Source organism: Pseudooceanicola sp. DL12 (genome assembly GCF_056270665.1).
In genome coordinates this window covers 2451249-2507959 of the sequence record NZ_CM149884.1, presented here as the reverse complement: position 1 = coordinate 2507959, position 56711 = coordinate 2451249, and the positions used below count along the sequence as shown (strand labels likewise).

Genomic DNA, 56711 nt, shown 5'->3' with positions numbered 1-56711 from the left:
GGGAAAGTCGAGCTTGGCCTTCGATACGATCTATGCAGAAGGTCAACGCCGCTATGTCGAGAGCCTTTCGGCATATGCGCGGCAGTTCCTCGACATGATGGAAAAGCCGGACGTGGACCATATTTCTGGCCTAAGCCCGGCTATCTCCATCGAACAGAAGACGACGAGCAAGAACCCGCGGTCGACCGTCGGCACCGTGACCGAGGTCTATGACTATCTGCGACTGCTCTTTGCCCGGTCCGGGACACCGTATAGCCCGGCGACCGGTCTGCCGATCGAGGCTCAGCAGGTTCAAGACATGGTCGACCGGGTCATGGGGATGGAAGAGGGGACCCGGGCCTACTTGCTTGCGCCCATCGTGCGGGACCGCAAGGGAGAGTATCGAAAGGAATTCCAAGACCTGAAGAAGCAGGGCTTTCAGCGTATCAAGGCCGACGGAGAGTTCTACGATCTTGACGAGCCGCCGAAGCTGGACAAGAAGTTCCGCCATGACATAGATGTGGTCGTCGACCGGATCGTCGTGCGGGAAGGCATGGAAACCCGCTTGGCGGATTCCTTCCGAACGGCTCTCGACCTTGCCAATGGGATTTCGGTTCTCGAGACCGCGCCGCGTGAGGGGGCTCCGGAGCGGCTGACCTTCAGCGAGAACTTTGCTTGTCCTGTCAGCGGCTTCTCGATCCCCGAGATCGAACCGCGTCTGTTCTCTTTCAACGCGCCTGACGGGGCCTGTCCTCATTGTGACGGTCTCGGGATGGAGCTGTTTTTCGACGAGCGGCTGGTGGTCCCGGATGCACAGCTGAAGGTTGTTGATGGTGCCATTGCACCCTGGCGCAAGGGCAAGAGCCCTTATTTCCTTCAGACGATCGAGTCCATCGCGCGGCATTATGAATTTGACAAGGAGGCGCGCTGGAAGGACCTGCCGAACAAGATCCAGAACGTCTTTCTTTATGGGTCCGGCAAGGAGGAGATTGCCTTCCGGTATGACGAGGGCGGGCGGGTGTACAACGTAACCCGTGCCTTTGAGGGGGTGGTTCCGAACATGGAACGCCGCTATCGCGAGACCGACAGCAACTGGGTTCGGGAAGAGTTTGAACGCTACCAGAACAACCGGCCCTGTGGACATTGCCACGGATATCGTCTGAAGGAGGAGGCGCTGGCGGTGAAGATCGCCGAACTGCACATCGGGCAAGTCACCGAAATGTCGATCCGTGATGCTCTCGACTGGGTCCAGACGGTGCCGGATCAGCTTTCAACCCAGAAGGGCGAGATCGCAAGGCCCATTCTCAAGGAAATCCGGGAAAGGCTCGGTTTCCTGAATAATGTCGGGCTAGAGTATCTGACGCTGGCACGCGCCAGCGGCACACTGAGTGGTGGCGAGAGCCAGAGGATCCGGCTTGCCAGTCAGATCGGTTCGGGGCTGACAGGAGTTCTCTACGTCCTGGACGAGCCTTCCATCGGCCTCCATCAGCGCGACAATGGCCGCCTGCTGGAGACGTTGAAAAACCTGCGTGACCAGGGGAACTCTGTGCTTGTGGTCGAGCATGATGAAGAGGCGATCCGGGAAGCGGATTATGTTTTCGACATCGGGCCGGGCGCCGGCGTGCATGGCGGCAATGTGGTGGCCAAGGGCACCCCTGAAGAAATCGCAGCCGACCCTGCAAGCCTGACGGGACAATACCTCTCGGGCAAACGCGAGATCTCGGTGCCGGCGACACGACGTGAGGGCAACGGCAAGAGCATCGAAGTGGTCAAGGCGTCCGGCAACAATCTGAAGGACGTGACCGCAAAATTTCCCTTGGGAAAGTTCGTCTGCGTAACCGGCGTATCGGGTGGCGGCAAATCGACGCTGACCATCGAGACGTTGTTCAAGACGGCCTCCATGCGGCTGAACGGTGCCCGTCAGACGCCTTCGCCCTGCGAAACGATCAAGGGCCTCGAACATCTCGACAAGGTGATCGACATCGACCAGCGCCCGATTGGCCGTACACCGAGGTCGAACCCTGCGACCTACACCGGGGCTTTCACGCCGATCCGGGACTGGTTCGCGGGTCTGCCCGAGGCAAAGGCCCGTGGATACAAGCCCGGGCGTTTCAGCTTCAACATCAAGGGCGGACGCTGTGAGGCATGCCAGGGGGACGGTGTCATCAAGATCGAGATGCACTTTTTGCCGGATGTCTATGTCACCTGCGAAACCTGCGGCGGGGCGCGGTATAACCGCGAGACGCTCGAAATCAAGTTCAAGGGCAAGAGCATCGCAGATGTCCTGGATATGACAGTTGAGGACGCGCAGGAGTTTTTCCAGGCGGTGCCGAGCATCCGCGAAAAAATGGATGCCCTGGTTAGGGTCGGTCTTGGATACGTCAAGGTAGGTCAACAGGCCACGACGCTCTCTGGCGGCGAAGCACAGCGGGTAAAGCTGTCAAAGGAGCTGAGCCGCAGGTCCACTGGCCGTACGCTGTATATTCTCGACGAGCCTACGACGGGACTTCACTTCGAGGATGTGCGCAAACTGCTCGAGGTGCTGCATGAGCTTGTCGATCAGGGGAACTCGGTCGTGGTCATCGAGCATAACCTGGACGTGATCAAGACAGCCGACTGGATCATCGATATCGGCCCGGAAGGCGGAGACGGCGGTGGCGAGATCGTTGCCGTCGGTACGCCTGAAGACGTGGCTGCCGTAGAGCGGAGCCACACCGGTCGTTATCTGAAGGATATGCTCAAGAACGCGAAGGTCGCCGCAGAGTAATCTCTGCGGCAGCTGGGTGGCCTGTCGCTGAAACAGGTCTTGGGAAATTTTTGGTTCCGGGCTGGTAGTAGGTTAGAGTTCGCAAGTCTGGCGATCGACACTCATGACGGGTTCGGCGATTTATGAGAATCGGCGTCCTCAGGCGACTGTCTGTTGTCTTCTGGAGAGGGCTCCAAGCGGACATCATGAGTATCATGTGAAAGCTCGTCATTGAGCAAATAGGGCATGATGTCTAGTGCAAGGGTTGACCCGCGGCATATCGGTGACTGACCCGCCGCCTCCGCGTCGCAATGGTCCTCGGCCGCTTTGAACATAAGAACTTCGTCCGGGATATTCGCCTCGGCGGCACCGGCCAGAAGCATGGCCGATATCAGACCGGCGGCGACAGGCATGGTGAATGTCTTCAGTCGGGGCATCTAATCAACTCCACTTGGCGGCTTCTCTGGTCGAGGGGGCGCCTTTGGGAGAAAAACAAAAGGCGCCGCAAAAAAGTTCCGCGGCGCCTTGGTGGGTCGGCATTCGCCGGTTGTCTTCGGTTGTCGTCAGTTTCCGGAAGCGAGGGCGGCAATGGCAGCGAAGAGGCCAATCATCGCAATCACTTCTCCGGTCTGGTTGTCTACGCGTACGATCTGTTTGCCGTCCCGGCGGTACGACTGACCTTGGGGAAGAGGCGGCAAGTGGGAGCGCTGCTGTTGCGACAACTGCGGCAGTCCGCGTCCGTCATGCATATCCGGGTGTCCGCCCTGAGGAGGGCGGTTTTGTGCGTTCTGATTCCCCTGGAAGGGCGGTTGCCCTTGCGGGCCCCTGCCTGACTGAGGGGGCTGGCCCTGCTTCCCACCGGGCCGGTCCTGTGCCTGCCGACTATCTCCGCCTTGAGGCGGCCTCTGTTGGGAGTTGCCCTGGGGGCCTCCCTGCTGAGAGCCGCGTTGCTGGCTATTGGCTTGACGGTCACCACCTGGCATCTGCGGGGGCCGGTTTTGCCCACCCTGCTGATGGCCGCCGTCCCGTTGTGTCTGGCGATCCTTGTCGTCGTGCTTTGGCTGGCCACATTGCTGGCCCGGCTGACAGCCCTGCGACGGGGCGTTTTGCGCGAGAGCCGGCGTGCCGGCAAGGCCAAGGGCCACGCTACCTGCCATCAGGGCGTGCAGGGATCTGGTTGCAATCGAAGTGGGCATGGCGCTCTCCTGTCTGGCGTTATGCTACAGAGTTGAACGCACAGCCCCGTGCCTTCCGTCGCAGGCACGATGATCACGCTGTCGCGAGGCGGCCAACAATTGCTGGTCGCCTCGCTGATGGGTGTCGGAGTGTCAACCTCTGCCTCGGCTTTCGAACCGTGGCAGCATTGCGCTGAAGTCCCGACCCCTGCCGTCTTCCTGTTCGACAAAGGTGGTATACAGGTCTTCTGCGGTGGCGCCCATTGGCGTATCTGCATCCGCAGAACGAGCCGCCATCTGGGACAGACGAAGATCCTTCAACATCAGTTCCGCGGCAAAGCCGGGTTGGTAGCCGTTGTCGGCGGGAGATTGCGGGCCGATCCCCGGCGCAGGGCAGTAGGCGTTCATGGACCAGGAATAGCCCGACGAGGTCGAGACGACATCGAACATGGCCTGGCGATCCAGACCCAGCTTGTCGGCGAGGGCAAAAGCCTCGCATGTCGCGATCATGGTAACTCCGAGGATCATGTTGTTGCAGATCTTGGCCGCTTGGCCGTTGCCCGGAGCGCCACAGTGAACGGCCTTCTGTCCCATAATGTCGAAGAGCGGTTTCGCGCGTAGAAAGCCTTCCTCGGGCCCTCCTGCCATGAAGGTTAGAGTGCCTGCTGTGGCGCCGCCCGTGCCGCCAGAGACAGGCGCGTCAACCGGCAGAAGATCGTGTTTCTCCGCGAGTTCTGCCACGGTGCGAGCGCTGTCCACGTCGACCGTAGAGCAATCGAGGTATAGCGCGCCCTTATCCATCAACGGCAGGATTTCTGCGGCAACGCGGCGCAGTATTTCGCCGTTGGGCAGCATGGTTATCACGGCATCCTGTCCCTTGGCCGCATCGCCTGCGTTCGTGGCCATGGTCACAGCATCGATATTGACGTTGGCTGTGTCAAAGCCAGTAACGCTGTGTCCGGCGGCGGCCAGGTTGCGGGCCATCGGTCCGCCCATGTTCCCGAGCCCGATAAATCCGATCTTCATGTCTTTCCTCCCTACGACGTCCGTTCAAGGCGCGGTGTCGAATGTAAGTTCTGCGGCATCTAGCGGAGCGAGAAGGGCCTCGACCTTGGCCTCGACGCCTGCAAACGTATGTTTCCACCGCGGCTTGCGATCCTTGTCGATGATTTGCGCACGCACCCCTTCGAGGAAATCTCCCTGATCCATCGAGCGATAAGCGAAGCGGTATTCCAGTTGAAGCGATTCCCTGACACTGCTCCGGTCGTGCAAACGGTCCAGCATCTCCAAGATGCATGCCATCGCGAGGGGCGAATTGCGCCGGATCGACTTGAGAGCGCCGGCCACAAATTCATCGTCTTCTTCCAGTTCCAGGGCTTCGATGATTCCGGGCAGATCATCAGCGGCAAAGAGCGCGTCGATAAGCGATTGCTCCGACGCGAGCTTGCCTTGTTCCGTGCGAATGGAGGCGGCCGAGATCGCACCGAGCTTACCGGTCTCTGCCAGCAGCGCTTTGAGGGCTTCCCACCCGGAGGCGGGAATAAAATAGTCGGCGAAACCGGCATGGATGGAATCCGATGCCCCCATCCGTGAGGCCGTCAGGCCCAGGTAACGGCCGAGATGCCCGGGCGCATGCGCGAGAAGCAGAGAGCCACCGACATCCGGAATGAGACCGATACCTGCTTCGGGCATCGCCATCTGGGTACTCTCGCAGACGATGCGGTGGCTGACATGGCAGCCGATTCCAACCCCACCGCCCATGACGAACCCATGCATGAAGCTGACGATTGGCTTGCCGTATTCTGCCAGCCGGGCATTCATCCGGTATTCGTCGCGCCAAAAATTCCGACTGTGGGCAAAGTCACCCCGAACTCCAGTCTCATACATTTCCCGGATGTCGCCGCCAGCACAGAAGGCCTTGTCGCCCTCAGCGTCGATCATGACGAGCGAGACACTCTCGTCCGTGCTCCAATCTTGAAGGGCCGCGTCGATGGCGAGGGCCATCTGGTAGGAGAGCGCGTTGAGCGCGGCGGGGCGTGTCAGCGTGATGCGGCCTGCGCATCCGTCCTTGCGAATGAAGATGTCACTCATGCTTTCAGCATTGTCCTTGCCGTGATGAGGCGCATGATCTCGTTCGTGCCTTCCAGAATTTCATGCACGCGCAGATCCCGCACCAGCTTCTCGATTCCATAATCGGTGAGATAGCCGTAACCACCATGCAACTGCAGGCACTGATTGACGATCCGTGATCCGGCCTCGGTTACAAATTTCTTGGCCATCGCGCAGAACTTGGTGGCATCCGGAGCGCCGGTGTCGAGCTTCCATGCCGCCTGCCTCAGGAAGGTGCGGGCGGCCTGCAACTCGATCTCCATGTCCGCAAGCCGGAACTGAAGTGCCTGGAATTGGTCAAGCGATTGTCCAAAGGCTTTGCGTTCCTGCATGTAATTGATTGTTGCGTCGAGCGCTGACTGTGCGGCGCCCAGCGAACAGGCCGAGATGTTTAGACGGCCACCATCGAGACCGATCATAGCATAGGCGAAGCCGCGTCCCTCATCGCCGACTAGGTTACCCTCCGGGATTGCGCAATCATCCATCTGGACCTGACGGGTGGGCTGACTGCGCCAGCCCATCTTGTCTTCCAATCCTCCGAAGGTCAGACCCTCGCTGTCCGCTGGCAGATAGAAGCACGAAATGCCCTTCGGCCCAGCGTCGCCAGTGCGGGCCATGACAAGGTATCCGTCAGAGTAGCCGCCGCCTGAAATGAAAGCCTTTGTTCCGGTCAAACGGTAGCCCGAGGATGATCGTTCCGCACGGGTCTTCAGTGCCGCGGCATCTGATCCCGATCCCGGTTCCGTCAGGCAATAGGAGAGTACCGTGGTCATGGCGCAGGCCCCGGGCAGCAGATCGGCCTTCAGTCTGTCGGCGCCGAAGCTGTCGAGCATCTTGGCGCACATGTTGTGGATGGACAGGAACGAGGCCACCGATGGGCAGGCCATTGAAAGGGCTTCGAAGACGAGCGTCGAATCGAGCCTGCTCAGGCCGCAGCCACCATGCTCCTCGCTGACGTATAGACCACCAAAGCCGAGTTCGCCGATTTCTGGCCACAGGCTCTTGGGTATTTCACCGGCGGTTTCCCAAGCGCGGGCATGGGATGCGATCCGGTCCTGTCCGAAGGCATGTGCCAAATCGAAAATGGCTTGCTGTTCTTCATTCAGCGCAAAGTCCATGGGGCACTCCTCCTTGCCTCATCTGCCGATCCGAAGGCGCCTTCCGGACCTTCCATTCCCTCTTGCTGCTTCGTTCAGTTCATCCGCGCAGCAATGATTTTCCCTCTTCCCGGATCGTCATCCCGGGTGTAATGGCCGCGCAGCGCATCGCCTTCGGTCCCGTAGCCGACGGCCGGCGCCTGGACCTTTTTCACAATGACAGAGACTGCGTACGACTGCCTGTCCTGTGGCGCCTGCTGCTTTGGCGCGCACGACCGCTATATCCGCCTGTTCCCGGAGGACCAGGCGCGCGATATCCCCGCCGAGGCTCTCACGGTGACGACCGAGGGCATTTTCATGCGCATGAAGGATGGGCATTGCGCCCAGCTGACACCGATCCCGGGCGGCGGGCTTGCCTGTGCCATATACGAGAACAGACCGACCGCTTGCCGTGCATTTCGCTCGGGCAGTTTCGAATGCGGGCGCAGCCGGTTCCATCGCATGGCTCAGGCCGATGCCATCCGCCTCCCGGCGCTCGAGCTGCCGGTGACACCGGACGAGCTTCCTTATGATGGTGCAATCGCTTTGCTGAACGCGTCCAACCAGCGTGACGGCCACGCCTGAGCGCCAATTTTCTCGTCCCGTCATCTTGCCTCCCTTCAAGATGTCGATGCGGTGAGAAGGGGGCGGCCGCAGCCGCCCCAACTCTGGTCAGTCCATGGCCTTGAAGTTGAACTCGCCGCCTTCCTTTATGCCCGAGGGCCAGCGGGCCGTAACTGTCTTGGTGCGGGTGTAGAACTTGAAGCTGTCGGTGCCGTGCTGGTTCAGGTCACCGAAGGCCGATTTCTTCCAGCCGCCAAAGGTGTGATAGGCCAGTGGCACGGGGATCGGGACGTTCACGCCGATCATGCCGATGTTGATCCGGTTGGCAAAGTCACGGGCAGCGTCACCATCGCGGGTGAAGATTGCCGTGCCGTTGCCCATTTCGTGATCCATCGCAAGGCCGATTGCCTCCTCGTAGGAGCCAGCACGCACGGTGGCGAGCACCGGCCCGAATATCTCCTGCTTGTAGATGTCCATGTCGGGCGTGACCTTGTCGAAGAGGTGCGGCCCCACGAAGAAGCCTTCTTCGTAGCCCTGAAGGCTGAAGTCGCGCCCGTCGACAACCAGTTCCGCGCCTTGATCGACACCGGACTGGACCAGGCCGAGAATCTTCTCCTTGGCGGCCGCGGTCACGACAGGGCCATAGTCCACATCGTCCCCGGCGGTGTAGGGGCCAACTTTCAGTTTCTCAATCCGGGGTACCAGTTTCTCGATCAGACGATCGGCGGTTTCTTCACCTACGGGCACGGCCACGGAGATCGCCATGCAGCGTTCGCCCGCCGCACCGTAGCCGGCACCGACCAGAGCATCGGCGGCTTGGTCCATGTCGGCGTCGGGCATGATGATCATGTGGTTCTTGGCGCCACCAAAGCACTGGACGCGCTTGCCGTTCGAACAGCCGCGGCCATAGATGTATTCGGCAATCGGCGTGGAGCCCACGAAGCCGATCGACTGGATCACGGGGTGATCCAGAAGGGCGTCGACGGCCTCCTTGTCGCCGTTGATGACTTGCAGCAGGCCCTTGGGCAGGCCGGCCTCTTCCATCAGCTCGGCCAGCATCATCGGGCAGCTCGGGGCGCGCTCGGAAGGCTTCAGGATGAAGGCGTTGCCGCAGGCCAGAGCCGGAGCAAACATCCACATGGGAATCATGGCGGGGAAGTTGAAAGGGGTGATCCCGGCACAGACGCCGAGCGGCTGGCGCATGGAGTACATGTCGATGCCGCGGCCAGCGCCGTCGGTGTATTCGCCCTTCAGCAGGTGCGGCGCACCAATGCAGAATTCGACCACTTCCAGCCCCCGCTGCACATCACCCTTAGCGTCGGGGAAGGTCTTGCCGTGCTCGCGACTGATCGCCTCGGCAATCTTGTCCATGTCGCGGTTCAGAAGGTCGACAAATTTCATCATGACCCGGGCACGGCGCTGGGGGTTCACCGCGGCCCATTCCACCTGAGCATCCATGGCTATATTGACTGCGCCATCGATTTCGGCAGCGCTGGCCAGGGGCACCTTGGCCTGCACTTCGCCAGTCGCGGGATTGAAGACGTCGGCAAAGCGACCGGACGTGCCGGCCGTGGCGGCACCGCCGATGAAATGGGTCAGTTCCTGCATGGAATCCTCCAGTATTTGATTTTCTTCACGCTATCCTTGCATTTCTGCCGGTGAAAGAGGAAGTTCTTCAAACCATTTTGCAGGAATGCATGTATGAACTGGGATGACCTACGTTTCTTTCTTGCCGTTGGTCGCAGCGAGAGCCTGTCCGGAGCAGCCCGGCATCTGCGTATCGACCCCGCAACGGTGGGGCGCAGGATAACACGTCTCGAACAATCGGTTGGTGCGGCGCTATTTGCTAAGAGCCCGCAAGGCTACGCCCTCACGGACGCCGGGCAGAGGTTGATGAGTCATGCAGCCAGGGCTGAGGCTTCGCTTGCGGCCGGACAGGCCGAAATTGCGGGGCAGGGCGAAGCCGGCCTGTCAGGCCAGATCAGAGTTGGCGCGCCGGATGGCGTTGCAAATTTCCTGCTGCCGCAGGTCTGCGCCGACATCGCCGATGACAACCCGGAGCTGGACATTCAAATCGTGGCCTTGCCTCGCCTGTTCAACCTGACACGACGCGAGGCCGACATGGCTATCACGGTCAGTGCACCGACGGCCGGTCGTCTGAAAGTGCAGAAGATCAGCGACTATCGTCTGCATTTGGCAGCCACGCGGGAATACCTTGCGGCCCATCCGCCAATCACCTGTGTGGAGGATCTGAAAAGGCACCGCCTGATCGGCTACATTCCAGACATGATCTTCGACAAGGAGCTGGACTATCTGGGCGAGATTGGCGGAGAGCGGGTGCCATTGGCATCCAACTCCGTGTCCGTTCAGTTCCACTGGGTCGCGCAGGGCTGCGGCATCGGGATCATCCATGACTTTTCGCTGTCGGCGCATCAGGATCTTGTGCGTGTCCTTCCCGATATCGTCAGTCTGAAACGGGCCTTCTATCTGGTGCGGCATGCCGATGATGCGCGGTTGGACCGGATGAACCGATTTGCCGCGATGCTGGGCCAGCGGCTTCGAGCGGAAATTGCCCGGATTGAAGCACTCTCTTGACTAATCGCCTATCCTCATAAAAGTTGAATTAGAGGAGAGCATCACAAGCCAGGGAGGAATCGGATGCTGGTTCAGCAAATCCTGAAGTCCAAGGGCACGGAAGGTGTCTTTACCGTCGCACCGGAAATGCCTGTTCATGAAGTGACCCAGGTCTTGGCGGAGAAGAGAATTGGTGGTGTCGTCGTCAGCAGCGATGGGATCCACGCCGAGGGTATCCTGTCCGAGCGCGACATCGTGCGTGCGCTGGCGGCGCGGGGGCCGTCCTGCGTGGAGCTGTCTGCCGAGGCGCTGATGACCCGCAATCCTATCTGCTGTACGCTCGACATGATGTCCGATGAGGTTCTGACCAAGATGACGGAGGGCCGGTTCCGTCACATGCCTGTGACCAGAGACGGCGAACTGGTGGGGATCGTGACGATCGGGGACGTCGTCAAGGCGCGTCTCAGCCAGCTCTCGGCGGAAAAGGATGCCCTTGAAGGGATGATCATGGGCTATTGAGCCGCTGCGCGGGTCAATTGCTTTGAGTTGAGACCCAGGAATACCCACATCCGAACCGGAAGCGGATGTCGGGTTTCGGGACGGTCCATATGCGTGGGGGGAGGCATCCTATGGATGACCACGCGGGCCGTCCCGGCTTTTCTGACAGATCAGGAAAGCGTCTTCCGTTCTTCAGGGGAAAAGCGGGAAATCCAACGCGGCGCGCAGCGTAATTCGTCGTGTTAACGTTCTCTGCTTGCAATCAGGAAGGCAATATTGTTGCGTGCGCCCTGAGTGCCAACCGCGGAGAGCCCCAATGCGCATCGGACTTTATCCCGGAACCTTCGACCCCATCACCCTGGGCCATATCGACATCATACGAAGGGCGGCTCCACTGGTGGATCGTCTTGTAATTGGGGTTGCGATAAACCGTGACAAGGGGCCCCTGTTTTCGCTCGAGGAGCGGGTCGAAATGATCGAGGCAGAGTGCACGCACCTGTCGGAGGAAACCGAGACCGAGATCGTGGCGCATCCCTTCGAAAACCTGCTGATCCACTGCGCCCATGATGTGGGGGCCCGGATCATCGTGCGGGGCCTGCGCGCCGTTGCCGATTTCGAATACGAATTTCAGATGGTTGGCATGAACCGCGCGCTGGACAACCGGGTCGAGACCGTCTTCCTGATGGCGGACGCGCAGCATCAGGCGATCGCGTCAAAGCTGGTCAAGGAAATCTGCAGGCTCGAGGGGGACGTCTCGAAATTCGTGACGCCGGATGTCAACGCCCGGCTCAAGGCAAAACTCGGCATCGGATCATGAGACGGCATGTGCTCCGCTGGTCAGCGGATCAGCCGACCGGATGAACTCTGCACAGGCCATGGGACGGGTGACAGGCAACATGTGGCCTGCGCCCTCGATAACCTGCAAATGGAATTGCGGAAAGCGATCGACCAAATCCACGCCATGCAGCCGATAGTCCAGCGTGCGGTCTTGATCCCCGTAGAGCAGTCTGACCGGCAGTGTGAGATCGGCGTAACGGGCGCTCATCTTGCGGAGGCCTCGACCGGAACCGAGGTAATCCCGGCTCGTATTGTAAAAATGGCCCGGCCGCAGCCCGAGCAGCGCGCCGCCTTGGATCGCAGCTTCTGCGGGAGGAGCCTCGGGGCCGTAGATCTGATCGAGAACCGTTTCGGTACTGCGGATGGAACCGGGCGTCGCCACTGTCCAGGAGATCACGTGCCGCAAGAGGTCGTTGCTGATCGCAAGGTTGTTGAAGGCTTCGGCAGATGCGCCAACGGGCAAGGTAAGCGGAGCGAGAAGGGCAAGCCCCCTGAGGCGGTTTTGATCAAGAACGGCCATCGCCATCGAAATGGCGCCTCCAAGTGAATGCCCTACGACCAGCGGCTGTACGAGGCCCAAAGCATCGATGATCTCGTACATCAGGTGCGCCTGATCAGTCGGTGATGTGGGCGCGCCGTCGGGCCTTTCCGAATAGCCCATACCCGGTCGATCAATTGCTATCACATGGTAGGACTTGGCCAGTTCGTCGATGACGCCGCAATCAAAGTTGCCAAGCTGTCCCCCCAGTCCGTGGATCAGCAGCACGTCGGGGCCTTCGCCGCGCTCAACGTAATGCAGCTTGCCTGTCGAGATATGGGCGAACTTGCCGCGCGGCGGGACCAGCCGTTCCGCCTTGCGTTTCCAGTGCCAAGTATACGCGACAAGTCCCGCTGCGATCAAAACGACAAGGCCAAGCAGAACGAGCAGAAACGTCATCGGATATCCCCTCAGTGTCAGCGCCAGAAGGCGAGCCATTCGATAAATTCGTCGCCCTTGCGAAGGACATACAAGAGTTCTTCGCCACTCCGAACCACCATGTCCAAGACGATAAGAGACACGATGACGAGCGCCAGGACAATCGCGATCTTGTTGGTCAAGCCTGTCTCTCCTTGAATGCAGCTCCTCTGGCTATGCCCGAGGCAACCTTGCCACGCAAGTTTTCAGCGTTGTGCGCAAAACGCAAACACCCCGCCGAATTCTATCGGCGGGGTGTTACAAGATCGCGTGTCGCGGCGGGATCAGATCAGGCTGCCGACCTTTACGGCCATATCGGCCATCCGGTTCGAGAAGCCCCATTCGTTATCGTACCACGACAGGATCCGCACCATGGTGCCGTCCATGACCTTTGTCTGATCCAGGGCCATGGTGGAGGAATGTGCGTCATGGTTCAGGTCGATAGAAACGAGCTTGTCGGCTGTCACGCCCAGGATGCCCTTCAACTGTCCTGCGGCTGCGGCAGAGACGGCTTCGTTGATCTCTTCGATGCTGGTCGCGCGTTCCGCGGTGAAGGTCAGATCCACGGCCGAAACGTTCGGCGTAGGCACACGGATCGCCACCCCGTCGAGCTTGCCGGCCAGTTCGGGCAGGACGAGGCCCACTGCTTTCGCAGCGCCCGTGGAGGTCGGGATCATCGACATCGCTGCAGCGCGGGCGCGGTAGAGATCCTTGTGACCACGGTCGAGCGTGGGCTGGTCACCGGTGTAGGAGTGGATCGTCGTCATGAAGCCGTGCTTGATACCCACTGTATCATTCAGGACTTTTGCCACCGGAGCGAGGCAGTTGGTGGTGCAGGACCCGTTGGAGACAACGATGTCTTCGCTTGTCAGCTGGTCATGGTTGACGCCGAAGACGGCGGTGCGGTCGGCGCCGGAGCAGGGGGCAGATACGAGCACGCGGGCCGAGCCGTTGGCAAGGTGTCGCGCGGCGGTTTCGCGCTTGGTAAAGAAACCCGTGCATTCGAGCGCGACGTCAACGCCCTGCCAGGGAAGCTCTTCGGGGTCGCGGATCGCCGTTACCTTGATCCGGCCGCTGCCGACATCCATCCAGTCTTCGCCAGTGGTTACCTCGCCGCCGAAGCGACCGTGGACGCTGTCATAGCGGAAGAGGTGGGCGTTCGTCTCGACCGGGGTCAGGTCGTTGACGGCAACGACTTCGATGTCGTCACGGCCGCTTTCCGCAATGGCGCGCAGCACGTTCCGTCCAATGCGTCCGAAACCGTTGATCGCAACTGTAATAGCCATGGATCGTCCTTTCCCCCGTATTTCGGGGCCATAAATCGGTTAGCGCTAACAAGTTTGACTCGAAAATCTACTCATTGCGTTCAAACGTCAAGAGGGGGGCTGAAAAGGCAAGAAGCCCCGCGGGTCCGGTCCGGCGGGGCTTCGAATGGGCATATTGTTCGGGGTCAGTTCTGCAGATGACCCAGCGCTGCAGCGACATCCGCCATACGGCAGGAGAAGCCCCATTCGTTGTCGTACCACGCCAGAACCCGTACCAGGCGGCCACCGGTGACCTTGGTCTGATCGGGGGCGAAGATCGAGCTCTGCTCGGTGTGGCAAAAGTCGATGGAAACCTTCGGCTCGGGGTCATAGCCGAGCACATGGCCCATGTGACCCGCAGCAGCCTCGCGGACGACTTCGTTTACGTCGTCAACGGTGACATCCTTGGAGGCAATGAAAGTCAGGTCCACGGCCGAGACGTTGGGCGTTGGCACGCGGATCGCGGAGCCGTCGAGCTTTCCGGCAAGTTCGGGCAGCACCAGGCCGATGGCCTTGGCGGCGCCGGTGGAGGTGGGCACCTGGCTCATGGCGGCGGCGCGGGCGCGGTAGAGGTCGCCATGGCGACGGTCGAGCGTGGGCTGGTCGCCGGTATAGGAGTGGATCGTGGTCATGATGCCGCTCTCGATGCCGATGGCATCGTTCAGCACCTTGGCCAGTGGGGCAAGACAGTTGGTCGTGCAGGAGCCGTTCGAGATCATCGTGTCGCCCTCGACGAGGTCACGATGGTTCACGCCGAAGACGATGGTTTTTTCCACGTTCTTTGCAGGAGCGGAAATCAGCACCGATTTTGCGCCTCGTTCCTTGTGGATCTTGGCCTTTTCGCCGTCGTTGAACTTGCCGGTGCATTCCAGAACGACATCAATGCCGTCCCAGTCCAGCTCGGAGGGATCGTAGGTCGAGAAGACTTCCATCGGGCCGCGGCCGATATCCAGCGTGTTTCCGGCCACCTTGACCTCGCCGCCGAAACGTCCGTGGACGCTGTCGTATTTCAGCAGGTGGGCATTGGTTTCGATGGGGCCGGTCGCATTGATCCGGACGACCTGAACGTCGTTGCGGGCGCTTTCGGCGATATGGGCGAGGGTGCAACGCCCGATCCGTCCAAAGCCGTTGATGGCCAGAGTGATCGTCATCTCTCGTGTCTCCTGCAAAACAACTTCGGCTCGTCTATAGCCGGGGTAGTTAACGGGAGTAAGTAAAAATTCCATTTCAAGACAATATGTTAGCGGAAACATGTCTTTCGTGCTCATGGTTGCGCTAACCAATCTGGAGGTTCGCGCTAACACCGGCGGCGGCCGTAGAACCTTGGGCGACAGCGCCCGCAAGAGATTCGTTTACGACAGCGGATAAAAGATGCGCAGCACATGCGATTGTTGGTGCTCATTTGATCTTGTCCGCCGAAAAGATGGCTGCGGAGTGATAGAAATACGTGCACGTACATAATCGGTCAGCAGGATGGTGGTGTCCCTCTCGCACCAGGGGCCTTCGCGTGGCCCTCCATGCCGAAAGGGACCAATCAACAGGAGAGACAGATGTCAAAAGACAACCTTGCAAGAGCCATGCGATGGCCAGTGCTGACAGGTGCAGCCCTGGTGTTGATGGCGCAGCCGGCGTGGGCTCTGGAGTGTTCGGTCGAGGCGCTGGCCGCGCTCGATCTTCCCGGGATCAGTTTTTCGGCGGCCACGCCGACAGTCGAGGGACCGCCTGCCTGCATTGCGGAAGGCGAGGTCGTGACGAGTGGCTATGGGGCTCCGGATGGCAGGGCGGGCTTTTCCTACCGCCTGCCGGAAAGTTGGAACGGCAAGTTTCTGATGATCGGCAACGGGGGGCTGGCGGGAAAGGTGGGCGCGTCGGCCAACAAGGCGGATATCGCCCATGCCGAGGCCGATGGCTATGTAACCGCGATGACCGATCTGGGGCATGGCGGCGGCAACATCCTCGATGCCAGTTTCGCGACCAATGGCGATGGCAGCCCCAACGAAGCGGCACTGGCCGACTACTACTTCCGTGCAAGCCACATCGTGGCGGAGACCGGCAAGGCCCTTGCTGCGGCCGTCTATGGCGAAGCACCGGGCTATTCCTATCTTTCGGGCTGTTCGACAGGGGGGCGTATGGCGCAGGTGGCTGCCACGCAATTTCCCGATGATTTCGACGGCGTGATCTCCGGCGCGCCCTTCATGGACATCTCCTCCATGTTGCAGATCCAGCATTTTCGAGTGGCTCAGCTCTCTTCGCCAACGGCGCATATACCGGCGGCCAAGTTGCCGGCTCTGAATGCCGCTGTCATGGCGGCCTGCGACGGCGTGGATGGGGTCGAGGACGGGATGATCCAGATGCCGGCCGCCTGTTCCTTCGAGCCGGAGAGCCTGATTTGCGATGGGGCCGAGGCCGACGATTGCCTGACAGTGGACCAGGCGCGCAGTCTTCGGGCCTACTATACCGCGCTTTACACCGATGAAGGACAGCTGGCTTTCCCGGGGTATTCGCCGGTGCTCCTCGATGGTGGCTTTGCCCTCTTCATGGGTGGCAAGGAGGCGCCTGCAGACGTCACTGCTGCGGAACCCTGGGGTAACGGCGGCTACAGTCCGGCGCCACTCGAATGGGCGTTCTCGGATCACATCATCCAAGGGATGGTGATGCATGATCCTGGCTACGACGTGCGCGATTTCGGAGTGACGGCGAGCGGCATCGTGCCTCGCGACAAGGTGGCGTTCTTTGTCGAGAAGACCAATCCCGGCAATGGGTCCGACATTGCGGCCATGCAGCCCTTTCTCGATGCCGGAAAGAAGATGATCCTTTATCATGGTATGGGTGATCACGCGCTGAGCCCTTTCCGAACCGTGCGCTACTACGACGACCTGGCCGACAGCCGCGGCGGCTTTGAGGCGCTTGCGGGCGAGAGCCGCTTGTTCATGGTGCCGGAGATGGGCCATTGCGGCGGCGGGATCGGACCCGACACCTTTGATACTCTTGCGGCGTTGGAAGCCTGGGTCGAAAGAGGGCAGGCGCCCGCGAGCCTGGATGCGGTCAAGCTGGATGAGACCGGTGACGTGACCCGTTCGATGCCGCTTTGCCCCTATCCCGCCAAGGCTAGCTATTCCGGAGAAGGTGATGTGAACGATGCCGGCAACTGGGCCTGTGAGGGCGGTGACGACATGCTGACGATGGGCAGTATCGGCGTGGCCTCCGGCCTGCTTGCCAGTGGTTTGCCGACCCAGTGATGCCGTGATCCGTTGAAAACAAAAAGGCCGGGCGCACCGCCCGGCCTCTCCGACTACAGGTGCTTAGACGAGATCAGAGCAGGGATTTGACCTTCTCCGCCACGGCCTCGGCCGTGATGCCGAATTTCTCGTAGAGGGTTTCCGCCGGTGCGGAGGCACCAAAGCCCTCCATGCCGACGAAACCGGCCTTGGCCTCGCGGCCGCGTTCACCCAGCAGCCACTTGTCCCAACCCTGGCGCACGCCAGCCTCGATGGCGACGCGTACGGGGCCGGCGGGCAGAACACGCTTGCGGATGTTCTCTTCCTGGGCCTCGAAGAGTTCCCAGCAAGGCATGGAGACCACGCGGGTGCCGATGCCCTCGGCCTCGAGCAGCTTCTTGGCGTCCAGCGCGATCTCGACCTCGGAACCAGTGGCCAGGAGGATGGCCTGGCGCTTGCCCTCGGCCTCGGCCAGCACATATGCGCCCTGGGCGGTGAGGTTTTTGTTCTTGTGCTCGGTCCGTACGGTGGGAAGGTTCTGGCGGGTCAGCGACAGCACCGAGGGGGTGCCCTTCTGGCTGAACGCGATTTCCCAGGCTTCGGCGGTTTCCACCACGTCCGCGGGGCGGAAGACCAGCATGTTGGGCGTCGCGCGCAGCATGGCCAGGTGTTCCACCGGCTGGTGCGTCGGGCCGTCCTCGCCAAGGCCGATGGAATCGTGCGTCATCACGTAGACGGCCGAGACGCGCATCAGCGCGGAGAGGCGCATGGCAGGGCGGGCATAATCGGTAAAGCACATGAAGGTGCCGGAGTAGGGCTTGATGCCGCCGTGCAGGGCCATGCCGTTCATCGCGGCGGCCATGCCGTGCTCGCGGATGCCCCAGTGCACGAAGCGCCCCTTGCGGTTGTCGGTGTCGAAGATCCCCAGATCCGGGGTGCGGGTGTTGTTGGAGCCGGTCAGGTCGGCCGAGCCACCGACGGTTTCCGGCAGCACCGGGTTGATGACTTCAAGCGCCATTTCAGAGGCCTTGCGGGTGGCGACCTTCGGTTGGCTCTCGGAGACTTGCTTCTTGAGGGCACGCACGACTCCGGAGAGCTTGTTCGGCACGTCACCGTCTATGCGACGGGTGAAATCGGCCTGGCGGCGATCGGAGAGAGCGGCAAAACGCTCTTCCCAGGCAAAGCGATCAGCGGCACCGCGGCGGCCGATCTCTTCCCAGGCGGACTTCACGTCTGCAGGGATCTCGAAGGGCGCGGCGGTCCAGCCATAGGCGGCCTTGGCGTCCATGATCAGCTTGGCGTCGGTCAGTGCGCCGTGCCCCTTGGAGGTGTCCTGGGCAGAGGAGCCGAGGGCAATATGGGTCTTGCAGGCGATCATCGAGGGCTTGCCGGCCGATTTCGCGGCGGCAATGGCGGCATCGATGGCCACTGGGTCATGCCCGTCGATTTCCTGGACGTGCCAGCCGGCGGACTTGAAGCGCATCACCTGGTCGGTCTTGTCGGACAGTTCGACCTTGCCGTCGATGGTGATGTTGTTGTTGTCCCAGAAGACGATCAGCTTCGACAGGGCGTGCCGGCCGGCGAGGGTGATCGCCTCCTGGCTGACGCCTTCCATCAGACAGCCGTCGCCCGCGATGACATAGGTGTGGTGATCCACGACCTTCTTGCTGAACTGGGCACGCAGCATCTCTTCTGCCATGGCGAAACCGACGGCATTGGCGATGCCCTGGCCGAGCGGGCCGGTGGTGGTCTCGATCGCCTGTGCGAGGAAGTTCTCCGGGTGGCCGGCAGTCTTGGCGCCCCATTGGCGGAAGTTGCGGATTTCCTCGATCGGGAATTCCTCGTAGCCGGTCAGGTGGAGCAGCGAATAAAGCAGCATGGAGCCGTGGCCGGCGGAGAGGATGAAGCGGTCGCGGTCGGGCCAGGTGGGCTGGCTGGCGTCGAACTTCAGATGTTTCTCGAAAAGCACCGTGGCCACGTCGGCCATGCCCATGGGCATGCCGGAATGGCCGGAGTTGGCCGCGGCGACGGCATCCAGCGTCAGTGCGCGAATGGCCGATGCCTTGGACCAATGTTCCGGATGGGCGGTGCGCAGCGCGTCGATATCCACGTGATCTGTCCTCTGTCCTGGGTCGGGAAGATGTAACGGTATGTTAGCGCGCTCTTACCAGCCGAGGCGCGAAAGGCAAGCATATCAGGGCGATTGGGCCGGAAAACGCTGGCCATTTGGGAAAGCGGGATCCATTCGCTAAACTCTCCCCAACGCGCCCTAGGCTGCTGATTCGTATGCAATGACAAAGGGGTGGCGGGTGAAGTGAAAGTGGTCGTTCGCATGCCTGTCCTTGCCGAAATCGTTGCGTCCGTAGGAAACTGGATGCAGCCGGCAGGTGCCCGGAGTATGTCTGTTGCAAGAGAACGGCCGGGCGCATTCCGGTGCCGGCCTGCGCGCCGGGCAAGAAAAGGCAGTTTGATGAGGGCAGATGAGTAATCTCGAAGAGTTGCAGGGGCGGATCCTGACCGCGATGGCGCGCATTGGCACCGGGCTCGAGGAGCTTGAAAAGCGAGCTCCGGCGACCACGGCAGGCGAAAGCAGCGATGATCTGAAGCAGGCTCTAGACGACGAGAAGGTGCTGACCGCGCAGCTCGAAGAGAGGATCCGTGTGTTGCACGCACGGCAGGAAACCCTCGAGGCGGAACTGGCCGATGCACGGAGCCAGGCGCCCGAAGAGCCCGCATCGGTCAGTGGCGCCGAATTGGCGCAAGCGCTGACGGCGATGGCTGGAATGGAAAGCGAAATCAGCCGCTTGCGTGCCGTAAATGAAGCTTTGCGCGAGAATAACGCGGCCCTGCGCGAGGCCCACGAGGCCTCTGGTGCGCTTGTCGAGGCTGGCATCGCGGCGGAACTGGAAGCGCTGCGGGCCGATCAGGCCGGCGCCAAGGCCCAGGCCGATGCGATCCTGTCTGCCCTGACGCCGCTGGTCGATGAAGACGGCGTTGATGCCACGGAGGAAAACTGATGCCCGAAGTGAAAGTCATGATCGGCGGTCGCCATTTCGACGTGGCATGCCAAGAGGGCGAGGAGCCGTTCCTGGAGAAGGCCGCGGGAATGCTGGACCAAGAGGCTGGCCCGCTGGTCGAGCAGGCGGGGCGCTTGCCGGCCGACCGGATGCTGCTGCTTGCCGGCCTGCTCCTGGCAGATCGGACGAGCAATGCCGAGAGCAAGCTGGCTGCGCTGGAGCAGGAGATCGAGAGCCTGCAGGCACAACTGGAGGATTTGCGCAACGCTCCGGCGCCGGAACCAGAGCGGATCGAAGTGCCTGTTGTGCCGCAGAGCGTTTCTGAGACACTGGCGGAACTCGCTGCGCGCGCAGAGGCTCTTGCGGCGCAGGTCGAGGAAAAAGCTGAAGCCAATTGATGAAAGGCGGAGACGTGAAGAAATCACTCTTTCTGGCAATGACTTGCACAGCATTTCTGGGGCAGGCCGCCATGGCTGCCGACGACGTGATCGAAGCGGACTACAGCTGCGAGCGTGGCGTTGAGATTCCCGTTACCTATATCAACAGCAGTACGCCGAAGCTTGCGGTGTTGAACGTCGAGGGCAAACAGGTGACGCTGCCCATGGCGCCGTCGGGTTCCGGCTCTCGCTACGCGGCGCCGGACGACCAGACAGGGTATATCTGGTGGACCAAGGGCAACGAGGCCACGCTGAGCTGGCATCATGCCGATACGGAAGAGGCGGTCACCCTGCTGTCCGATTGCGCGACAGCAGAGTAACCGTTTCGTATCAGGCGTTTGCGGCCCGGATCTTTTCAGCGGCGTCCTTGTCGTAAGCGACGCCGTTTTCTTCGAACAGCGTATCGAGTTCGCCCGACAGGGTCATCTCGGTGATGATGTCGCAGCCGCCGACGAACTCGCCCTTGACGTAGAGCTGGGGGATGGTGGGCCAGTCCGAGTAATCCTTGATGCCCTGGCGGATGTCGGCATCGGCCAGCACGTTCACGTCGGTGTAGCTCACGCCCATGTAGTTCAGTACGCCGGCAACACGGCTGGAGAACCCGCACTGCGGCATCTCCTTGGTGCCCTTCATGTAAAGCACGACGTCATTGGCTTTCACGGTTTCGTCGATACGCGTCTTTGCGTCCGTCATCTTGCTTCTCCGTCCTTTCTGAGAGGCGACATTTGCCTTGGCTGCTCGTCGCGCTCCTGGGAGCTTTGTCACCGTTTCCCGGTGCCAAGCGTTTGATCTTTTTTCTCTTTCACCCCGGGCCTGGCAAAGGGCCCTCCGTTCGGATCCGGCAGGGGCAGCCCGGCGCGGCGCCGGACCTCGTCGTCATCGGCACCCATCATCCGTGACAGGCTTCGGTGCTTGCCGCGCACCCGCCACAGGTCAATGGCAACCACGATACCGATCACTGCAAGGGGCAGGAGGATCCAGTATCGCAGCTCCATGGCTCAGGGGGCCCGTGTCGTCAGGGCGAGGGCATGGAGCTCGCCCTGAGCGCCATCCATCTTGCCCTTGAGCGCGGCGTAGACTGCGCGCTGTTGCTGCACGCGGTTCATGCCGCGGAAGCTTTCGTCGACCACCATGGCCGAGAAATGCTGGCCGTCATCCCCTTCGACGTTGATCTGAGCCTGGGGGAAGGATTCGCGGATGAGAGCTTCGATATCCGAGGCCTGAATCGCCATTCGTGTCTCCGTTCTTGTCGTTGTGGAAAATGTAAGCCCTGCGTGCATGTCCCGCAAGTGCAGGGCGCGCAGAGCCAAAAACCGCGATGCGGTTTAGTGTCGGTATCGCGTCGGTATCACGTCGGTATTGCAGTGCAGCATTTTCGCGGCATTGCGGCGATCCGGGTGAGTCGCGACGGGCCCGTTCAAGGGAGGGGCCCGCCGGGATCTGGCGGATGGGGTCAGGCGAAGGCCGCGCCGAAGGCAGACCTGTAGAGCGCCGAAAGCTCCTCGAGCGGGGCAGAGACCCCACCGAAGGAGACCTGGTCGCCGTGAAACTTGCCGATGGTGTGCAGGGGCACGCCGGCGCGGCCGGCGTTGACCATGAGCGCCTCGGCCTGGTCGAAGTTGCAGGCCACGAGGTAGCGTGCCTGGTCTTCGCCGAAGAGCTCCTGCTGGTCCGCGGTGTCGATGCTGACACCGACACCGGCGGCCTCGGCCATCTCGAAGGCCGCGAGGGCCATGCCGCCATCGGAGATGTCGGTACAGACCTTGATCCCGTCGAGATTGTCACGGATGAAATCACCGTGCAGCTTCTCGGTGGCCAGGTCGACCTGGGGGGCATCACCGTCTGTCCGGTTGAATACCTCGGCCAGCAGGGCAGATTGGCCCAGGTGCGTGCCGGGCGTGCCGATCATCAGCAGCACGTGACCTTCACGCGCAACGCCGGTGATCGCCAGGTCGGCGTCGGCAATCAGCCCGACCGCCCCGATGGTGGGGGTGGGCAGGATCGCCGAGCCGTCGGTCTCGTTGTAGAGGGAGACGTTGCCGGAGACGATCGGCATGTCGAGCGCCGCCACTGCCGCCCCGATGCCCTTGATGGCGCCGACGAACTGGCCCATGATCTCGGGCTTTTCGGGGTTGCCGAAGTTCAGATTGTCGGTGGTGGCAAGCGGCAGGGCGCCGGTGGCGGTGAGGTTTCGATAGGCCTCTGCAACGGCCTGCTTGCCGCCCTCGAAGGGGTTCGCCTTGACGTAGCGCGGGGTCACGTCGGAGGTGAAGGAAAGCGCCTTCTTCGTGCCGTGCACCCGCAGGATGCCGGCGCCGAGGCCGGGGCCGCGCGCGGTGTCGGCCATCACCATCGAGTCGTACTGGTCATACACCCACTGCTTTGAGGCATAGTTCGGCGAGGAGATCAGCGCCTTGAGACCGTCGATGGGATCGACGGAGGGGATGTCCTCGTCGCTCAGGGGCTCGGGCGCCTCGACCTCCTGCCAGGGCCGGTCGTATTCCGGCGCACTGGAGGAAAGTTTCGACAGCACCAGGTCGGCCCAGACCTTGCCCTTGTGCTCGATGATGAAGCGGTCTTCGGCAAGGGTTTCGCCGACGATGGCGAAATCGAGGTCCCACTTGTCGAAGACGGCCTTGGCCTCGGCCTCGAGTTCGGGGTTGAGAACCATGAGCATGCGCTCCTGGCTCTCCGAGAGCATCATCTCGTAGGCGGTCATGTTCTCTTCGCGCACCGGAACGTCATCGAGACGCAACCGGATGCCGAGCCCCCCCTTGTCGCCCATCTCGACGGCAGAGCAGGTCAGGCCCGCGGCGCCCATGTCCTGGATCGAGATCACGGCGCCGGTCTGCATCAGCTCGAGGCAGGCCTCCATCAGGCGTTTCTCGGTGAAGGGATCGCCGACCTGAACGGTGGGGCGCTTCTCCTCGATGGTCTCGTCGAATTCGGCGCTGGCCATGGTGGCCCCGCCTACACCGTCGCGGCCTGTCTTGGCACCGAGGTAGACGACTGGCATGCCGACGCCCGAGGCGGCTGAATAGAAGATCTTGTCGGCGTCGGCCAGGCCCGCCGCAAAGGCGTTGACCAGGCAGTTGCCATTGTAGGCGGGATCGAAGCGAACTTCGCCGCCGACCGTGGGCACGCCGAAGCAGTTGCCATAGCCGCCGACCCCCTCGACCACGCCATGGACGAGCTGGCGCGTCTTGGGCAGGGAGGGATCGCCGAAGGAGAGCGAGTTCATCGCGGCAATCGGCCGGGCGCCCATGGTGAAGACATCACGCAGGATGCCGCCGACGCCGGTGGCCGCGCCCTGGTAGGGCTCGATGTAGGAGGGGTGGTTGTGGCTCTCCATCTTGAAGACCACGGCCTGACCATCGCCGATATCGACGACGCCGGCGTTTTCGCCCGGGCCGCAGATGACCTGTGGGCCCTCGGTCGGCAGGGTTCGCAACCATTTCTTGGAGGACTTGTAGGAACAATGCTCGTTCCACATCGCCGAGAAGATGCCGAGTTCGGTGAACGTCGGTTCCCGGTTCAGGATCCTCAGGATTTCGGCGTATTCCTCGGGTTTGATCCCATGGCTGGCAATCAATTCTTCGGTGATGGCCGGTTCTTGCATGCTTGCCCCCTCTGACGGTTGCGCCCGATTTACGCGAGTGGCGGGCAATGGGGAAGGGGCAGATGACAATTTGCTGATGCTGTGCGCTCTGACCCGACGCAAGCTGAAAAAGCAGGAGGGCGCGACCGGCTATCGCGCCCTCACTATATATATGTGCGAAAGTCGCAGGCCTGGTGATTACACCTCGGATCAATCCTCCGGGGCGTAGCCGTATTCGCTGATCATCGCGGCGCGCACCTGTTCAAAGCTCGCGTTGAGCTGCAGGTTGCCGTCGCCGTTAACGCTCGACAGAGGTCCGTCGACCGGGATCCGGGCGCGGTTGGCTGCGGTCGGGATCCGGTCGGAGAGCGCGACGTTGGCGACCATCTGGCCGTCCGGCCCGGCATGGACGGATAGGATGGAGCCGACGGTCTGCATGTCCTTGGACAGTACCAGCGCACCATCGAGGGGCGATGCCACTAGGGAGGCGCCGTCGATGGCAGGCGGATCGAGGTCAGCGCGGCGCAGGTGCACGGAACTGTCCGGGCGGCTGGCAAGCGCGGCATTGCCCTGACGTGCGTAGGGATTGTTGGTGTCGTCAACCGAGGCGACGGCGACAAGGGGCACAAGGGCAGCAGCAGCCGCGAGGGCTGCGATCTTGCGGGTCATACTCATTGGGGTTGTCTCCATGTGTGGCACTCATGACCTGTCCCGCCTGTCCGGCGAGATCGGGGGCGAGTGCGTTCTGTTGCTCCCTGACAATCTGAACGGTTCAGTTCGAAAGGGCCTACGCGATGACATGGAAGTTTCTTGGCCGTGCTGTGGCCCGCATCGGGCGAAACCGGTGGAGCGCCGAACCAAGGGGATGAAAAAAAAGCAAGTTTCCCGGCCGGGGGACACCCCCGGGCCGGGAAAGAGAGTTGAAGTCGGTCTTTTGGATCAGTCTTGCGGTGCGTAGCCGTACTCGCTGATGATGTCGGCGCGGATGGCGTCGAAATCACCCTTCAGCTGGACGTTGCCATCGGCGTTCACGGTGCCCACGGGCAGGAGCGTGCGGTTCGCCGAGGTGTTGATGCGGCTGGAGGGGGCAACGGAGGCCACCAGGTCGCCGTTTGCGTCTTCGAAGACGGACACGACGGAGCCGACCAGCTGGCGGTCCTGCGAGAGCACCAGGGCGCCGTCGAGAGACGAGTTCGTCAGGGCTGCGCCGCCAAAGGTCTGGGTTTGACGCGTTGCGCTGTCGAATTCTGCGGCGGTGGCAGGTGCCGAGGTGATGGCCGCGTTCGCGTTGTTGGCATAGGGATTGTTGGTGTCGTCAACGGACGCGAAGGCAGCCAGGGGGAGAATGGCGGCGGCGGTTGCGAGGGCGGCGATGTTTTTCAGGGTTTTCATTGTCTTAGTCTCCATTTGGTCGCTGCGACTGTGGTGATGTGAACTGTTTTGTTCAGCAGCGTTGAGGGAGATTTAGGCTCTGCCGGCAGAGAGGAAAACAGCCAGAGGTGAACAGCCTTAAGCGCAAATTTGCACAGTTTGCGGGCTCTTGAAAAACTTTGACCGGGTAACAAGGGGGCGCGATTTGCCTGAAAAACAGGGGGAATCGAGAGTTCGGGGAAGCTTCAGGCGCCCTGTTAAGGAGAAGGGAAATGATATCCAAGCAATCAAAGGGCGTTATTTTTCTCTCTTCGCGGGATTGATTTGGCAATTCTGATCGGCCGAAACGGGTGGAAATCACTTGGTGACAGAGACTCGTGCACGGAAAAGGGGTGCGGATTTCTCCGCACCCCTTGCAGTGACTCGCGTTCTGTCTTGCCGGTCAGGCGCGATCAGCTTTCGGGATCATAGCCATCTTTGGCGATGAAAGTGTTGCGGATCGCGTCGTAGTCGCCGTCCATCACCACGTTGTTGGCTTCATCAACGGTAGAGACGGGCACGAGTGCGGCCGAACCGTTGGTGTCAAGCGTCTGGTCCAAGGCAACCTTGGCCATCAGCTGGCCGTTCGGCTTTTCATAGACGTTTTCGATCGCGCCGATCACCTGCTGGTCTTCACTCAGGACCAGCTTGCCCTTCACGGGGGAGTCAATCAGCTGGGCGTCCGCGAGGAAGGCATCGAATTGCTCCTCGGCGACGGGGATCTCGTCAGGTGCCAGGGAAATGTTCACCTTGGGCTCCTGGAAGTGCTGCTCAGCCTGCTCGCGCGGGCTTTGCTCGATATCGGTGATTGCGGCGGTGTTGGCGAAGGCGGTCATCGGAATAAGAGCTGCAACAGCGGCACCGGTCAGAATTTTCTTAGCAGTAATCATAACTTGCTCCTTCATCATCATCTCATTGTCTTCGGAAACTGAACGTGGCGGTGCAAAGAAAGGTTCCGGAAAAATATTCATGTCGGGCGGAGTTTTCGGCGGCATTGCGCGCGGGAGCATCTGCAGCATGATTTGAAGCTGCCTGGTTTGAGACGGCGGGGGCAGACGGGAAAGATCATCGGGCGCCGTGCGCGTCAGGCCAGGTGGGGCGCTGAAGAATGCTTGGGAAGGGGCGCACGGCACCCGTTGGGCAAAGGGAGCAGTGGGCGCCGTAATGGCCAGCCAAAAAAAAGGCCGGACACAAGGTCCGGCCAAGTCCAACAGGGAGGTATGAAGATGATGCGCGGGTGTGCAGCATCACCGTCAAGCGCTGAAATATGCGCCGGAGTTGAAACGATCAAGCCCCTAATTTCGACAGTTTGAGCAAGTCAGCCATGCGCATGGTGCATGACGCTTGCGCAGTGGGGCGAACCACTCGCGATTCGCGTGTGCCCGCGCGCGGTACGCGGATGGAAAACGGGCCCGGGCGAGGGTGTCGCCGGGCCCGCATGTGAAGGCGCCGAGGGCTCAGATGTCGTCGTCGCGCTCTCTCAGTTCCCGCATGGTGCGGCGGTGCGCGATGATCTCCTCCTGCACGAAATCGCGGAAGGCCGCGACGCGCTTGGAATGGCGGAGTTCTTCGGGGAAGGCGAGGAAAACAGGCACCTCGACCGACTCGATGTCGGGGAAGATGCGCTCGAGACTCGGGAAATCCTCGATCAGATAGTCGGGCAGGACGCCGATGCCCAGGTCATGAACCACGCCCTGCAGCACGCCGAAGTAGTTGTTGACCGTCAGTGTCGACTGTACGTCGTTGGACAGCAGGCGATTGATCAGCGATGCGCCGGCCGAGACCTGAGGGGCAGAGGGGGCCTGGCAGATGACGCGATGCGCGGAGAGATCCTCCAGGCGCTCCGGCCGCCCGCGCTTGGCCAGGTAGTTTTCACTGGCATAACAGCGCATCCGGATCGACATCAGTCGCTTGCGGATCAGGTCGGCCTGCGACGGCTCCTTCATCCGGACGGCCACGTCGGCCTCCCGCATGGGGAGGTCGAGCACGCGTTCCTCGAGCATCAGGTCGATCTTCAGATCGGGATAACGATCGTAGAGTTTCGGCAGGCGGGGGGCCAGCCAGAGCGTGCCGAAACCCACGGCCGTGGTCACGCGCAATTCACCGAAGACCTCTTCCTCGCTGTCGCGAATCCGGGCCGTCGCGGTATCGAGCCGCTTGGCCATCGCGCGGGTGGCATCGAAGAGCAGCTCTCCCTGTTCGGTTAGAATCAACCCACGCGCGTGTCGGTGAAACAGCGTCGTGTTGAGGCTCTCCTCAAGACCGCGGATCTGGCGTGACACGGCCGACTGAGAAAGATGCAGGGCATCCCCCGCATGCGTGAGGCTGCCCGCATCCGCGACGGCGTGAAATATTCTGAGCTTGTCCCAGTCCATACTGCCCATTCGTGACCTTTTGGATGACCATGACGCAACTAAAGGTTCGCACATGACGATGGCCTTTTTGTTAAGCGTGATCAAACCTTGATTTCTCGGCGCCCTCTTAGCCCTGACTTCGGGGGAAGAATAGGAATTTTTTGAAAATAGCTTTCAAAGTTTGCCTGTGATGCCCTACGCTTGCTTTAAATAAAGGCAAGAGGAGGCACGCTATCATGACCGAACCTCGGATCAGCCTGAACGACAGGTTCGACCTGACCAAGTCGCCGGTTCTTCTGAACGGTACCCAGGCGCTGGTACGGCTAATGCTGACCCAGAAAGCCCGAGATACTAAGGCTGGGCTAAATACCGCCGGATACGTCACGGGCTATCGCGGGTCTCCGCTGGGCGCCGTGGACATGCAGATGAACAGGGCCGCGAAAGTCCTCACGGAAGCGGACGTCCTGTTCAAGGAAGGCCTGAACGAAGACCTCGCCGCGACGGCCCTATGGGGCAGCCAGCAGGCGAACCTGAGGGGGGAGGGCCGTTTCGACGGGGTCTTCGGCCTCTGGTACGGCAAGGGGCCCGGCGTCGACCGCTCCGGCGACGTGATGCGCCATGCCAACATGGCGGGCACATCGCCCCATGGCGGCGTGCTGATGGCCATGGGCGACGACCATACCGGCGAGAGCTCTACCGTGCTGCATCAGAGCGAATGGGCGCTGGTGGATGCCTACATGCCCATCGTCAGCCCTGCCGGGGTGCAGGAAATCCTGGACCTGGGGCTCTATGGCTATGCGCTCAGCCGGTTTGCCGGCGTCTGGGTGGGCCTGAAGACGATGAAGGATACTGTCGAGGCCACGGCCGTGGTCGATGGCAATCCCGATCGCGTCCAGATCGTCACACCTGATATAGAATTGCCGGAAGGCGGGCTGAACATCCGCCTGGTCGACAGCCCGCAGGAGCAGGAAGCGCGGATGATCGACTACAAGCGCTTTGCCGCCGAGAGCTTTGCTCGGGCCAACCGGATCGACAAGCGGGTCTGGGGCAAGCCGGGCGCCAAGATCGGTTTCGTTGCCGCCGGCAAGAACTGGCTCGACCTGCAGCATGCGCTCAGCCTGCTGGGTGTCGATGCCGAGGAGGCCGAGCGCCTGGGGATCACCACCTACAAGGTGGCTCAGGTCTGGCCGCTGGACATGCAGAGCTTCCACGACTGGGCCGAGGGGCTCGACCTGATCGTGGTTGTCGAGGAAAAGCGCAAGCTGATCGAGGTGCAGGTCAAGGAGGCGATCTTTGACGACCGTCGCGGGCGTCGCGTCTATGGCTGGCACAAGGGGGGCGGCGCGGGCAATATGCACGGGCCCGAGCTCTTCCAGACCAAGCTTGCGCTGGATCCGGTGATGATCGCCGAGCGGCTGGGTACCATCCTGATCGAGGAGGGGCGCGACACCGACCGGATCCGTGCGGGGCTCGATGCGCTCGGCGAGGTGCGGCGTAACGACAATGTCACCGACATCGCGGCGCGGCTGCCCTATTTCTGCTCGGGCTGTCCGCACAATACCTCGACCAAGGTGCCGGAGGGCAGCCGGGCCTATGCCGGCATCGGCTGTCACTACATGGTGCAATGGATGGACCGCGAGACCACCGGCTTTACCCACATGGGGGCCGAGGGCGCGAACTGGATCGGCGAGGCGCCGTTTTCCAATACGAAGCACGTGTTCCAGAACCTGGGCGACGGCACCTACAACCACTCCGGGGTGCAGGCGATCCGTGCCGCGCTGGCGAGCGGGGTGAACATCACCTACAAGATCCTGTTCAACGATGCGGTGGCCATGACCGGCGGGCAGACGAACGAGGGCGGGCTGACGGCCTATCGCATCGCGCAGGAGCTGCTGGCGATGGGGGTGAAGGAGGTCGCTGCCGTCTACGACGAGAAGGAGGAGCTGGATCTCAGCCTCTTCCCGAAGGCGGTGCAGCTGCACGAACGCGCCGACCTGGACAGCGTTCAGAAGCACATGACAGGGGTCGAGGGCGTCAGCGCGATCATTTATGTCCAGACCTGTGCTGCCGAGAAACGCCGCCGTCGGAAAAAGGGCAAGTTCCCGGATCCGGACAAGCGCGTGTTCATCAATACCGACGTCTGTGAGGGCTGTGGCGATTGCGGCGTGCAGTCGAACTGCGTCTCGATCGTGCCGGTCGAGACCGAGCTGGGCCGCAAGCGTGCCATCGACCAGTCGAGCTGCAACAAGGATTTCAGCTGTCTCAAGGGGTTCTGCCCAAGTTTCGTGACGCTGGAGGGCGCGAAGGTGCGCAAGGATGCCGCCGAGGCGCAGGACCTTGACCTGCCGCATCTGCCGGCGCCGGTTCTGCCCGCAATTGCCGGCACGCACAACATCGTGCTGACCGGCGTGGGCGGCACCGGGATCGTCACCATCGGCGCGGTGCTGGCCCAGGCAGCGCAGATCGACGGCAAGGGCGCCGCGATGATGGAAATGGCCGGCCTCGCTCAGAAGGGCGGCGCCGTGCACATCCACTTGCGCGTGGCCGAGGCGCCCGAGGACATCAGTGCCATCCGCGTCGCCACGGGCGAGGCCGATGCGCTGATCGGTGGTGATCTGGTGGTCTCTGCCGGGTCCAAGACGCTCGGGCTGACCCGCACGGGCAAGACCGGCGCGGTGGTCAACAGCCACGAGATCATCACCGGCGATTTCACCCGCAACACAGAGTTCGCCCTGCCGGCGGACCGGCTGGAGCTGCAGCTGGAGGCACGGCTGAAGGATGGGCTGACGCTCTTTGACTCGAGCGAGCTGGCCAAGGTGACCATGGGCGACAGCATCTATTCCAACATGATGATCTGCGGCGCGGCCTGGCAGAAGGGCCTGATCCCCATCGGCCATGAGGCCATCCTGCAGGCCATCGAGCTGAACGGCCAGGCCATCGAGAACAACAAGCGCGCCTTCGAGATCGGTCGCTGGGCGGCGCTGCATCCGGCAGAGGCCGAAGCGATGCTGAGCCCTAAGGTGGTCGAAAAGCCGAAGAGCCTGGAAGAGAAGATTGCCTATCGCGAGACGCATCTGACCGCCTATCAGAACAGGAAGCTGGCCCGGCAGTACCGCGACATGGTCGACCGGTTCGCCGATCCGGCACTGAAGGAGGCCGTTGCCAAGGGCTATCACAAGGTGCTGGCCTACAAGGACGAATACGAGGTCGCGCGTCTGCTGGCAGATACAAAGAAGAAGGCCCAGGCCGAGTTCGAGGGCGATTTCAAGATGACCTATCACATGGCGCCGCCGGTGGCCGAGAAGATGGGCAAGGACGGCCGTCCGGTGAAACGGACCTTTGGCGAATGGATGGGGATGCCGCTCTCGGTGCTCAGGCACATGAAGATGCTGCGTGGCACCAGGATGGACCCCTTTGGCCGAACCGAGGAGCGCAAGATGGAACGCGCGCTGATCACGCGGTACGAGGGCGACCTGGAGTTGTTGCTGGCCGGTTTCCATCCCGATCAGCAGGAGACCGCCGTGGCGCTGGCCGAACTGCCGCTCTCGATCCGCGGCTTCGGCCCGGTCAAGGCCGCCAACGAGGCCAAGGCCGCCAAGCAGCGCGAGGCCCTTCTGGCGACGCTGAAGGACGGTCCGATGCGGCAGGCAGCCGAGTAACGGGCGGCAGAGCCGGGCGCCCTGTTGCAGGGGCCCCCGGCTGGCAGGTTTTCTCTGTGGCCTGCGGCGGAATACATGTTTCCTTAACACGGAACTGGAACGAATCCGGGTGTCGGCCTATGGAAGCCGCAAAGCTGCAGGAGGCCTGCCGGATTCGCCATGACTGCCAGTATTCTGCCCCAGAACGGCCAGGAGGTTCCGACGCGCAGGCAGGTAGCGCGGGATCTCTCCTATGCCCACGAAGCGGCGACGCGGACCGGCCGCGCGGTGATCCGCACCATGGAAACGATGCTGGGCCGTCCGGCGCTGATCCGCCGTGCCATGGGCTATGACGCAGAGGTCGAAGCCGGGCGCGATTTCTGGTCGGTGATCATGGAGCGCTATGGCCTCAGCCTCGAGGTGACCGGTGGCGCGATGGAGAACATCCCTGCCACCGGGCCTCTGATCATGATCGCGAACCACCCCTACGGCATCCTGGACGGGCTTGTGATGGGCCATATCCTGCAACAACGTCGTGGCGATTTCCGTATCCTGGCCAACCGGGTCTTTCGCAAGGCACGCGACCTCGACCGGGTGATCCTGCCGATCTCCTTCGAGGGCAGCCGCGCCGCGCAGGCGCAGAACATCGAGACCCGGCGAGACGCGCTGCGCTACCTGGGGCAGGGCGGCGCCATCGGGATCTTCCCGGGCGGTACCGTTTCGACCGGGTTGAGGATGTTCTCTCCGCCGATGGACCCGGGCTGGCGCGGGTTCACGGCACGGATGATCGCCAAGAGTGGCGCCACGGTGGTGCCCGTCTTCTTCGAGGGATCAAATTCGCGCATGTTCCAGGTGGCAAGCCATCTGCACGCCACGCTGCGCCTGGGTCTGCTGCTGCACGAGTTCCGGAGCCGGATGGATCTGCCGGTGCGCGCGGTGATCGGCGCGCCCGTCGATCCGGCCGCCCTGCGCGCACGGGCAGGCGATACGAAAGCAATGATGGATTTCCTCCGCAAAGCGACGTATGAGCTATCGCCGAAGCCGTTGAAAACCTATGACTACGGCTTCGAATTCGATACGAAACACCGCGCTCAGGGACGCGCCTGAGCGCCAGCGAGGCACCAGGCACATGGCAGTAGGCATATTTGATTCCGGAATCGGCGGACTTACCGTGCTGGACGCCTGCGCGCGCCGTCTGCCCGATGTGCCCTTCGTCTACTACGGCGACAACGTGAACGCGCCCTACGGCGTGCGCGACGCCGACGATATCTTCGAGCTGACCAAGAAGGGCACGCAACGGCTCTTCGATGCCGGCTGCGACCTTGTGATCCTGGCCTGCAACACCGCCAGCGCCGCCGCCTTGCGCCGCATGCAGGAGAGCTGGGTGCCCACCGACAAGCGGGTGCTGGGGGTATTCGTGCCCCTGATCGAGGCACTGACCGAACGTCAGTGGGGCGACAATTCACCGCCGCGCGAGGTGGCTCTGGAGCACGTGGCCCTCTTTGCGACGCCGGCCACCGTGGCAAGCCGCGCCTTTCAGCGCGAGCTGGCCTTTCGCGCCATCGGAGTAGACGTCGAGGCGCAGGCCTGCGGCGGGGTGGTCGATGCCATCGAGGAGGGCGACATGATCCTGGCCGAGGCGCTGGTGCGCAGCCATGTCGAGGCGCTGAAGCGCAAGATGCCGCGCCCGCAGGCCGCGATCCTGGGCTGCACGCATTATCCGCTGATGGAGGACATCTTCCGCGACGAGCTGGGCGCCGACGTCAAGGTCTTCAGTCAGGCCAACCTGGTGGCCGAGTCGCTGGCCGACTATCTGACCCGTCATCCCGCGATGCGCGGGCCGGGCGAGGTGCCGATGTTCCTGACCACGGGCGATCCGGCGCGGGTGACCACCCATGCAACGCAATTCCTGCGAAGAAAGATCGAGTTTCACGCGGCCTGAACCGCACACACTTGATCCCGCTCATTCAAAGAGCACCGTAGACCACTTAGATTAAGGAACGGCGGAGACTGTTCCGCTTAAAGGGCTGACATGGCAAAACACGACATGGCAAAGCAAATCGCAATCATCGGTGCGTCGGGGTATACCGGCGCAGAGCTGATCCGGCTGATCGCCACCCACCCGGGCATGGAGATTGCCGCGCTGGCGGCCAATTCCAAGGCCGGGCAGAGCATGGCTCAGGTCTATCCGCACCTGCGTCACCTGGGCCTGCCGGACCTCGTGACCGTGGATCAGATCGACTTTGACAAGATCGACCTGGCCTTTTGCGCGCTGCCGCACAAGACCTCGCAGGAGGTCATCCGCAAGCTGCCGAAAACGCTGAAGATCGTCGATCTGTCGGCCGATTTCCGGCTGCGGGACCCTGCGGACTACGAGAAATGGTACGGCAATGCGCATGCCGCGGTCGAGATGCAGGGCGAGGCGGTCTATGGCCTGACCGAGTTCTATCGCGACGAGATCGCAGGGGCCCGTCTGGTGGCCGGGACGGGCTGCAACGCGGCCACCGGACAGTTCACCATCCGGCCCCTGATCGAGGCCGGGGTGATCGACCTCGACGAGATCATCCTCGACATGAAATGCGCTGTCTCCGGTGCCGGCCGGAGCCTTAAGGAAAACCTGCTGCACGCCGAGCTGTCGGAGGGTTACAACGCCTATTCCGTCGGCGGCAAGCACCGGCACCTGGGCGAGTTCGACCAGGAGTTCTCGAAGCTCGCAGGCCGGCCCGTCAAGGTGCAGTTCACCCCGCACCTGATGCCGGCCAACCGTGGGATCCTCTGCACGGCTTACGTGAATGGCGACGCGCAAGCCATTCAAGATGCACTTGAAAAAGCCTATGCGAATGAGCCTTTCGTCGAGGTGCTGCCCTTTGGAGAGACGCCGAGTACGCACCATGTGCGCGGCTCGAACTTCGTTCATATCGGGGTGACGGGAGAGCGGATCGAGGGGCGCGCCATCGTGGTGACGGTGCTCGACAACCTCTGCAAGGGGTCGAGCGGCCAGGCGATCCAGAACGCGAACCTGATGCTGGGGCTGGAAGAGACCGAGGGGCTGATGATGGCTCCGCTGTTTCCGTGATCGGGATAAAAAGTGAGGTGAGGCCATGAGAGGGCTGAAGAAAAAGCGTCGTATCCAGATCATCGCGCTGGCGGCGGCCGCGCTGGTTCTGGCGACCGGCATGGTGGGATACGCCATGCGCGACGGGATCAACTTCTTCCGGTCCCCCAGCCAGCTCATGGCCGAACCGCCCTCGCCGAACGAGACCTTCCGCCTCGGCGGGCTGGTCGAGGATGGTTCTCTGCAGCGCGGCGACGGCGAGGTGATCCGGTTCTCGGTGACCGACGGCGGCGCGAGCGTACCGGTAACCTATCGCGGCATCCTGCCCGATCTCTTTGACGAGGGACAGGGCATGGTCGGCACCGGAAAATACGTCAACGGCACCTTTGAAGCCACTGAAATCCTGGCCAAACATGATGAAACCTACATGCCGAAAGAGGTGATCGACGCGCTCAAGGAACAGGGCGTCTACGAGGATCCCGACGCGGCCGGCAGCGGCAGCTGAGGCCGCGCCCGGCTAGGCGCGCGATGGCTGAAGGCTCGGTTAACCGGGCGCGCCCATCCTGTACGGACATTAATCGTGCAGGAGACGCGACATGTCCATTGAGGTGCGCAAGATCGCAGAAGACATCGTGGCCCGCGAGGGCGGCTATGTGAACGACCCCGACGATCCCGGCGGGGCCACGAAATACGGGGTGACGCTGGCGACGATGCAGCGTCTTGGCCTCGACCTTGATCGCGACGGCACCGTGGATGTGTCCGACGTCAAGGCACTGAGCCGAGAGCAGGCGGTCAGGATCTTCCTTGACCACTATTACCATCGGCCCGGGATCGCGCTGCTGCCCGAGGTGCTGCAGGCTTCCGTCTTCGACATGTACGTCAACGCGGGGGGCAACGCGGTAAAGATCCTGCAGCGGTTGCTAGGCGACATGGGGCAGGCGGTGAGCGTCGATGGCGCCATCGGCCCGCAGACCATTGCCGCTGCCGAGGCCGCCCATGCGCAGGCCCCCGGCCATATTGCCGATGCCTACGGAATCGCGCGGCGCAATTACTATTTCCAGCTGGCCGACCGGCGCGAGGCCAGCCGCAAGTACGTCCGCACCCGCGCGGGCGGCAAGGGCGGCTGGATCCGCCGCGCGGAGGAGTTCATCTCTCCGCGTTTCCACATGGGCTCGGCGGACTTTGATCGGAGGGTCGCGGCATGGGGCTGATCGATACGCTCTTCGGCTTTGCCTTCGGCAATGGCCGTAACCTGATCCGGGACACGGCCGAGGTGTTTCGCCCGAATGCCGAGGCGAGTGCCCAACGAGATCACGAAGCGCTGGCGGCGGCACTCATGCAGCATGCGGCCGAGTTCCGCGAACAGCGCGGTGCCTTCGATCGGCTGATGGACGCGCTGAACCGCCTGCCGCGCCCGGCGATGGCGCTTGGCTCGATCGCGCTCTTTGTGTCGGCGATGGTTGATCCGATCTGGTTCTCCGAGCGCATGCAAGGGCTTGCCCTGGTCCCGGAGGCGCTATGGTGGCTTCTCGGCGCAGTGGTCTCCTTTTACTTCGGGGCGCGTCACCAAGCCAAGGGGCAGGAATTTCGCCGCGAGATTGCCCAGACAATGTCGATGACGCCGCAGGTGGCAGACAACCTGCGCAGCCTGCGATCCCTGAAGGAGGAGGTACCGGATGGGAGCCCGGCGCCGGTCTTCGAGGACCGCTCCGCCGCGCCTCCGCAGCATGGGGCCCTCGACGGCAATCCCGCGCTGGAGGAATGGCGTCGGGCCGGCTGAGCCCGGGCGTTGCGCCGGGCGCCAGTGTTGAAGGGAAAGTGATCGGGGGCGCGGCGATTTGGCCGCGCCCTTTTTGCATTTGGATTGGCGCAGGGCGGCGGGCAGGAATATAGTCGCGTCATGATTACCGAACTTGGCCATTACGCCCTGATCCTCGCCTTCGTCGTCGCGGCCTTCCAGATGGTTGTTCCGCTTATCGGCGCCTGGAAACGCTGGCCCGGCTGGATGGCCGTGGCGGGGCCTGCCGCGATCACGCAGTTCCTGCTGGTGGGCATCTCTTTCCTGGCGCTTGTCCATGCCTTCGTGACCTCGGATTTCTCGCTCCGCCTGGTGGTGATGAACTCCCACTCGGCCAAACCGCTGATCTACAAGATCTCCGGCGTCTGGGGGAATCACGAGGGCTCGATGCTGCTCTGGATCCTGATCGTGGCGCTCTTCGGCGCGGCGGCGGCGGTCTTCGGGGGCAACCTGCCTGCGACGCTCCGGGCGCGGGTAATCGGCATCCAGGGGATGATCGGGGTCACTTTCCTGGCCTTCATCCTGCTGACCTCGAACCCCTTCCTGCGCCTCGCGGTGCCGCCCTTCGACGGGCAGGACCTGAACCCGCTGCTGCAGGATCCGGGCCTCGCCTTCCATCCGCCCTTCCTCTACCTCGGCTACGTCGGGCTCTCGATGTCCTTCTCCTTTGCCGTGGCGGCGCTGATCGAGGGGCGCGTGGATGCGGCCTGGGGCCGCTGGGTGCGCCCCTGGACGCTGGCGGCCTGGATGTTCCTCACCGTGGGCATCGCGCTCGGCTCCTGGTGGGCCTATTACGAGCTCGGCTGGGGCGGTTTCTGGTTCTGGGACCCGGTCGAGAACGCCTCCTTCATGCCCTGGCTGATCTCCGCGGCGCTGCTGCATTCGGCCATCGTGGTGGAAAAGCGCGAGAGCCTGAAGGCCTGGACGGTGCTGCTCGCCATCATCGCCTTCGGTTTCTCGATGATCGGCGCCTTCATCACCCGCTCCGGTGTCATCACCTCGGTCCATGCCTTTGCCAATGATCCCGAGCGAGGTGTCTTCCTGCTGGGCATCACGGCCTTCTTCATGGGTGGAGCGCTCACGCTCTTCGCCGCCCGGGCCGACGTGCTCAGCTCGCGCGGGATCTTCGGCCTCGTCAGCCGCGAGAGCGCGCTGGTGCTGAACAACGTGCTGCTGGCCGTCGCGGCCTTCGTGGTCTTCATCGGCACCGTCTGGCCGCTGATCGCCGAGATGTTCTTCGACAGGAAGCTCTCGGTGGGCGCCCCCTTCTTCGACATGGCCTTCACGCCCTTCATGGTGGCGGTGGGGCTGATCCTGCCCGTGGGCGCCATGCTGCCCTGGAAACGTGCCAAGCTGGGCCGCGTGCTGCGACAGCTGCTCCCCGCGATGGTGCTCGCCATTGCCGTGCTGGCGCTCTGCTGGGCGATGCAGAGCGGGCGTTCGGCCCTCGGCCCCATCGGCATGATGCTGGGCACCTGGCTCTTTGCCGGGGCGCTGACCGACCTCTGGGCGCGCACCGGCCGAAGCGGGCCCTCGCGCCTGCTGCGCCTGCCGCGGTCCGACTGGGGCCGGGTGATTGCCCACGCGGGCTTTGGCGTCTCGATCTGCGGGATCAGCGCCATGCTGGCCTGGCAGACCGAGGACATCCGCGTGGTCCAGCTGGGCGACACCGTCGAGATCTCGGGCTACGAGCTGACGCTGGACGCGGTGAACCGCCTCGAGAACAGCAATTACGTCACCACCATGGCGGATGTCACCCTGTCGAAGAACGGGCACGAGATCGCCATGATGCATCCCGAGAAGCGCTTCTATCCGGTGGCCGGGATGCCCACCACCGAGGCGGCGATCAACAATGGCTTCCTGCGTGACATCTACGTGGCGCTCGGCGACGAACAGGCGGGCGGCGGCTGGGCCTTCCGCAGCTATTACAAGCCGCTGGCCAACTGGATCTGGGGCGGGGCGCTGATGATGGCGCTCGGCGGGCTGCTCAGCCTGTCCGACCGCCGCTACCGCGTGGCGGCCGGCGCCGCCCGTACGGCAAGGGTGCAGGGGGTACCGGCGGAATGAGAGCCACTCTGACAGAGATCCGCAGCGGACTGCGGCTCGCGGTCCTTTCGCTGGCGATGCTGATGTCGCTGGGCCTGGCGGGCCCGGCAATGGCCGTGCAGCCCGACGAGATGCTGCAGGACCCGGCGCTCGAGGCCCGGGCGCGCGATATCTCCAAGGGCCTGCGCTGTCTGGTCTGCCGCAACGAGAACATCGACGATTCCAACGCCGACCTGGCCCATGATTTGCGGGTGCTGGTGCGTGAAAGGCTGACCGCCGGCGACAGCAATGACGAAGTCGTGGATTTCGTCGTCGACCGCTATGGCGAATACGTGTTGCTCAAGCCCACCACCGGAGGTGCCAACTGGCTGCTCTGGGCGGCGGGGCCGCTGATGCTGCTGATCGGTCTGGTCATCGCCTGGGTCTTCGTGCGGCGGCGCAACCGCACCGGCACCGAGGCCGAGGCGCTCTCGGACGAGGAACAGGCCCGGCTGAAAGAGATTCTCGACAACTGACGCAGTGTTTCTGTTTGCCCCTCCGGCCGCTTCTGTTTCTCTGTGCGGCAAAGAGTGAGGGAGGACCGAGACGTGAGCTATCAGACGATCACGCTTGAGATAGAGAACGACATCGCCGTGCTGCGCCTGAACCGGCCAGAGGTGATGAACGCGCTGAACAGCCAGATGCGGGCCGAGATCGCCGATGCCGTGCGCGGCCTCGACGGCGCGGCACGGGTGCTGGTGATCACCGCGGATGGGCGGGCCTTCTGTTCCGGACAGGACCTGACAGACCGCGCCAGCGTGGCCACGCCCGACCTGGAACGCACCCTGCGCGACGAATACGTGCCGATGCTGAAGGCCATCGTGGAGTGCCCGGTGCCGACGATCTGCGCCGTCAACGGCGCCGCGGCGGGGGCAGGCGCCAACCTGGCGCTCTGTGCCGATGTGGTGATCGCCGCCGAGAGCGCCTATTTCCTGCAGGCCTTCACCCGTATCGGGCTGATGCCCGACGCCGGCGGCACCTACTGGCTGCCGCGCAGCATGGGCAGCCAGAAGGCCATGGGCGCGGCGCTCTTTGCCGACAAGATCAGCGCGAAACAGGCCGATGACTGGGGCATGATCTGGGAGGCGGTGCCCGATGCCGAGTTCGAGGCGGTCTGGAAGGCCCGTGCGGCGCATCTGGCGGCCGGGCCGACGGTAGCCTACCGCCAGATCAAGCAGGTCATCCGGGGCAGCTGGGAGGCGACGCTGGACGAACAGCTTGCCGCCGAGGGGCGCGGGCAGGGGATCTGCGGCACCTCGCGGGATTTCAAGGAGGGGGTCGTGGCCTTCCTCGAGAAACGTGCACCGAGTTTCGAGGGGCGTTGATCGGCGGGAATGCGTTAACATATTGGTAATAAATGACAAAACCTTCCCCGCGGGGAAGGTTTTCTCGTTCAGGGGGGCTCTGCCCCCGTCTCCCTGCGGGAGCCTCCCCCGGGATATTTATGGCCAGATGACGAGCGAGGGCCCGTGACAACAGGCCCGTGACAACAGGCCCGCGGCGGCAAGCCGTGCCAGCAGGCGGGGCCAGAGGACCGGGGCATGAAAAAAGGCGGCGCACCGGGCGCCGCCTTTGATCTGTCTGGTCGTGCCGCGGATCAGCGGTTTTCGACATCCACGTAGTCGCGGGCGGTTTCGCCGACGTAGAGCTGACGCGGACGGCCGATGCGCATGCCGGGCTCCTCGATCATTTCCTTCCACTGGGAGACCCAGCCGACGGTGCGCGACAGCGCGAAGATCGGGGTGAACATCGAGGTCGGGAAGCCCATGGCCTCGAGGATGATGCCGGAATAGAAGTCGACGTTCGGGAAGAGCTTCTTGGAGACGAAGTAATCGTCGGCCAGGGCCTGCTTTTCCAGTTCCTGTGCGACCTGCAGCGTCGGGTTGTTCTCGACGCCGAGCAGTTCGAGGACCTCTTTCGCGGATTCCGCCATGACCTTGGCGCGCGGGTCGAAGTTCTTGTAGACGCGGTGGCCGAAGCCCATCAGGCGGAAGGGATCGTCCTTGTCCTTGGCCTTTGCGATGTATTCCGGGATCTTGTCGACGGTGCCGATTTCACGCAGCATTTCCAGGCAGGCCTGGTTCGCGCCACCGTGGGCGGGGCCCCAGAGGCAGGCGATGCCGGCGGCGATGCAGGCGAAGGGGTTGGCACCCGAGGAGGAGGCGAGGCGCACGGTCGAGGTCGAGGCGTTCTGCTCGTGGTCGGCGTGCAGCGTGAAGATCCGGTCCATCGCACGGCTCAGGATCGGGTTCACCTGGTATTCCTCTGCCGGAACGGCAAAGCACATGCGCAGGAAGTTCGACGCGTAGTCGAGATCGTTGCGCGGGTACACGAAGGGCTGGCCGATCGAGTACTTGTAGGCCATGGCGGCAATGGTCGGCATCTTGGCGATCAGGCGGATCGAGGCGACCTCGCGCTGCCAGGGATCGTTGATGTCGGTGCTGTCATGGTAGAAGGCGGACATTGCGCCGACCACGCCGACCATGACGGCCATCGGATGGGCGTCGCGACGGTAGCCGGTGAAGAAGCGGTGCATCTGTTCATGCACCATGGTGTGGCGGGTCACACGGGTCTCGAAGTCTTCGAGCTGGGCCGCGGAGGGCAGTTCTCCGTAGAGCAGCAGGTAGCAGACTTCGAGGTAGTGGGATTTCGACGCCAGCTGATCGATCGGGTAGCCGCGGTGCAGCAGCTCGCCCTTTTCACCGTCGATGTAGGTGATGGTCGAGTCGCAGGAGGCGGTCGACGTGAAGCTGGGGTCATAGGTGAACATGCCCGTGGTGCCATAGAGCTTGCGGATGTCGATGACATCGGGGCCGGCAGAGGGCGAAAGCACGGGGAACTCGTAGCTCTTGTCCCCGACGGTTAGAGTGGCCGTTTTATTGGTATCAGACATTTATATCTTTCCCTTCCTCTTTTCCCGCACCGGTTCCTACCGGCGCCCCTTATTTCCACGGGCGGTCTCAACGCGAGGTTAAGCGGCGCCTGTCTGAGTTGCATCGTCAAGCCGCAAGAGGGTTTCCTCGCGGCCAAGTACCAGCATCATGTCAAAAACGCTCGGGGTTGCGCTGCGTCCCGCCAGCGCGGCGCGGAGAGGTCCGGCCATTTGGCCGAATTTCATCTCTCGCGCCTCGGCGAAAGCATTCAGTTCACCCTCCAGATCCTGACGCGTCCAGCTAACACTTTGCAACTGCGGCGTCAATTCTCCCAGTATACCAATGGATACTGGATCGAGGGATTTGGCTGCTTTCTCGTCCGGAACCAGGGGGCGGTCTGCGAGGACAAAGTGAGCCTTTTCAATGAGTTCGATCAGTGTCTTCGCGCGCTCTTTGAGGAAGGGAAGTGCAGATTTCAACAATGAAATTTTTGCGTCATCCGGTACGTCACGTTCCGTCACAGCCATGAAAGCAAGCAGTTCCTGCAGCAGTGCAGCATCGTCCGCTGCGGCGATGTGCTGACCACAGATATTGGCCAGTTTCTTGAAGTCGAAACGCGCCGGAGACTTGCCCATTCCGTCGAAGCCGAACCAGGCCTGGGCCTGTGCGTCGGTGAAGAATTCGTCGTCGCCATGCGACCAGCCAAGACGGGCCAGGTAGTTGCGCATGCCGGCCGCCGGGTAGCCCATGTCGCGGTATTCCTCGACGCCCAGGGCGCCGTGACGCTTGGAGAGCTTCTTGCCATCGGGGCCGTGGATCAGCGGGATATGGGCATAGACGGGCAGGTCCCAGCCCATAGCCTCATAGATGCCCATCTGGCGCGCGGCGTTGTTCAGGTGGTCGTCGCCACGGATCACGTGGGTGACGCCCATGTCGTGGTCGTCGACCACCACGGCCAGCATGTAGACCGGGGTGCCATCGGAGCGCAGCAGGATCATGTCGTCGAGCTGATCGTTGCGGATCTTGACGGTGCCCTGGACCTCGTCCTCGATCACCGTGGTGCCCTCGGTGGGCGTCTTCAGACGGATCACGTAGGGCAGGTCGGGGAAGGTCGCGGGATCGGCATCGCGCCAGGGGCTCTGGAACAGGGTCGAGCGGCCCTCGGCCTTTGCGGTATCGCGGAAGGCCTGGATCTCTTCCTGAGTCGAGAAGCACTTGTAGGCGCGGCCGGCCTCGAGCAGCTCGAGGGCGACGGCCTGGTGCCGGTCGGCGCGCTCGAACTGGCTGACGATCTCGCCGTCATGATCGAGCCCGAGCCATTTCAGCCCGTCGATGATGGCCTGGGTCGCCTCGGGCGTGGAGCGGGCGCGGTCGGTATCTTCGATGCGCAGCAGGAACTTACCGCCGCGGCCACGGGCATAGAGCCAGTTGAAGAGCGCGGTGCGCGCGCCGCCGATGTGCAGAAATCCCGTGGGAGAGGGAGCGAAGCGGGTGACGACCTGTCCAGTCACGTGTCCAGTATCCTAACGATTGGTTTACCATACGCATTGTAGCGTTTGCGCAATGTCTATCGGCGGGCCGGAGGGGAAACAAGTGCAGCGCATCCGCTCTGCCTTTGCATCGGTCATCCTGGCACAGCGCGGTGCGTTGTTTCACTGGGTGCCGGTCTGCCTTGGCCTCGGGATCGGAGGCTATTTCCTGCTTCCCGTCGAACCTGGACCCGGCATTCTCGCCGGCGGGGCGAGCCTGGCGTGCCTGGCGGGGCTCCTGGCCTGGCGGGCGGCGGCGGTGGCGCGGGCCATGCTGCTGGCGCTGGCGCTGGTTGCCGGGGGGCTGATCCTTGCGGCCTGGCGGGCCCAGGAGGTGGGCGCGCCGGTGCTGGGCTGGCGCTACTACGGGCCGGTCGAGGGGCGCATCATCGGCATGGACAGGTCGGCCTCGGACGCGGTGCGTCTGACACTGGACCGGGTGCGGCTGGACAATGTGCCGCCCGACAGGACACCGGCGCGGGTGCGCGTGTCGCTGCATGGCGAGGGCGGCACCGAGCCCCGGCCTGGCATGGTGGTGATGACCACCGCGCATCTTTCGCCGCCCGAAGGCCCGGTGGAGCCGGGGGGATTTGATTTCCAGCGTCACGCCTGGTTCCTGCAGTTGGGCGCCGTCGGCTATACCCGCGTGCCGTTGGTGGCACTCGAGATGCCAAGGCCAGGTGAGACGATGATCTTTCGCGCGCGGATGTGGCTCTCGCAGCAGTTCCAGGAGGGGCTGCCGGGAGAGGTGGGGGCCTTTGCCGCGGCCGTCACCGCCGGCGACCGATCAGGCATGAGCCAGCAGACGATCGAGGCGCTGCGGGTGTCGAACCTGGCGCATCTTCTGGCGATTTCCGGGCTACACATGGGGCTTCTGGCGGGCTTTGTCTTTGCCGCGACGCGCAGGGGGCTGACGCTCTCGGCGCGGATGACACTCTATTGGCCCACCACCTCGATCGCGGCGGCCACGGCGCTGCTGGCGGCGACTGGATATCTGCTGCTGTCTGGGGGCAGCATCGCGACGGAACGCGCCTTCGTCATGGTGGCGGTGGCGCTCGGGGCGGTGATCGCACACCGCCGGGCGATCAGCCTGCGGGCGGTGGCGCTGGCGGCGATTATCGTGCTGTTCCTGCGCCCCGAGGCCCTGCTGTCGCCGGGGTTCCAGATGTCCTTTGCCGCCACGCTGGCGCTGGTGGTGGTCTTTGGTGTCATGCGGGACCGCGCGTGGAGGCTGCGCGGATGGAAGGGCGGCGTTGCGGCGCTGGTGATCTCCTCGGCGGTGGCGGGCGCGGCCACGGCGCCGGTCGCGGCGGCACAGTTCAACCAGATCGCCCACTACGGGCTGCTGGCGAACCTGCTGTCGGTACCGGTCATGGGCACGGTGGTGATCCCGGCGGCGGTGGTCGCGGTGCTGCTGATGCCGCTCGGGCTGCAGGCCCTGCCGCTCTGGCTCATGGGGCTGGGGCTCGACTGGATCCTGGGCGTGGCGCGGTTTGTCGCCGGGCTGGACGGGGCGCGCAGCATGGTGCCGGCGCCGCCCGGTACGGTCCTTCCGATGATGGTGCTGGGGGCCCTGGGGGTGATGCTCTGGGTCGGGCGCCTGCGCTGGCTCGGGCTGCTGCCCGTGGCCACGGCGCTTGTGCTCTGGGCGGGAACGGAGCGGCCGCTGGTGCTGATCGCGCCCTCGGGCGGGATCGTAGGCGTGATGACGGAGGCGGGGCGGGCCCTGAGCCGCGACCGCGCCCAGAGCTTTGTGGCGGGGATCTGGCTTGAAAACGATGGCGATCCGACGGAGCAGGCGGCGGCCGCCGCGCGCTGGCCGCTGATCGAGGGGATCGAGATCCGCCATGTCACGGGCAAGCGGGGGGCGGCGGCCCTGGGCCCCTGCACGGCGGGAGAGATCGTGGTGATCAACGTGGCCCGCAGCGAGGCCCCGGGGGCCGCCGGCTGTGACATCTACGATCCGGCCCGTCTGAGGCAGACCGGCGCCGTGGCGCTGAACGGCGTGCCGGGGGCGCTGACCCAGGTGACGGCCCGTGAAGTGAGCGGGCTGCGATACTGGAACGCTCCGGAGCTGCACCGCCCCCTGACGGAGCAGATGCGAGAGATGTTGAGACCGCCCCTCGGGGGCGAGCCGGTTGCCCGGCTGGGTCAGTAGCTGCGGATGAGGCCAACGAGGCGGCCCTGCACGCGCACCTGATCGGCGGGCAGGATGCGGGGCGGGTAGGCGGGATTGGCGGCCACCAGTTCGACCGACCCGTTGCGGCGATAGAGCTTCTTCAGGGTGGCCTCGTGCTCCTCGACGAGGGCCACGACGATGTCGCCGTTGTCGGCCGAGGCGGTTTCGCGGATGATGACCACGTCGCCGTCGTTGATGCCGGCCTCGATCATCGAGTCGCCATTGACCTCGAGTGCGTAATGGGCGCCGTCATTGCCGAGCATCATGCCGGGCACGGCGATATGCGAGGCAACCTCGCTGATCGCCTCGATCGGGACGCCGGCGGCGATCTTGCCCATCAGGGGCAGTTCACGGGCATGCAGTGCCTCGAGCCCGGTTCCGCCCTGGGCCGGCGCGGTGCCGGGCTTGCCACCGGCGGTCCTGACCCTGGGCTTGAGGCCGGAGGCATCGGCGGCCTTTGCGGCGCGCAGGATGCTGTCGGGCAGCTTGACGATCTCGATGGCGCGGGCGCGGTGGGCAAGGCGGCGGATGAAGCCGCGTTCCTCCAGCGCCGTGATCAGGCGGTGAATGCCGGACTTGGACCGCAGGTCGAGTGCTTCCTTCATTTCGTCGAAGGAGGGCGGCACGCCGTCGCGCTCCATCCGGAGGTGAATGAATTCGAGCAGATCGAGCTGTTTCTTGGTCAGCATTCTGCGTCTCCCTGAGTGAAGTGTCAGGCTTCGTTCTACAAGTGTTCACGTTTTGTGTCAATGGTTTCGCTGTGCGGAAACCACGGGAACAGGCGTGAACCCGCCATGGAAGGACCGGGGAAGAGCCGTCTCAGAGAGGGATGTAGTCGACCCTGTCGCCGGGCCGGGCCTCGGGCGCACCGGGGGCGCGGACGAGGAGCGCGTCAGCGGCGGAGAGGACCGAGAGCAGAGAGCTGTCCTGGCTGTCGGCGGCGGTGATGGTGTCGCCGTCGAGACGCGCGCGGAGGTAATGCTCGCGCGGGCCGTTGGCGGCAATGGCCGAGCCGAGCGTGGCCCGCCGGCGCTGAGCGGCGCGCGCCGGAAGGCCCTGCATCGCGCGCAACACCGGGGCGACGAAGACCTGGCCGCAGACCATGGCCGAAACCGGGTTGCCGGGCAGGCCGATCATCATGGGGCCGTCGCGGCCCATGCGGCCCGCCATAAGCGGCTTGCCGGGCCGCATCGCGACCTTGTGGAAGCTGCGCTCGATGCCGAGGGACTCGGAAACCGGCGCGACGAGGTCGTGATCGCCGACGGAGGCGCCGCCGATGGTGATCATCAGGTCCGCGTCGGCCGCAAGTTCGAAGCATTGCGTCAGGCTCTCGCGGGTGTCGCGGGCGATCGGCATCAGCCGGGTGCGGGCCCCGAGGCTGCGAAACAGCGCCTCGAGGCCGAAGGTGTTGGAGGCGATGATCTGATCAGGGCCGGGCGTGTCGCCGGGCAGGACGAGTTCGTCGCCGGTCGAGATCAGCGCCACCACGGGCCGGCGCGCCACCCTGACCTGCGGAAGGTTCATCGAGGCGAGAAGGGCCACGTCGGAGGGCGTCAGGAGGCGCGGGGCCTCCATGCGGTCGCCAAGCCGGAAATCGATACCGGCGGCGCGGACATTGCTGCCGGGGCCGGGGGCATCGCAGAGGGTGATGCCGTCCACATCGCGGATCACGTCTTCCTGGATCACGACATGGTCGGCGCCGTCCGGCATCGGCGCTCCGGTAAAGATCCGCACGGCCTGACCGGCCGAAACGCGGCCCGCAAAGCGGTGTCCGGCGGCGGATTCCCCGACGACGGCAAAGCGGGCGCCGGGGCGGACCTCGCCGCCGATCACGGCGTAGCCGTCCATGGCGGAGCCGGCAAAGGGGGGCTGATCACGGCGGGCCGTGACGGTCTCGGCCAGAACGCGGCCCGAGGCCTGTCGGAGCGGCACCGTCTCGGACGGGAGGATGGGGGTCAGGGCAAAGAGCGCCTCGAGGGCCTCGCCTACGGAGATCATCTTGCCTCGTAGCGGCCCGATTTGCCGCCTTCCTTCAGCAGCAGGCGGATGCCGCCGATTTCCATCGCCTTGTCGACGGCCTTGCACATGTCATAGATCGTCAGTGCCGCAGTGGAGACTGCGGTGAGCGCCTCCATTTCCACACCGGTCTGCCCGGCGGTCTTTACTGTGGCCTCGATCCGCAGGCCCGGGAGTTCCGGGTCGGGGCTGATCTCGACACTGGCCTTGGTGATGGGCAGCGGATGGCACAGGGGGATCAGGTCGGAGGTCCGCTTGGCGCCCATGATGCCCGCGAGGCGCGCGATGCCGGCCACGTCGCCCTTCTTGGCGGTGCCTTCGTTGATCATCTGGAGTGTTTCGGCGGTCATCCGCACCCAGCCCGCCGCAACGGCCACCCGTGCGGTCGACGGCTTGTCGGAGACGTCGACCATATGGGCATCGCCCTTGCCGTCGAAATGGGTCAGCGCCATCAGAACATTCCGCCGGCGGCGGTGGGCGGCTGGCGCAGGATGCGACGGGTCGCGGCTTCGACATCCTCTTCGCGCATGAGACTCTCGCCGATCAGGAAGCAGCGGGCGCCGAAGCGGGCCATGTCGGCAAGGTCGTCACTGGTGTAGAGGCCACTTTCGGACACGATTACGCGATCCTCGGGCACCAGGCGGGCCAGTTTGCGCGTGGTGTCGAGGGAGGTCTCGAAAGTGTGCAGGTTGCGGTTGTTGATGCCGATAAGGCTGCCTTTGAGCGCGGTTGCGCGTTCCAGCTCTTCCTGGTTGTGAACCTCGATCAGAACATCCATGCCGAGTTTCAGCGCCACGTCTTCCAGCTCGTCCGCCTGGGAGTCGCTGAGCGAGGCCATGATGATCAGGATGCAATCCGCACCGAGGGCACGGGCCTCGTAGACCTGGTAGGGATCGAAGAGGAAATCCTTGCGCAGGACCGGCAGGGAACAGGCCTCGCGAGCCTGGACGAGATATTCCTTGGCGCCCTGGAAGGAGGGCGTGTCCGTCAGCACCGAAAGACAGGCGGCACCACCGGCCTCGTAGGCGGCAGCAATGGTGGCGGGGTCGAAATCCGGGCGGATGAGACCCTTGGAAGGCGAAGCCTTCTTGACCTCCGCGATCAGTCCGTAGCCGCCGCGCATCGCGTCGTGCAGGGCCTTTGCAAAGCCGCGCGGGGCGCTGGCCTGAGCCGCGGCCTGCTCGACCTCGGTCTGGGGCCGGGCCTGCTTGTCGGCGGCGATCTCTTCCAGCTTGTAGGCCTTGATTCGATCAAGAACGGTTTCGCTCATGTCGGGGCTCCCGGGTCGGTCCAGTTTATCGGCGGCTCACCCCTTCGTGTAAGCCAGTTATTAACCTTTGAAAATGGCCGTGAACCGAAAAATCCGCGGTGTGCCGAAAGAGGCGAGGGATGCGGGCTGCACAGGATCAGGTGATCTTCATTCGACATGCAGCCTATGAAGGCCTGGGCTGGGCGCCCCCAGAGCAGGAAGGCGCGCGGGCGGTCATCGAGGGCCCCGAGGACCTGCCGGGTAAGCGTGCTCCAGCCCAGCTTGGCATGGGCATTTGCGGCGCCGGCAGGCACGGAGAGCGATGTATTGAGCAGCAGGACGCCCTGCCGGGCCCAGAAATGAAGATCGGCGTCGGGCGGGCAGGCGCCCAGGTCGGCCTCCATCTCCTTGTAGATATTGGCCAGCGAGCGCGGGAGCGGACGAACATGAGACGCGGCCGAGAAGGCCAGTCCATGGGCGTGACCGGGGGTGGGATAGGGATCCTGCCCCAGGATCACCACGCGGGTGTCGGCGGGCGCGGTCAGCGCCAGGGCGGCAAAGCGCTCTGCTGCGGGTGGCAGGATCTTCCGGGTTTCGGCCTGAAGGGCGGCCTCGATCCGGGGGTAATTGTCCTGAAAGAACGGCAGATGGGCCCAGGAAGGGGGCGGCGGAACCCGGGTCGTCGTGGCGGTCATTCCACCGCCGCGGTGATATCTGCGAGGGTGCGGATGGTGCGTAGGGCCGCGCCCGAGTCGATGCTCTCGGCAGCCAGGCCCGCAGCCTCCTTCAGGTCGTTGGTGCGGCCCGCGATCACGATGGCCGCCGCCGAATTCAGCAATACCGCATCACGGTAGGCCGACGGCGTGCCCTCGAGCAGGGCACGGAAGGCGCGGCCGTTTTCCTGCGGCGTGCCGCCGACGATGGCCTCGAAAGGGTGCACCGGCAGGCCCGCATCTTCGGGGTGCAGTTCGAAATCGCGCACCGAGCCATCCTCCTCCAGCGCCGAGATCCAGCTGACGCCGGTGATCGTCAGCTCGTCGGTGCCGTCGGAGCCATGGACGAGCCAGGCCTTCTCGGAGCCGAGGGCGCCGAGGGTCTCGGCCATGGGCCGGATGACCTCGCGATTGAAGGCGCCGGTGAGCTGGCGCTTGACGCCGGCGGGATTGGTCAGCGGGCCGAGGATATTGAAGATCGTGCGAGTGCCGAGCTCGACCCGCGAGGGGCCGACATGGGCCATTGCGGGGTGGTGCATGGGCGCCATCATGAAGGCGATGCCGGCCTGGTCGAGGGCCTTTTGCACCACGTCGGGGCCGACCATGACGTTGACGCCCATCTGCGAGAGCGCATCGGCAGAGCCCGATTTCGAGCTGAGGTTGCGGTTGCCGTGCTTGGCCACGGGTACCCCGGCGCCCGCGACGACGAAGGCCGTGGCAGTGGAGATGTTTAGGGTGCCCTTGCCGTCGCCGCCGGTGCCGACGATGTCGATGGCGCCGGCCGGCGCGGTGACCTTGTTGCACTTCGAGCGCATCACCTCGGCCGCGGCGGCGTATTCGTCGACCGTCTCGCCGCGCGTCCGCAGGGCCATCAGCAGCCCGCCGATCTGGCTCGGCGTCGCCTCGCCCTCGAAGAGGATCGTGAAGGCGCGTCCGGCCTCCTCGCGCGTCAGGGCGCGGTCGGCAGCGGCGGCAATCAGGGGTTTGATGGCATCAGACATTGGCGTTTCCCTCTCCCTCTTTCCGAGGGCGGATATGGTGGTATAGTCGGCCTGCGTCCCGAGATTTCGGGTCAGGTTCCGGGGCCGGAACAGCGGCCGGGTGGGCCATAGATCCCGCGCCTGCGCCGGAGCGTCAAGGGGCGCTTTGGCCGGCAGGGATATGCCGCAGCGCAGGGACATGCGCGCGGGCAACAGGAGAAAAGGCGGTAGCAGCCGCCGGGGCAGGTGCCCGGTGCAGTGCAAAACCGCAGAAGAAAGGGGTGTGCGTGGGACGCAATTTGTTTTCCGGACTTCTGCTGGGGTGCGTGCTGTCGGCTGCTGGCCTGGTGGTTCTGTCACAGATCCTGCCGTCGCGCAGCCTTGCCGCCCTGCCGGATCCGGAGGGCGCCGCGCCCAATCGCGAAGCAGCGCCCGTGGCCGGCCGCGCCGAGGTGTCGCCCGGATCCGAGTTTGCGCGGGGCAAGACCGACGGGCCGGTGATCCTGCCGGGGGGCGAGGCGACGCCGCCTGTCACGCTGGAACTGGTGCGGCCCGAGGGCGCAGGGCCGGATGGGCTGACGCTTGACGAGGCCTCGATCCGGAGCGCCGCCGTGCCGGAGACCGGGAACGCCGCCGGATTGAGCGATGCCCAGCTGCCGGCAAGCCGCCCGGGCAGCGGCGTGGAGCTGGGGCCGGTGACGCCGGTACCAGAGAATACTTTTGGGGCCGCGCTGACCGCCCCGGAGACGGAGGGCAGCCCTGAGGTGCCCCAGGCGCCCGATGCTCTGCCCGTTCCCGACGCATCGCAGCAGGAGGAGGCCCGTGCCGCAAATCCAGAGGCACCGGCTGGCTTTCCAAGCTCCGATCTGAGAGCGCTCGACAGCGCGCCGGACGTTGCCCCCCAGGTTGCGACCACATTGCCGCCGGTGCCGGCCGACCCGGACAGCGTGCCCGAATTGCCCGGCCAGATGACGCGCAAGGCGGCCGGCGCAGTACCGGCAATCGAAGCCAATGCCGAGCCTTTTGACAGGGCTGATGCGCGTCCGCGGATGGCCATCGTTCTGATCGATGGCGGGGACAGCAGCGTTGATAGAGCGGCGCTGCTGAACTTTCCTTATCCGCTGAGTTTTGCCGTCGACGTGGGGGGGGCGGAAGCCGCCGCCACCGCGAAAACCTATCGCGAGGCCGGCTTCGAGGTTCTGACGCGGGCGGGCCTGCCAGAGGGCGCCGGGGTGACAGAAGTGGACGCCGATGCCGACGCCTGGTTCTCGGTGATCCCCGGGTCCGTGGGGGTAATGGAGAAGGCGCCAGGCAGCCTTCAGATGGGCCGGGCTATGACTCAGACGCTTTCGGCGCGGCTGTTGCGCGACGGCTATGGTCTTCTGCTCTATCCCGTCGGGCAGAATGTGGATCGCAAGCTGGCGGTCAGGGACGGTGTGCCGGCGCGCACGCTCTTTCGCGACTTTGACCAGAACGGCGAGGACGCAGCCACGATCCGGCGGTTCCTGGACAACGCCGCGACAAGGGCCCAGGCCCGAGGCGGCGTCGTGATGGTGGGGCGTGTCCGCCCCGAGACGGTGCAGGCGCTGCTGACCTGGGCACTGGCCGAGCAGGCCGGTGAGGTACAGCTGGTGCCGGTATCGGGGGTGCTGACGGAAGGGGCTGAGGGGCGCTGACCTGCAAGCCAGCCTGGTGCAATGAAAAACGCCCCGGTCAGATGGCCGGGGCGTTTTCGTTTCAGGCTGGCTGCAGGCGTCAGCGGAACTGTGCGAGCACCGAGTTGAAGGCATCCTGATCCACGTTCAGGTCGGTCCGGCTACGGACGTCGTTGGCGTAGATCTGATAGACATCGTTGGTGATCGAGTTCGAGGCCTGCTGCTGGATCGAAGCGACCAGCTGCTTGGTCTGATCGGCGTCCGGATCGGGCTGGGCGATGCTGTCGAGGCGCACGATGACGACGGAGTCGAACCCATCGGTGATGGTCAGGGCGCCTTCTTCCATGCCGAAGACGACCTGGTTGAAGTCCTGCGGCATGCCGAGGGCGTTGCCGTTGCGGGTAATGTTGTTCAGCGTGGTGACGGGCACGCCCAGCCCCTGCATCGGCGTGCCGGCCTCGACCTGGGCAACAAGGCCCTCGGCCTGAGCCTGAAGGGCCTGCTGCGTTGCGTCGGCCGTCCAGTCCTCTGCCACCTGATCGCGCACCTCCTCGAAGGGGATGGGCGCGGCCGGGATGGTGGCGTCGAGGCGAAGGGCAAAGAGGCCACCGTCTTCCATCTGCGTCAGCTCGGGATAATCCTCGGCTTTGACGGCCTCTGCGGCAGAGGCAAACTCGTCATAGCCCGCGACGCCTTCGGACATGTCCGGCGACCAGTCGATCGTGCCGAGCTCCATGTCACTGTCCTCGGCCAGGTCCTCCAGCGTGGCGCCCCCGGCAAGCTCGTCCTCGATAGGCTCGACTTGCTGCTGAACCAGGCGGCGGGCCCCATCGGCGGCGAGATCCTCGCGGATCTGGTCGGCGGCGTCCTCGTAACTGGTGTTGTCTGCGGCCAGGATTCCGTTGATGCGGAAAAGGGCCGGCCCGAGATCTGTGTCCTCGGGGCCCACGACCGTGTCGGAGGCGGCGGCAAAGACATCCGGCCCGGCGGCTCCGAGATCGGCCTCGCTGACGTCGCCCAGGTCGATATCGGCCAGGTTCAGGCCGCGTTCCGCGACCAGGCCATCGAAATCGATCTCGCCCGAGTCGAGCCGCGCCTTCGCGGCGGTGGCGGCATCGTCATCCATGAAGATCAGCCGCTCGACCAGCCGGCGCTCGGGCACCTGGTATTCGTCGATACGCTCTTCGTACTGGTCCCGAATGGCCTGATCATCAACGGCCACGTCATCGATCACCATGTCCGGCGTCAGCAACGCATAGGTGATGCGCTTTTTCTCGGGGGCCGTGTAATCGTCGATATGGGCGTCGTACCAAGCCTTCAGGGTCGCATCGTCGGGCGCTGCGATCGGGGTCTCGAGGTCGTCTGCCTTGAGCGTGGCAACGGTGACGCTGCGCGTCTCGCCAACGTATTTTGCAAGCGTTTCCGCATAGATGTCGGGCATCGTCACGGCATTCACGACGGCGCCCTGCAGGACGGAGCGGCTGGTATCGTCACGCAGGCTCTCTTCGAATTCGCTTTCGCTCATGCCGGCGCGGTCGAGGGCAAAGTTGTAGGCATCGCGGGAGAAGTCACCGTCGGGACCGGCAAAGGCAGGCATCGCCACGATGGAATCGCGCACGGAGCCATCGCCGACCGAAACCCCGATGTCGTCGGCTTCCCCGTTCAGAGAGGCGCGGACGATCATGTCCGAGAGAACCTGGTTCGGGATCCCGAAGGCCTGGGCCTGATCGAAGGTGAGCTGGGTGCCGAGCTGCTGGCCGAGCTGGTTCATCCGGTTCTGCAACTCGCGGGCGTATTGCTGGATCGGCAGCTTCTGATCGCCCACCGTGGCGACATAGGCCATCGAACTGTCCAGGTTGATCGCACCGAACCCGCCGAGACCGATGATCAGCAGACCCAGAAGCGCCCAGATCAACGCCTTGGATTTCTTTTTCGCCATAGGGCGACCTCCGCATTTCGGATTACCTGTCAGAGACTTGCAGGCAGTCCTTATTCATTTGCTTGGTCATCGTGGGGCGCGCGTGCCCCCGATGGTCCGGGCCTTGTTAAAGCCTTGGCAGATTGGGGGCAAGCGGCGCCCGTTCACGCCTGAGACAGCGTGGTCAGCCGGTTGGCAAAACCCGCGATCCCTGCGACGTCGAGATTGGCGAAGGCGACCCGCATCTGGCGGGTGCCATCCGCGGCGCCGGCGGGATGGAACATCGTGCCGGGCAGCATCAGGACCCCGGCCGTGCGCACCAGCTCGGGCGCGAGGTCGGCCGAAGATTTCTCATAGGGATGAGAGAGATAGGCGAAATAGGCCCCGGCGGAATGCAGGGTCCAGCCGGCGGTGGCAAGCTGATCGCGGACGGCGAGCACCGCGGCGCGGCGGGCGAGGATCTCGGCCCGCTCTCCGGACAGCCATTGCGAGAGGTTCTCCATCCCCCAGAGCGCGGCGATCTGGCCGAGCTGCGGGGCGCAGATGGCAACGGTGTCCTGGAATTTCTCGATGTCGGCGAGCAGGGCCTCGGAGGCGACGACGGCCCCTGTGCGGTGGCCGGTGAGGCGATAAGCCTTTGAAAAGGAATAGAGATGGACCAGCGTGTCATCCCAGTCGGGATCGCCGAAGAGGTCGTGCGGCGCCTCGGATGAGGAATGGAAATCGCGGTAGGTCTCGTCGACGATCAGGCGGATGCCCCGGCTGCGGGCCAGATCGCGGAAGGCGGCAATCAGCGCCGGCGGATATTCCGTGCCCGCGGGGTTGTTCGGCGTGACCAGGACAATGGCGCGGGTCCGATCGGTGATCAGCGCGGCGGCACGCTCGGGATCCGGCATGAGATCGGCTTCGCAGGGCAGCGGAACGGCCCGTACCCCGGTCATGTCGAGCCACATTTTATGATTGAAATACCAGGGGGTTGGAAGGATAACTTCATCCCCTTCGGTGGTCAGCGCAGCCAGGGTCGCACAGAAGGCCTGGTTGCAGCCGGCAGTGATCGCCACCTGGGCGGGCGTGATCTCTCCGCCATAGGCGGCAGACCAGTCGGCGGCGATCCGGGCGCGCAGGCCGGGGTGGCCGAGGACGGGGCCGTAGAGGTGGGTTGCGGTGTCGGAAAGCGCCTCTTTCATGGCCTCGACGAGGGGCGCGGGCGGCGGCGCCACGGGGGCGGCCTGAGAGACGTTGATCAGCGGCCTTTCCGAGAAATCCACCCCCTCGATCCAGCGCCGCGCCTCCATCACGGGAGGGGCAAAAGTGGCGTCGGTACGGGTGAAATGGGTCATCGGCCAAGCCTCCGGAAACAAAGGATTCCAACGTCGGTATTACGTCGGTATTGCGTCGGTATCGCGGCGGTGCGAAATCGGCCTCCGGATGCCTTGAAAAGAGAGGCTATCAGCCCGGTCGGAGAAGGGAAAGACGCCGCCGCAACGGCGCGACATCTCCCTTTTCATCTTTCCCAAAATACGGCGGGGGAGTCCGCCGGAGGGGGACGGGGGCAGAGCCCCCCAGAACCGCCCTCAGCCGTGGATCTCGTCGAAGCTGACGCGGGCCGCGCGGATCTGCTCGTGGGCGCCCGCTGCCCAGTCGACCAGGGCCGCCATGGGCACCAGCGCCCGTTCCCCGAGCGCGGTGAGGGCATATTCCACCGATGGCGGCTTGGTGGGAAAGACCCTGCGCGAGACGAGGCCGTCACGTTCCAGCGTGCGCAGCGACTGCGTCAACATGCGTTTCGAGATGTCGCCCACCTCGCGCTGCAGGGCGGAGAAGCGATAGGGACGCTGCGACAGGGCAATCAGGATCAGCAGGCTCCACTTGTCGCCGATGCGCGAGAGCACGTCGCGCACCGGGCAGTTTGCCATGTCGAGACCGGCGGCGGGGTCCGAGTTCTCCGAGAAGGTGCGCAGCGTGGCGCGGGCGGCCGCGTCGAGGACGACGGGGTTACCCGGATGTTCCCTTGTCATGAAATAGTGCCTCCTTCACGGGATGAAATTGGTGGTCTACATCTGAGACCATACCCCAGAGAGAGACCGGCGGAAAGGCCCCGGTCGGGGAAAGACAAAGGACAAGACCATGAATGACAAGATTCTCGTGACCGGTGCCTCGGGCCAGCTGGGTGCCCTCGTCGTAAAGGCGCTGCTGAACCGTGTGCCGGCAAGCCAGATCGTGGCACAGGTGCGCCGTGAAGAGGCCGCCGCGTCGCTGAAGGCCGAGGGCGTCGAGGTGCGCATCGCCAATTACGACGACCTGGCGGGGCTGACGGAGGCCATGGCCGGTGTCGGACGGGTGCTGCTGATCTCGGGCAACGAGTTCGGCAAGCGCCTGGCCCAGCACACCAACGTGGTGGAGGCCGCCAAGGCTGCGGGCGTGACATACCTCGCCTATACTTCGGTGCTGAGGGCCGATACCTCGGAGCTGGCCGTGGCGCCGGATCACCTCGCCACCGAGAAGATGCTGGCCACGGCCGGTCTGCCCCATGGACTGCTGCGCAACGGCTGGTACACCGAGAACTATGCTGCCAGCGCTCCGGCCGCCGTCGAGCACGGTGCCATGATCGGCGCCGCGGGCAACGCGAGGATCTCTTCGGCGGCACGCGCAGATTTCGCGGAGGCGGCCGCGGCCCTGCTGACCCGGGAGGCGCCGGAAGACGGCGCCGTCTACGAGCTGGCCGGGAGCGAGACCTTTACCCTGACGGAATTCGCGGCGGCGGTGTCCGAGGTTTCGGGCAAGCAGGTGCCTTACGTGGACCTGAGCGAGGCCGAATACATCAAGGCGCTGGAAGGGGCCGGCCTGCCGACGCCGGTGGCGGAGCTGCTGGCCGTCAGTGACACCGCGGCCAAGCGCGGCGATCTGGAAGGCAGCGATGCCGACCTGAAGGCGCTGATCGGCCGTCCCTCGACACCGGTGCGCGAGGTGATCGCGGCGGCGCTCGGAGCGCGGTGACCCGAGGGCGGAGGAGGGGGCGCTGCCCCCTCTGACGCTGCGCGTCATTCACCCCCGGGATATTTCCGGCCAGATGAGAGAGCCGGGAAGCCCCTGGCGTGGGCGTGCCGAGATG

General features: G+C 63.8%; 51 protein-coding genes (1 of these 51 only partly in view). 22 read left to right on the top strand and 29 right to left on the bottom strand.

The features are described 5' to 3' along the window. On the top strand, positions 1-2746 hold the 3' portion of the coding sequence (gene uvrA, locus AC0WR5_RS11720; protein ID WP_475863320.1) for an excinuclease ABC subunit UvrA. Its footprint begins 113 nt before the window's first position; 2746 of the gene's 2859 nt are visible here — the last part of the coding sequence; the start codon falls outside the window, past its left edge; it ends in the stop codon at positions 2744-2746. A 101-nt stretch (positions 2747-2847) separates the two neighbouring features. Here the strand turns inward: uvrA and AC0WR5_RS11715 are convergent, their stop codons facing one another. The 4 genes from AC0WR5_RS11715 to AC0WR5_RS11700 all read right to left on the bottom strand — a co-directional run bounded on the left by AC0WR5_RS11715 (position 2848) and on the right by AC0WR5_RS11700 (position 7127). Further along, on the bottom strand, positions 2848-3162 hold the full coding sequence (locus AC0WR5_RS11715; protein WP_475863318.1) for a hypothetical protein: 315 nt from the start codon (positions 3160-3162) through the stop codon (positions 2848-2850). An 891-nt stretch (positions 3163-4053) separates the two neighbouring features. Further along, positions 4054-4926 (bottom strand): 3-hydroxyisobutyrate dehydrogenase, encoded by an 873-nt coding sequence (gene mmsB, locus AC0WR5_RS11710; protein WP_475863316.1) that lies wholly within the window; start codon positions 4924-4926, stop codon positions 4054-4056. A gap of 24 nt (positions 4927-4950) precedes the next feature. Beyond that, on the bottom strand, positions 4951-5991 hold the full coding sequence (locus tag AC0WR5_RS11705) for an enoyl-CoA hydratase/isomerase family protein (protein ID WP_475863314.1): 1041 nt from the start codon (positions 5989-5991) through the stop codon (positions 4951-4953). After that, positions 5988-7127: an acyl-CoA dehydrogenase family protein gene (locus tag AC0WR5_RS11700; RefSeq protein WP_475863313.1), complete on the bottom strand. Its 1140-nt coding sequence runs from the start codon at positions 7125-7127 to the stop codon at positions 5988-5990. Before AC0WR5_RS11700 ends, AC0WR5_RS11705 begins: the two co-directional genes overlap by 4 nt. Before the next feature lie 195 nt (positions 7128-7322). Here AC0WR5_RS11700 and AC0WR5_RS11695 point away from each other — a divergent pair, with 195 nt between their 5' ends. Further along, on the top strand, positions 7323-7730 hold the full coding sequence (locus AC0WR5_RS11695) for a YkgJ family cysteine cluster protein (protein WP_475863311.1): 408 nt from the start codon (positions 7323-7325) through the stop codon (positions 7728-7730). 87 nt (positions 7731-7817) lie between these two features. Here the strand turns inward: AC0WR5_RS11695 and AC0WR5_RS11690 are convergent, their stop codons facing one another. Beyond that, complete coding sequence (locus AC0WR5_RS11690; RefSeq protein ID WP_475863309.1) at positions 7818-9317, bottom strand: CoA-acylating methylmalonate-semialdehyde dehydrogenase; 1500 nt, start codon at positions 9315-9317, stop codon at positions 7818-7820. Positions 9318-9410: 93 nt separating this feature from the next. Between AC0WR5_RS11690 and AC0WR5_RS11685 the strand changes: the two genes are divergently transcribed. The 3 genes from AC0WR5_RS11685 (at position 9411) to coaD (ending at position 11598) form a co-directional block, all read left to right on the top strand. Then, entirely contained in the window at positions 9411-10304 is an 894-nt protein-coding gene (locus AC0WR5_RS11685) for a LysR family transcriptional regulator (RefSeq protein ID WP_475863307.1), read from the top strand. 63 nt (positions 10305-10367) lie between these two features. After that, positions 10368-10802, top strand: coding sequence for a CBS domain-containing protein (locus AC0WR5_RS11680; protein ID WP_475863305.1), 435 nt, complete (start codon positions 10368-10370; stop codon positions 10800-10802). A 295-nt stretch (positions 10803-11097) separates the two neighbouring features. Further along, positions 11098-11598 carry a pantetheine-phosphate adenylyltransferase gene (coaD, locus tag AC0WR5_RS11675; protein WP_475863302.1) on the top strand — a complete coding sequence of 167 codons (501 nt, stop codon included), beginning with the start codon at positions 11098-11100 and terminating at the stop codon, positions 11596-11598. Here coaD and AC0WR5_RS11670 read toward each other — a convergent pair. The 4 genes from AC0WR5_RS11670 to gap (AC0WR5_RS11655) form a co-directional block, all read right to left on the bottom strand. Next, positions 11593-12555, bottom strand: a complete 963-nt coding sequence (locus AC0WR5_RS11670; protein ID WP_475863300.1) for an alpha/beta fold hydrolase — start codon at positions 12553-12555, stop codon at positions 11593-11595. The two genes, coaD and AC0WR5_RS11670, sit on opposite strands and share 6 nt — an antisense overlap. A 17-nt stretch (positions 12556-12572) precedes the next feature. Next, a complete protein-coding gene (locus AC0WR5_RS11665) occupies positions 12573-12716 on the bottom strand; it encodes a glyceraldehyde-3-phosphate dehydrogenase (protein ID WP_475863298.1) in 144 nt (47 codons plus the stop codon). Positions 12717-12857: 141 nt separating this feature from the next. Beyond that, positions 12858-13859, bottom strand: coding sequence for a type I glyceraldehyde-3-phosphate dehydrogenase (gene gap / locus AC0WR5_RS11660; protein ID WP_475863296.1), 1002 nt, complete (start codon positions 13857-13859; stop codon positions 12858-12860). 164 nt (positions 13860-14023) lie between these two features. Beyond that, a complete protein-coding gene (gene gap / locus AC0WR5_RS11655) occupies positions 14024-15028 on the bottom strand; it encodes a type I glyceraldehyde-3-phosphate dehydrogenase (protein ID WP_475863294.1) in 1005 nt (334 codons plus the stop codon). Between the two features lie 399 nt (positions 15029-15427). Here gap (AC0WR5_RS11655) and AC0WR5_RS11650 point away from each other — a divergent pair, with 399 nt between their 5' ends. Continuing rightward, positions 15428-17116: a tannase/feruloyl esterase family alpha/beta hydrolase gene (locus AC0WR5_RS11650; RefSeq protein WP_475863292.1), complete on the top strand. Its 1689-nt coding sequence runs from the start codon at positions 15428-15430 to the stop codon at positions 17114-17116. A 73-nt stretch (positions 17117-17189) separates the two neighbouring features. Here AC0WR5_RS11650 and tkt read toward each other — a convergent pair whose 3' ends face one another. Further along, on the bottom strand, positions 17190-19205 hold the full coding sequence (gene tkt, locus AC0WR5_RS11645) for a transketolase (protein WP_475863291.1): 2016 nt from the start codon (positions 19203-19205) through the stop codon (positions 17190-17192). 370 nt (positions 19206-19575) lie between these two features. Between tkt and AC0WR5_RS11640 the strand changes: the two genes are divergently transcribed. Genes AC0WR5_RS11640 through AC0WR5_RS11630 form a run of 3 tightly spaced genes read left to right on the top strand, consistent with a single transcriptional unit; the run spans position 19576 to position 20869 of the window. Then, a complete protein-coding gene (locus AC0WR5_RS11640; protein ID WP_475863290.1) occupies positions 19576-20112 on the top strand; it encodes a hypothetical protein in 537 nt (178 codons plus the stop codon). Beyond that, entirely contained in the window at positions 20112-20510 is a 399-nt protein-coding gene (locus AC0WR5_RS11635; protein WP_475863289.1) for a cell division protein ZapA, read from the top strand. Before AC0WR5_RS11640 ends, AC0WR5_RS11635 begins: the two co-directional genes overlap by 1 nt. Next, positions 20510-20869 carry an MliC family protein gene (locus AC0WR5_RS11630; RefSeq protein WP_475863288.1) on the top strand — a complete coding sequence of 120 codons (360 nt, stop codon included), beginning with the start codon at positions 20510-20512 and terminating at the stop codon, positions 20867-20869. Before AC0WR5_RS11635 ends, AC0WR5_RS11630 begins: the two co-directional genes overlap by 1 nt. A 10-nt stretch (positions 20870-20879) precedes the next feature. On the opposite strand, the gene grxD is transcribed toward AC0WR5_RS11630, so the two are convergent. The 8 genes from grxD to AC0WR5_RS11590 all read right to left on the bottom strand — a co-directional run bounded on the left by grxD (position 20880) and on the right by AC0WR5_RS11590 (position 27932). Continuing rightward, the gene (gene grxD, locus AC0WR5_RS11625; protein ID WP_475863287.1) at positions 20880-21242 is read right to left on the bottom strand and encodes a Grx4 family monothiol glutaredoxin; all 363 of its coding nucleotides are present in this window, start codon (positions 21240-21242) and stop codon (positions 20880-20882) included. Between the two features lie 68 nt (positions 21243-21310). Next, the gene (locus tag AC0WR5_RS11620) at positions 21311-21544 is read right to left on the bottom strand and encodes a hypothetical protein (RefSeq protein ID WP_475863285.1); all 234 of its coding nucleotides are present in this window, start codon (positions 21542-21544) and stop codon (positions 21311-21313) included. Positions 21545-21547: 3 nt separating this feature from the next. Next, on the bottom strand, positions 21548-21781 hold the full coding sequence (locus AC0WR5_RS11615; protein ID WP_475863283.1) for a BolA/IbaG family iron-sulfur metabolism protein: 234 nt from the start codon (positions 21779-21781) through the stop codon (positions 21548-21550). A gap of 221 nt (positions 21782-22002) precedes the next feature. Further along, positions 22003-24168, bottom strand: coding sequence for a phosphoribosylformylglycinamidine synthase subunit PurL (purL, locus tag AC0WR5_RS11610; RefSeq protein ID WP_475863282.1), 2166 nt, complete (start codon positions 24166-24168; stop codon positions 22003-22005). A 189-nt stretch (positions 24169-24357) separates the two neighbouring features. Further along, positions 24358-24822, bottom strand: coding sequence for a hypothetical protein (locus AC0WR5_RS11605; protein ID WP_475863281.1), 465 nt, complete (start codon positions 24820-24822; stop codon positions 24358-24360). A 264-nt stretch (positions 24823-25086) separates the two neighbouring features. Beyond that, positions 25087-25539, bottom strand: a complete 453-nt coding sequence (locus AC0WR5_RS11600) for a hypothetical protein (protein WP_475863279.1) — start codon at positions 25537-25539, stop codon at positions 25087-25089. Between the two features lie 431 nt (positions 25540-25970). Continuing rightward, entirely contained in the window at positions 25971-26576 is a 606-nt protein-coding gene (locus tag AC0WR5_RS11595) for a hypothetical protein (protein ID WP_475863277.1), read from the bottom strand. A 438-nt stretch (positions 26577-27014) separates the two neighbouring features. Continuing rightward, entirely contained in the window at positions 27015-27932 is a 918-nt protein-coding gene (locus tag AC0WR5_RS11590; protein WP_475868990.1) for a LysR family transcriptional regulator, read from the bottom strand. Between the two features lie 215 nt (positions 27933-28147). Between AC0WR5_RS11590 and AC0WR5_RS11585 the strand changes: the two genes are divergently transcribed. The 10 genes from AC0WR5_RS11585 to AC0WR5_RS11540 all read left to right on the top strand — a co-directional run bounded on the left by AC0WR5_RS11585 (position 28148) and on the right by AC0WR5_RS11540 (position 39812). After that, on the top strand, positions 28148-31570 hold the full coding sequence (locus tag AC0WR5_RS11585) for an indolepyruvate ferredoxin oxidoreductase family protein (RefSeq protein ID WP_475863275.1): 3423 nt from the start codon (positions 28148-28150) through the stop codon (positions 31568-31570). 159 nt (positions 31571-31729) lie between these two features. Continuing rightward, a complete protein-coding gene (locus tag AC0WR5_RS11580) occupies positions 31730-32656 on the top strand; it encodes a lysophospholipid acyltransferase family protein (protein ID WP_475863273.1) in 927 nt (308 codons plus the stop codon). A 22-nt stretch (positions 32657-32678) separates the two neighbouring features. Further along, positions 32679-33491: a glutamate racemase gene (locus AC0WR5_RS11575; protein WP_475863272.1), complete on the top strand. Its 813-nt coding sequence runs from the start codon at positions 32679-32681 to the stop codon at positions 33489-33491. Between the two features lie 105 nt (positions 33492-33596). Beyond that, positions 33597-34625: an N-acetyl-gamma-glutamyl-phosphate reductase gene (gene argC / locus AC0WR5_RS11570; RefSeq protein WP_475863270.1), complete on the top strand. Its 1029-nt coding sequence runs from the start codon at positions 33597-33599 to the stop codon at positions 34623-34625. Between the two features lie 25 nt (positions 34626-34650). Continuing rightward, positions 34651-35109, top strand: coding sequence for a cytochrome c maturation protein CcmE (gene ccmE, locus AC0WR5_RS11565; protein ID WP_475863269.1), 459 nt, complete (start codon positions 34651-34653; stop codon positions 35107-35109). A gap of 91 nt (positions 35110-35200) precedes the next feature. Further along, entirely contained in the window at positions 35201-35815 is a 615-nt protein-coding gene (locus AC0WR5_RS11560; RefSeq protein ID WP_475863267.1) for a holin-associated N-acetylmuramidase, read from the top strand. Further along, complete coding sequence (locus AC0WR5_RS11555) at positions 35806-36384, top strand: holin family protein (protein WP_475863265.1); 579 nt, start codon at positions 35806-35808, stop codon at positions 36382-36384. The genes AC0WR5_RS11560 and AC0WR5_RS11555 overlap by 10 nt, the downstream gene beginning before the upstream one ends. A gap of 120 nt (positions 36385-36504) precedes the next feature. Continuing rightward, entirely contained in the window at positions 36505-38469 is a 1965-nt protein-coding gene (locus tag AC0WR5_RS11550) for a heme lyase CcmF/NrfE family subunit (RefSeq protein ID WP_475863264.1), read from the top strand. Between the two features lie 29 nt (positions 38470-38498). Continuing rightward, positions 38499-38963 carry a cytochrome c-type biogenesis protein gene (locus AC0WR5_RS11545; protein ID WP_475868988.1) on the top strand — a complete coding sequence of 155 codons (465 nt, stop codon included), beginning with the start codon at positions 38499-38501 and terminating at the stop codon, positions 38961-38963. Positions 38964-39035: 72 nt separating this feature from the next. Then, positions 39036-39812 carry an enoyl-CoA hydratase-related protein gene (locus AC0WR5_RS11540; RefSeq protein WP_475863262.1) on the top strand — a complete coding sequence of 259 codons (777 nt, stop codon included), beginning with the start codon at positions 39036-39038 and terminating at the stop codon, positions 39810-39812. Positions 39813-40084: 272 nt separating this feature from the next. Here the strand turns inward: AC0WR5_RS11540 and gltA are convergent, their stop codons facing one another. Both gltA and gltX read right to left on the bottom strand, forming a co-directional pair. Beyond that, entirely contained in the window at positions 40085-41380 is a 1296-nt protein-coding gene (gltA, locus tag AC0WR5_RS11535; RefSeq protein ID WP_475863261.1) for a citrate synthase, read from the bottom strand. Between the two features lie 78 nt (positions 41381-41458). Beyond that, positions 41459-42871 (bottom strand): glutamate--tRNA ligase, encoded by a 1413-nt coding sequence (gene gltX, locus AC0WR5_RS11530; RefSeq protein ID WP_475863259.1) that lies wholly within the window; start codon positions 42869-42871, stop codon positions 41459-41461. Positions 42872-42953: 82 nt separating this feature from the next. On the opposite strand from gltX, the gene AC0WR5_RS11525 reads away from it, so the two are divergent. Next, positions 42954-45047 carry a ComEC/Rec2 family competence protein gene (locus AC0WR5_RS11525; protein ID WP_475863257.1) on the top strand — a complete coding sequence of 698 codons (2094 nt, stop codon included), beginning with the start codon at positions 42954-42956 and terminating at the stop codon, positions 45045-45047. On the opposite strand, the gene lexA is transcribed toward AC0WR5_RS11525, so the two are convergent. The 6 genes from lexA to trpD all read right to left on the bottom strand — a co-directional run bounded on the left by lexA (position 45041) and on the right by trpD (position 50047). Beyond that, on the bottom strand, positions 45041-45757 hold the full coding sequence (gene lexA / locus AC0WR5_RS11520) for a transcriptional repressor LexA (RefSeq protein ID WP_475863255.1): 717 nt from the start codon (positions 45755-45757) through the stop codon (positions 45041-45043). The two genes, AC0WR5_RS11525 and lexA, sit on opposite strands and share 7 nt — an antisense overlap. Before the next feature lie 130 nt (positions 45758-45887). Then, positions 45888-47066, bottom strand: coding sequence for a molybdopterin molybdotransferase MoeA (locus AC0WR5_RS11515; RefSeq protein WP_475863253.1), 1179 nt, complete (start codon positions 47064-47066; stop codon positions 45888-45890). Then, complete coding sequence (moaC, locus tag AC0WR5_RS11510; RefSeq protein ID WP_475863252.1) at positions 47063-47536, bottom strand: cyclic pyranopterin monophosphate synthase MoaC; 474 nt, start codon at positions 47534-47536, stop codon at positions 47063-47065. The genes AC0WR5_RS11515 and moaC overlap by 4 nt, the downstream gene beginning before the upstream one ends. Next, positions 47536-48354 carry an indole-3-glycerol phosphate synthase TrpC gene (gene trpC / locus AC0WR5_RS11505; RefSeq protein ID WP_475863250.1) on the bottom strand — a complete coding sequence of 273 codons (819 nt, stop codon included), beginning with the start codon at positions 48352-48354 and terminating at the stop codon, positions 47536-47538. Before trpC ends, moaC begins: the two co-directional genes overlap by 1 nt. After that, entirely contained in the window at positions 48351-49028 is a 678-nt protein-coding gene (locus tag AC0WR5_RS11500; protein WP_475863248.1) for a uracil-DNA glycosylase, read from the bottom strand. Before AC0WR5_RS11500 ends, trpC begins: the two co-directional genes overlap by 4 nt. Beyond that, a complete protein-coding gene (gene trpD / locus AC0WR5_RS11495; protein WP_475863247.1) occupies positions 49025-50047 on the bottom strand; it encodes an anthranilate phosphoribosyltransferase in 1023 nt (340 codons plus the stop codon). Before trpD ends, AC0WR5_RS11500 begins: the two co-directional genes overlap by 4 nt. 278 nt (positions 50048-50325) lie before the next feature. On the opposite strand from trpD, the gene AC0WR5_RS11490 reads away from it, so the two are divergent. Continuing rightward, positions 50326-51702: a divergent polysaccharide deacetylase family protein gene (locus tag AC0WR5_RS11490; RefSeq protein ID WP_475863244.1), complete on the top strand. Its 1377-nt coding sequence runs from the start codon at positions 50326-50328 to the stop codon at positions 51700-51702. A gap of 79 nt (positions 51703-51781) precedes the next feature. Here AC0WR5_RS11490 and AC0WR5_RS11485 read toward each other — a convergent pair whose 3' ends face one another. The 3 genes from AC0WR5_RS11485 to AC0WR5_RS11475 all read right to left on the bottom strand — a co-directional run bounded on the left by AC0WR5_RS11485 (position 51782) and on the right by AC0WR5_RS11475 (position 55515). Further along, positions 51782-53620, bottom strand: coding sequence for a SurA N-terminal domain-containing protein (locus AC0WR5_RS11485; protein WP_475863243.1), 1839 nt, complete (start codon positions 53618-53620; stop codon positions 51782-51784). A gap of 143 nt (positions 53621-53763) precedes the next feature. After that, positions 53764-54939, bottom strand: a complete 1176-nt coding sequence (locus AC0WR5_RS11480; protein ID WP_475863242.1) for an aminotransferase — start codon at positions 54937-54939, stop codon at positions 53764-53766. Between the two features lie 234 nt (positions 54940-55173). Beyond that, a complete protein-coding gene (locus tag AC0WR5_RS11475) occupies positions 55174-55515 on the bottom strand; it encodes a winged helix-turn-helix transcriptional regulator (protein WP_475868986.1) in 342 nt (113 codons plus the stop codon). Between the two features lie 211 nt (positions 55516-55726). Here AC0WR5_RS11475 and AC0WR5_RS11470 point away from each other — a divergent pair, with 211 nt between their 5' ends. Continuing rightward, positions 55727-56596 (top strand): SDR family oxidoreductase, encoded by an 870-nt coding sequence (locus tag AC0WR5_RS11470; protein WP_475863241.1) that lies wholly within the window; start codon positions 55727-55729, stop codon positions 56594-56596. The last annotated feature ends 115 nt before the right edge of the window (positions 56597-56711 follow it).

Bases quoted from the DNA above. Each gene is read 5' to 3' on its own strand.
- moaC (WP_475863252.1), bottom strand. From the start codon at position 47,536: ATGGCGCTGACCCATTTCGACGGCAAGGGCGATGCCCATATGGTCGAC.
- ccmE (WP_475863269.1), top strand. From the start codon at position 34,651: ATGAGAGGGCTGAAGAAAAAGCGTCGTATCCAGATCATCGCGCTGGCG.
- mmsB (WP_475863316.1), bottom strand. From the start codon at position 4,926: ATGAAGATCGGATTTATCGGGCTCGGGAACATGGGCGGACCGATGGCC.
- trpC (WP_475863250.1), bottom strand. From the start codon at position 48,354: ATGAGCGAAACCGTTCTTGATCGAATCAAGGCCTACAAGCTGGAAGAG.
- AC0WR5_RS11475 (WP_475868986.1), bottom strand. From the start codon at position 55,515: ATGGCAAACTGCCCGGTGCGCGACGTGCTCTCGCGCATCGGCGACAAG.
- AC0WR5_RS11500 (WP_475863248.1), bottom strand. From the start codon at position 49,028: ATGACCGCCACGACGACCCGGGTTCCGCCGCCCCCTTCCTGGGCCCAT.
- AC0WR5_RS11705 (WP_475863314.1), bottom strand. From the start codon at position 5,991: ATGAGTGACATCTTCATTCGCAAGGACGGATGCGCAGGCCGCATCACG.
- AC0WR5_RS11560 (WP_475863267.1), top strand. From the start codon at position 35,201: ATGTCCATTGAGGTGCGCAAGATCGCAGAAGACATCGTGGCCCGCGAG.
- AC0WR5_RS11555 (WP_475863265.1), top strand. From the start codon at position 35,806: ATGGGGCTGATCGATACGCTCTTCGGCTTTGCCTTCGGCAATGGCCGT.
- AC0WR5_RS11690 (WP_475863309.1), bottom strand. From the start codon at position 9,317: ATGCAGGAACTGACCCATTTCATCGGCGGTGCCGCCACGGCCGGCACG.
- AC0WR5_RS11630 (WP_475863288.1), top strand. From the start codon at position 20,510: ATGAAAGGCGGAGACGTGAAGAAATCACTCTTTCTGGCAATGACTTGC.
- gap (WP_475863294.1), bottom strand. From the start codon at position 15,028: ATGACGATCACTCTGGCCATCAACGGCTTTGGACGGATCGGGCGTTGC.
- AC0WR5_RS11695 (WP_475863311.1), top strand. From the start codon at position 7,323: ATGACAGAGACTGCGTACGACTGCCTGTCCTGTGGCGCCTGCTGCTTT.
- AC0WR5_RS11515 (WP_475863253.1), bottom strand. From the start codon at position 47,066: ATGATCTCCGTAGGCGAGGCCCTCGAGGCGCTCTTTGCCCTGACCCCC.
- AC0WR5_RS11620 (WP_475863285.1), bottom strand. From the start codon at position 21,544: ATGGAGCTGCGATACTGGATCCTCCTGCCCCTTGCAGTGATCGGTATC.
- AC0WR5_RS11580 (WP_475863273.1), top strand. From the start codon at position 31,730: ATGACTGCCAGTATTCTGCCCCAGAACGGCCAGGAGGTTCCGACGCGC.
- AC0WR5_RS11680 (WP_475863305.1), top strand. From the start codon at position 10,368: ATGCTGGTTCAGCAAATCCTGAAGTCCAAGGGCACGGAAGGTGTCTTT.
- purL (WP_475863282.1), bottom strand. From the start codon at position 24,168: ATGCAAGAACCGGCCATCACCGAAGAATTGATTGCCAGCCATGGGATC.
- gltA (WP_475863261.1), bottom strand. From the start codon at position 41,380: ATGTCTGATACCAATAAAACGGCCACTCTAACCGTCGGGGACAAGAGC.
- gap (WP_475863296.1), bottom strand. From the start codon at position 13,859: ATGGCTATTACAGTTGCGATCAACGGTTTCGGACGCATTGGACGGAAC.
- AC0WR5_RS11485 (WP_475863243.1), bottom strand. From the start codon at position 53,620: ATGGCGAAAAAGAAATCCAAGGCGTTGATCTGGGCGCTTCTGGGTCTG.
- AC0WR5_RS11470 (WP_475863241.1), top strand. From the start codon at position 55,727: ATGAATGACAAGATTCTCGTGACCGGTGCCTCGGGCCAGCTGGGTGCC.
- AC0WR5_RS11685 (WP_475863307.1), top strand. From the start codon at position 9,411: ATGAACTGGGATGACCTACGTTTCTTTCTTGCCGTTGGTCGCAGCGAG.
- AC0WR5_RS11595 (WP_475863277.1), bottom strand. From the start codon at position 26,576: ATGCTGCAGATGCTCCCGCGCGCAATGCCGCCGAAAACTCCGCCCGAC.
- AC0WR5_RS11575 (WP_475863272.1), top strand. From the start codon at position 32,679: ATGGCAGTAGGCATATTTGATTCCGGAATCGGCGGACTTACCGTGCTG.
- AC0WR5_RS11650 (WP_475863292.1), top strand. From the start codon at position 15,428: ATGTCAAAAGACAACCTTGCAAGAGCCATGCGATGGCCAGTGCTGACA.
- grxD (WP_475863287.1), bottom strand. From the start codon at position 21,242: ATGACGGACGCAAAGACGCGTATCGACGAAACCGTGAAAGCCAATGAC.
- AC0WR5_RS11715 (WP_475863318.1), bottom strand. From the start codon at position 3,162: ATGCCCCGACTGAAGACATTCACCATGCCTGTCGCCGCCGGTCTGATA.
- AC0WR5_RS11640 (WP_475863290.1), top strand. From the start codon at position 19,576: ATGAGTAATCTCGAAGAGTTGCAGGGGCGGATCCTGACCGCGATGGCG.
- AC0WR5_RS11615 (WP_475863283.1), bottom strand. From the start codon at position 21,781: ATGGCGATTCAGGCCTCGGATATCGAAGCTCTCATCCGCGAATCCTTC.
- argC (WP_475863270.1), top strand. From the start codon at position 33,597: ATGGCAAAGCAAATCGCAATCATCGGTGCGTCGGGGTATACCGGCGCA.
- AC0WR5_RS11600 (WP_475863279.1), bottom strand. From the start codon at position 25,539: ATGAAAACCCTGAAAAACATCGCCGCCCTCGCAACCGCCGCCGCCATT.
- AC0WR5_RS11635 (WP_475863289.1), top strand. From the start codon at position 20,112: ATGCCCGAAGTGAAAGTCATGATCGGCGGTCGCCATTTCGACGTGGCA.
- AC0WR5_RS11670 (WP_475863300.1), bottom strand. From the start codon at position 12,555: ATGACGTTTCTGCTCGTTCTGCTTGGCCTTGTCGTTTTGATCGCAGCG.
- coaD (WP_475863302.1), top strand. From the start codon at position 11,098: ATGCGCATCGGACTTTATCCCGGAACCTTCGACCCCATCACCCTGGGC.
- AC0WR5_RS11605 (WP_475863281.1), bottom strand. From the start codon at position 24,822: ATGAGTATGACCCGCAAGATCGCAGCCCTCGCGGCTGCTGCTGCCCTT.
- AC0WR5_RS11585 (WP_475863275.1), top strand. From the start codon at position 28,148: ATGACCGAACCTCGGATCAGCCTGAACGACAGGTTCGACCTGACCAAG.
- AC0WR5_RS11550 (WP_475863264.1), top strand. From the start codon at position 36,505: ATGATTACCGAACTTGGCCATTACGCCCTGATCCTCGCCTTCGTCGTC.
- lexA (WP_475863255.1), bottom strand. From the start codon at position 45,757: ATGCTGACCAAGAAACAGCTCGATCTGCTCGAATTCATTCACCTCCGG.
- AC0WR5_RS11590 (WP_475868990.1), bottom strand. From the start codon at position 27,932: ATGGACTGGGACAAGCTCAGAATATTTCACGCCGTCGCGGATGCGGGC.
- AC0WR5_RS11480 (WP_475863242.1), bottom strand. From the start codon at position 54,939: ATGACCCATTTCACCCGTACCGACGCCACTTTTGCCCCTCCCGTGATG.
- AC0WR5_RS11700 (WP_475863313.1), bottom strand. From the start codon at position 7,127: ATGGACTTTGCGCTGAATGAAGAACAGCAAGCCATTTTCGATTTGGCA.
- trpD (WP_475863247.1), bottom strand. From the start codon at position 50,047: ATGTCTGATGCCATCAAACCCCTGATTGCCGCCGCTGCCGACCGCGCC.